The 56,626-nt window shown below is 61.6% G+C and carries 52 protein-coding genes (2 of these 52 only partly in view); 29 read left to right on the top strand and 23 right to left on the bottom strand.

All coding sequences use genetic code 11. The features are described 5' to 3' along the window. On the top strand, nucleotides 1–916 hold the 3' portion of the coding sequence (gene sucC / locus AB5Y53_RS10575) for an ADP-forming succinate--CoA ligase subunit beta (protein WP_005300220.1). 251 nt of this gene lie to the left of the window's left edge; only the last 916 of its 1,167 coding nucleotides appear in the window; the start codon falls outside the window, past its left edge; it ends in the stop codon at nucleotides 914–916. Further along, nucleotides 916–1,788: a succinate--CoA ligase subunit alpha gene (sucD, locus tag AB5Y53_RS10570; protein WP_005300222.1), complete on the top strand. Its 873-nt coding sequence runs from the start codon at nucleotides 916–918 to the stop codon at nucleotides 1,786–1,788. Before sucC ends, sucD begins: the two co-directional genes overlap by 1 nt. A 243-nt stretch (nucleotides 1,789–2,031) precedes the next feature. Here sucD and AB5Y53_RS10565 read toward each other — a convergent pair whose 3' ends face one another. Beyond that, on the bottom strand, nucleotides 2,032–2,748 hold the full coding sequence (locus AB5Y53_RS10565; RefSeq protein ID WP_326510847.1) for a hypothetical protein: 717 nt from the start codon (nucleotides 2,746–2,748) through the stop codon (nucleotides 2,032–2,034). 286 nt (nucleotides 2,749–3,034) lie between these two features. On the opposite strand from AB5Y53_RS10565, the gene AB5Y53_RS10560 reads away from it, so the two are divergent. Further along, nucleotides 3,035–3,490 (top strand): YcgN family cysteine cluster protein, encoded by a 456-nt coding sequence (locus AB5Y53_RS10560; protein WP_368181933.1) that lies wholly within the window; start codon nucleotides 3,035–3,037, stop codon nucleotides 3,488–3,490. Nucleotides 3,491–4,166: 676 nt separating this feature from the next. Here AB5Y53_RS10560 and pflB read toward each other — a convergent pair. From pflB to ycaO, 3 genes are all read right to left on the bottom strand, one after another. After that, complete coding sequence (pflB, locus tag AB5Y53_RS10555; RefSeq protein WP_010674504.1) at nucleotides 4,167–6,449, bottom strand: formate C-acetyltransferase; 2,283 nt, start codon at nucleotides 6,447–6,449, stop codon at nucleotides 4,167–4,169. A gap of 41 nt (nucleotides 6,450–6,490) precedes the next feature. Next, on the bottom strand, nucleotides 6,491–7,339 hold the full coding sequence (focA, locus tag AB5Y53_RS10550; protein ID WP_010674505.1) for a formate transporter FocA: 849 nt from the start codon (nucleotides 7,337–7,339) through the stop codon (nucleotides 6,491–6,493). 382 nt (nucleotides 7,340–7,721) lie between these two features. Next, a complete protein-coding gene (gene ycaO, locus AB5Y53_RS10545; RefSeq protein WP_239053457.1) occupies nucleotides 7,722–9,482 on the bottom strand; it encodes a 30S ribosomal protein S12 methylthiotransferase accessory factor YcaO in 1,761 nt (586 codons plus the stop codon). Nucleotides 9,483–9,817: 335 nt separating this feature from the next. Between ycaO and AB5Y53_RS10540 the strand changes: the two genes are divergently transcribed. Further along, nucleotides 9,818–10,501: a B3/4 domain-containing protein gene (locus tag AB5Y53_RS10540; protein WP_239053458.1), complete on the top strand. Its 684-nt coding sequence runs from the start codon at nucleotides 9,818–9,820 to the stop codon at nucleotides 10,499–10,501. A gap of 117 nt (nucleotides 10,502–10,618) precedes the next feature. On the opposite strand, the gene sugE is transcribed toward AB5Y53_RS10540, so the two are convergent. After that, complete coding sequence (sugE, locus tag AB5Y53_RS10535; protein WP_041215293.1) at nucleotides 10,619–10,933, bottom strand: quaternary ammonium compound efflux SMR transporter SugE; 315 nt, start codon at nucleotides 10,931–10,933, stop codon at nucleotides 10,619–10,621. Nucleotides 10,934–11,274: 341 nt separating this feature from the next. On the opposite strand from sugE, the gene asd reads away from it, so the two are divergent. Then, on the top strand, nucleotides 11,275–12,387 hold the full coding sequence (asd, locus tag AB5Y53_RS10530; RefSeq protein ID WP_103243235.1) for an aspartate-semialdehyde dehydrogenase: 1,113 nt from the start codon (nucleotides 11,275–11,277) through the stop codon (nucleotides 12,385–12,387). Nucleotides 12,388–12,503: 116 nt separating this feature from the next. Here the strand turns inward: asd and cspD are convergent, their stop codons facing one another. Then, a complete protein-coding gene (gene cspD / locus AB5Y53_RS10525; RefSeq protein ID WP_010674510.1) occupies nucleotides 12,504–12,722 on the bottom strand; it encodes a cold shock-like protein CspD in 219 nt (72 codons plus the stop codon). Nucleotides 12,723–12,950: 228 nt separating this feature from the next. On the opposite strand from cspD, the gene clpS reads away from it, so the two are divergent. Both clpS and clpA read left to right on the top strand, forming a co-directional pair. Continuing rightward, nucleotides 12,951–13,268: an ATP-dependent Clp protease adapter ClpS gene (clpS, locus tag AB5Y53_RS10520; protein ID WP_124245184.1), complete on the top strand. Its 318-nt coding sequence runs from the start codon at nucleotides 12,951–12,953 to the stop codon at nucleotides 13,266–13,268. Nucleotides 13,269–13,328: 60 nt separating this feature from the next. Continuing rightward, nucleotides 13,329–15,581, top strand: coding sequence for an ATP-dependent Clp protease ATP-binding subunit ClpA (clpA, locus tag AB5Y53_RS10515; protein ID WP_368181932.1), 2,253 nt, complete (start codon nucleotides 13,329–13,331; stop codon nucleotides 15,579–15,581). Between the two features lie 69 nt (nucleotides 15,582–15,650). On the opposite strand, the gene infA is transcribed toward clpA, so the two are convergent. From infA to aat, 3 genes are all read right to left on the bottom strand, one after another. After that, entirely contained in the window at nucleotides 15,651–15,869 is a 219-nt protein-coding gene (gene infA / locus AB5Y53_RS10510) for a translation initiation factor IF-1 (RefSeq protein ID WP_005300033.1), read from the bottom strand. A gap of 68 nt (nucleotides 15,870–15,937) precedes the next feature. Continuing rightward, nucleotides 15,938–16,654, bottom strand: coding sequence for an arginyltransferase (locus AB5Y53_RS10505; protein WP_045524744.1), 717 nt, complete (start codon nucleotides 16,652–16,654; stop codon nucleotides 15,938–15,940). Beyond that, nucleotides 16,651–17,358: a leucyl/phenylalanyl-tRNA--protein transferase gene (gene aat / locus AB5Y53_RS10500; RefSeq protein WP_029314435.1), complete on the bottom strand. Its 708-nt coding sequence runs from the start codon at nucleotides 17,356–17,358 to the stop codon at nucleotides 16,651–16,653. Before aat ends, AB5Y53_RS10505 begins: the two co-directional genes overlap by 4 nt. A gap of 17 nt (nucleotides 17,359–17,375) precedes the next feature. On the opposite strand from aat, the gene AB5Y53_RS10495 reads away from it, so the two are divergent. Then, complete coding sequence (locus AB5Y53_RS10495; RefSeq protein WP_041211363.1) at nucleotides 17,376–17,846, top strand: glycine zipper 2TM domain-containing protein; 471 nt, start codon at nucleotides 17,376–17,378, stop codon at nucleotides 17,844–17,846. A gap of 83 nt (nucleotides 17,847–17,929) precedes the next feature. On the opposite strand, the gene AB5Y53_RS10490 is transcribed toward AB5Y53_RS10495, so the two are convergent. The 3 genes from AB5Y53_RS10490 to ald all read right to left on the bottom strand — a co-directional run bounded on the left by AB5Y53_RS10490 (nucleotide 17,930) and on the right by ald (nucleotide 21,479). Further along, a complete protein-coding gene (locus AB5Y53_RS10490) occupies nucleotides 17,930–19,171 on the bottom strand; it encodes a diguanylate cyclase (RefSeq protein ID WP_324058695.1) in 1,242 nt (413 codons plus the stop codon). Nucleotides 19,172–19,229: 58 nt separating this feature from the next. Further along, complete coding sequence (trxB, locus tag AB5Y53_RS10485) at nucleotides 19,230–20,180, bottom strand: thioredoxin-disulfide reductase (RefSeq protein WP_319921683.1); 951 nt, start codon at nucleotides 20,178–20,180, stop codon at nucleotides 19,230–19,232. A 183-nt stretch (nucleotides 20,181–20,363) separates the two neighbouring features. Next, on the bottom strand, nucleotides 20,364–21,479 hold the full coding sequence (gene ald / locus AB5Y53_RS10480) for an alanine dehydrogenase (protein ID WP_368181931.1): 1,116 nt from the start codon (nucleotides 21,477–21,479) through the stop codon (nucleotides 20,364–20,366). Nucleotides 21,480–21,629: 150 nt separating this feature from the next. Between ald and lrp the strand changes: the two genes are divergently transcribed. The 7 genes from lrp (at nucleotide 21,630) to purF (ending at nucleotide 30,688) form a co-directional block, all read left to right on the top strand. Continuing rightward, a complete protein-coding gene (lrp, locus tag AB5Y53_RS10475) occupies nucleotides 21,630–22,121 on the top strand; it encodes a leucine-responsive transcriptional regulator Lrp (RefSeq protein ID WP_005300047.1) in 492 nt (163 codons plus the stop codon). A gap of 189 nt (nucleotides 22,122–22,310) precedes the next feature. Further along, nucleotides 22,311–24,815: a DNA translocase FtsK 4TM domain-containing protein gene (locus AB5Y53_RS10470; RefSeq protein ID WP_324029875.1), complete on the top strand. Its 2,505-nt coding sequence runs from the start codon at nucleotides 22,311–22,313 to the stop codon at nucleotides 24,813–24,815. 77 nt (nucleotides 24,816–24,892) lie between these two features. Then, entirely contained in the window at nucleotides 24,893–25,501 is a 609-nt protein-coding gene (lolA, locus tag AB5Y53_RS10465; protein ID WP_368181930.1) for an outer membrane lipoprotein chaperone LolA, read from the top strand. Between the two features lie 67 nt (nucleotides 25,502–25,568). Further along, on the top strand, nucleotides 25,569–26,906 hold the full coding sequence (locus AB5Y53_RS10460) for a replication-associated recombination protein A (protein ID WP_041211365.1): 1,338 nt from the start codon (nucleotides 25,569–25,571) through the stop codon (nucleotides 26,904–26,906). Between the two features lie 280 nt (nucleotides 26,907–27,186). After that, a complete protein-coding gene (serS, locus tag AB5Y53_RS10455) occupies nucleotides 27,187–28,482 on the top strand; it encodes a serine--tRNA ligase (RefSeq protein ID WP_039039009.1) in 1,296 nt (431 codons plus the stop codon). A 175-nt stretch (nucleotides 28,483–28,657) separates the two neighbouring features. Next, nucleotides 28,658–29,149 carry a CvpA family protein gene (locus AB5Y53_RS10450; protein WP_010674522.1) on the top strand — a complete coding sequence of 164 codons (492 nt, stop codon included), beginning with the start codon at nucleotides 28,658–28,660 and terminating at the stop codon, nucleotides 29,147–29,149. A gap of 18 nt (nucleotides 29,150–29,167) precedes the next feature. Next, nucleotides 29,168–30,688 carry an amidophosphoribosyltransferase gene (gene purF / locus AB5Y53_RS10445; protein ID WP_041215287.1) on the top strand — a complete coding sequence of 507 codons (1,521 nt, stop codon included), beginning with the start codon at nucleotides 29,168–29,170 and terminating at the stop codon, nucleotides 30,686–30,688. A gap of 90 nt (nucleotides 30,689–30,778) precedes the next feature. Here the strand turns inward: purF and AB5Y53_RS10440 are convergent, their stop codons facing one another. After that, nucleotides 30,779–32,209, bottom strand: coding sequence for a 6-phospho-beta-glucosidase (locus tag AB5Y53_RS10440; RefSeq protein WP_368181929.1), 1,431 nt, complete (start codon nucleotides 32,207–32,209; stop codon nucleotides 30,779–30,781). 31 nt (nucleotides 32,210–32,240) lie between these two features. After that, on the bottom strand, nucleotides 32,241–33,695 hold the full coding sequence (ascF, locus tag AB5Y53_RS10435) for a PTS cellobiose/arbutin/salicin transporter subunit IIBC (RefSeq protein ID WP_368181928.1): 1,455 nt from the start codon (nucleotides 33,693–33,695) through the stop codon (nucleotides 32,241–32,243). Between the two features lie 252 nt (nucleotides 33,696–33,947). On the opposite strand from ascF, the gene AB5Y53_RS10430 reads away from it, so the two are divergent. Both AB5Y53_RS10430 and AB5Y53_RS10425 read left to right on the top strand, forming a co-directional pair. Continuing rightward, a complete protein-coding gene (locus tag AB5Y53_RS10430; RefSeq protein WP_103243232.1) occupies nucleotides 33,948–34,958 on the top strand; it encodes a LacI family DNA-binding transcriptional regulator in 1,011 nt (336 codons plus the stop codon). 93 nt (nucleotides 34,959–35,051) lie between these two features. Next, nucleotides 35,052–35,810, top strand: coding sequence for a tRNA-(ms[2]io[6]A)-hydroxylase (locus AB5Y53_RS10425; RefSeq protein WP_368181926.1), 759 nt, complete (start codon nucleotides 35,052–35,054; stop codon nucleotides 35,808–35,810). Between the two features lie 137 nt (nucleotides 35,811–35,947). Here AB5Y53_RS10425 and AB5Y53_RS10420 read toward each other — a convergent pair whose 3' ends face one another. The 6 genes from AB5Y53_RS10420 to pspF all read right to left on the bottom strand — a co-directional run bounded on the left by AB5Y53_RS10420 (nucleotide 35,948) and on the right by pspF (nucleotide 42,676). Continuing rightward, nucleotides 35,948–36,733 carry an ABC transporter ATP-binding protein gene (locus AB5Y53_RS10420; RefSeq protein ID WP_039039015.1) on the bottom strand — a complete coding sequence of 262 codons (786 nt, stop codon included), beginning with the start codon at nucleotides 36,731–36,733 and terminating at the stop codon, nucleotides 35,948–35,950. A gap of 82 nt (nucleotides 36,734–36,815) precedes the next feature. Further along, entirely contained in the window at nucleotides 36,816–37,814 is a 999-nt protein-coding gene (locus tag AB5Y53_RS10415; RefSeq protein ID WP_010674529.1) for an oligopeptide/dipeptide ABC transporter ATP-binding protein, read from the bottom strand. Between the two features lie 79 nt (nucleotides 37,815–37,893). Beyond that, entirely contained in the window at nucleotides 37,894–38,787 is an 894-nt protein-coding gene (locus AB5Y53_RS10410) for an ABC transporter permease subunit (protein WP_010674530.1), read from the bottom strand. 89 nt (nucleotides 38,788–38,876) lie between these two features. After that, nucleotides 38,877–39,836 carry an ABC transporter permease subunit gene (locus tag AB5Y53_RS10405; protein ID WP_010674531.1) on the bottom strand — a complete coding sequence of 320 codons (960 nt, stop codon included), beginning with the start codon at nucleotides 39,834–39,836 and terminating at the stop codon, nucleotides 38,877–38,879. 61 nt (nucleotides 39,837–39,897) lie between these two features. After that, nucleotides 39,898–41,493, bottom strand: a complete 1,596-nt coding sequence (sapA, locus tag AB5Y53_RS10400) for an ABC transporter substrate-binding protein SapA (RefSeq protein ID WP_010674532.1) — start codon at nucleotides 41,491–41,493, stop codon at nucleotides 39,898–39,900. 136 nt (nucleotides 41,494–41,629) lie between these two features. After that, nucleotides 41,630–42,676 (bottom strand): phage shock protein operon transcriptional activator, encoded by a 1,047-nt coding sequence (pspF, locus tag AB5Y53_RS10395; RefSeq protein ID WP_239053466.1) that lies wholly within the window; start codon nucleotides 42,674–42,676, stop codon nucleotides 41,630–41,632. Nucleotides 42,677–42,872: 196 nt separating this feature from the next. Between pspF and pspA the strand changes: the two genes are divergently transcribed. The 12 genes from pspA (at nucleotide 42,873) to hutW (ending at nucleotide 54,040) form a co-directional block, all read left to right on the top strand. Continuing rightward, the gene (gene pspA / locus AB5Y53_RS10390; protein WP_010674534.1) at nucleotides 42,873–43,553 is read left to right on the top strand and encodes a phage shock protein PspA; all 681 of its coding nucleotides are present in this window, start codon (nucleotides 42,873–42,875) and stop codon (nucleotides 43,551–43,553) included. A 3-nt stretch (nucleotides 43,554–43,556) separates the two neighbouring features. Next, the gene (pspB, locus tag AB5Y53_RS10385) at nucleotides 43,557–43,793 is read left to right on the top strand and encodes an envelope stress response membrane protein PspB (protein ID WP_005300084.1); all 237 of its coding nucleotides are present in this window, start codon (nucleotides 43,557–43,559) and stop codon (nucleotides 43,791–43,793) included. Between the two features lie 106 nt (nucleotides 43,794–43,899). Further along, a complete protein-coding gene (gene pspC, locus AB5Y53_RS10380; RefSeq protein WP_010674535.1) occupies nucleotides 43,900–44,304 on the top strand; it encodes an envelope stress response membrane protein PspC in 405 nt (134 codons plus the stop codon). 72 nt (nucleotides 44,305–44,376) lie between these two features. Further along, nucleotides 44,377–45,783 (top strand): YcjX family protein, encoded by a 1,407-nt coding sequence (locus AB5Y53_RS10375; protein ID WP_139738018.1) that lies wholly within the window; start codon nucleotides 44,377–44,379, stop codon nucleotides 45,781–45,783. Between the two features lie 49 nt (nucleotides 45,784–45,832). Then, on the top strand, nucleotides 45,833–46,876 hold the full coding sequence (locus AB5Y53_RS10370; RefSeq protein ID WP_368181925.1) for a YcjF family protein: 1,044 nt from the start codon (nucleotides 45,833–45,835) through the stop codon (nucleotides 46,874–46,876). A gap of 166 nt (nucleotides 46,877–47,042) precedes the next feature. Further along, nucleotides 47,043–47,837: a phenylalanine 4-monooxygenase gene (gene phhA / locus AB5Y53_RS10365; protein ID WP_103260016.1), complete on the top strand. Its 795-nt coding sequence runs from the start codon at nucleotides 47,043–47,045 to the stop codon at nucleotides 47,835–47,837. Nucleotides 47,838–47,878: 41 nt separating this feature from the next. Further along, the gene (locus AB5Y53_RS10360; RefSeq protein WP_368181924.1) at nucleotides 47,879–48,217 is read left to right on the top strand and encodes a 4a-hydroxytetrahydrobiopterin dehydratase; all 339 of its coding nucleotides are present in this window, start codon (nucleotides 47,879–47,881) and stop codon (nucleotides 48,215–48,217) included. Between the two features lie 142 nt (nucleotides 48,218–48,359). Beyond that, entirely contained in the window at nucleotides 48,360–49,907 is a 1,548-nt protein-coding gene (tyrR, locus tag AB5Y53_RS10355) for a transcriptional regulator TyrR (protein ID WP_010674540.1), read from the top strand. Between the two features lie 222 nt (nucleotides 49,908–50,129). Further along, nucleotides 50,130–50,648 (top strand): YfiR family protein, encoded by a 519-nt coding sequence (locus tag AB5Y53_RS10350; RefSeq protein WP_080767945.1) that lies wholly within the window; start codon nucleotides 50,130–50,132, stop codon nucleotides 50,646–50,648. Beyond that, nucleotides 50,645–51,886, top strand: coding sequence for a diguanylate cyclase (locus tag AB5Y53_RS10345; RefSeq protein ID WP_368181923.1), 1,242 nt, complete (start codon nucleotides 50,645–50,647; stop codon nucleotides 51,884–51,886). Before AB5Y53_RS10350 ends, AB5Y53_RS10345 begins: the two co-directional genes overlap by 4 nt. A gap of 33 nt (nucleotides 51,887–51,919) precedes the next feature. After that, the gene (locus tag AB5Y53_RS10340) at nucleotides 51,920–52,408 is read left to right on the top strand and encodes an OmpA family protein (protein WP_010674543.1); all 489 of its coding nucleotides are present in this window, start codon (nucleotides 51,920–51,922) and stop codon (nucleotides 52,406–52,408) included. Nucleotides 52,409–52,684: 276 nt separating this feature from the next. Then, nucleotides 52,685–54,040 carry a heme anaerobic degradation radical SAM methyltransferase ChuW/HutW gene (gene hutW, locus AB5Y53_RS10335; RefSeq protein WP_368182013.1) on the top strand — a complete coding sequence of 452 codons (1,356 nt, stop codon included), beginning with the start codon at nucleotides 52,685–52,687 and terminating at the stop codon, nucleotides 54,038–54,040. A 55-nt stretch (nucleotides 54,041–54,095) separates the two neighbouring features. Here hutW and xseA read toward each other — a convergent pair whose 3' ends face one another. The 3 genes from xseA to AB5Y53_RS10320 form a co-directional block, all read right to left on the bottom strand. After that, nucleotides 54,096–55,460 carry an exodeoxyribonuclease VII large subunit gene (gene xseA / locus AB5Y53_RS10330; protein WP_368181922.1) on the bottom strand — a complete coding sequence of 455 codons (1,365 nt, stop codon included), beginning with the start codon at nucleotides 55,458–55,460 and terminating at the stop codon, nucleotides 54,096–54,098. 106 nt (nucleotides 55,461–55,566) lie between these two features. Beyond that, entirely contained in the window at nucleotides 55,567–56,475 is a 909-nt protein-coding gene (locus AB5Y53_RS10325; RefSeq protein ID WP_368181921.1) for a DMT family transporter, read from the bottom strand. Between the two features lie 137 nt (nucleotides 56,476–56,612). After that, on the bottom strand, nucleotides 56,613–56,626 hold the 3' portion of the coding sequence (locus tag AB5Y53_RS10320; protein WP_368181919.1) for an ExbD/TolR family protein. It continues 409 nt past the right edge of the window; only the last 14 of its 423 coding nucleotides appear in the window; its start codon lies off the right edge, out of view — the gene reads right to left on this strand; the stop codon is at nucleotides 56,613–56,615.

The following is a 56,626-nucleotide window of genomic DNA, read 5'->3' as shown; positions in this document are numbered from 1 at the left end:
TCAGACTGACGCCAACGGTCAGCCGGTTACCAAGATCCTGGTGGAGTCCTGCACCGACATCGCCAAGGAACTGTACCTGGGCGCCGTGGTCGACCGTGGCTCTCGCCGCGTGGTCTTCATGGCTTCCACCGAAGGTGGTGTGGAGATTGAGAAAGTTGCCCACGAAACCCCGGAACTCATTCACAAGGCTGCCATCGATCCCCTGGTAGGCCCGCAGCCTTATCAGGCCCGCGAGCTGGCCTTCAAGCTGGGTCTGGTCGGCGATCAGATCAAGCAGTTCACCAAGATCTTCATGGGCCTGGGCCAGATGTTCCTGGACTGCGATTTTGCCCTGCTGGAGATCAACCCCCTGGTCATCACCGACAAGGGCAACCTGCACTGCCTCGACGGCAAGATCAACATCGACGCCAACGCCCTGTACCGTCAGCCCAAACTGCGCGAGATGCACGATCCGTCCCAGGATGACCCCCGCGAAGCGCACGCCGCCCAGTGGGAGCTGAACTATGTGGCCCTCGATGGCAACATCGGCTGCATGGTCAACGGCGCGGGCCTGGCCATGGGCACCATGGACATCGTCAACCTGCACGGCGGTTCCCCGGCCAACTTCCTGGACGTCGGCGGCGGCGCCACCAAGGAGCGCGTGACCGAGGCCTTCAAGATCATCCTCTCCGACAGCAAGGTACAAGCCGTGCTGGTCAACATCTTCGGTGGCATCGTGCGCTGCGACATGATCGCGGAAGGCATCATCGGCGCCGTCAAGGAAGTGGGTGTGAAAGTGCCCGTGGTGGTGCGTCTGGAAGGCAACAACGCCGAACTGGGTGCCCGTAAACTGGCCGACAGCGGCCTCAATATCATCGCCGCAACGAGTCTGACTGACGCAGCTCAGCAAGTGGTAAAAGCAGCGGAGGCCAAATAATGAGCGTTCTGATCAACAAAGACACCAAGGTGATCTGCCAGGGCTTTACCGGCGGTCAGGGTACCTTCCACTCCGAACAGGCGATTGCCTACGGTACCCAGATGGTTGGCGGCGTCTCCCCGGGCAAGGGTGGCACCACCCACCTGGGCCTGCCGGTGTTCAACACCGTCCGTGACGCCGTGGAAGCCACCGGCGCCACTGCCTCCGTCATCTATGTGCCGGCGCCGTTCTGCAAGGACGCCATCCTGGAAGCCATCGATGCCGGCATCAAGCTGATTGTCACCATCACCGAAGGCATCCCGACCCTGGACATGCTGGACGTCAAGGTGAAGCTGCAGGAAACCGGCGTGCGCATGATCGGCCCCAACTGCCCGGGCGTCATCACCCCGGGTGAGTGCAAGATCGGCATCATGCCCGGCCACATCCACAAGCCGGGCAAGGTGGGCATCGTCTCCCGCTCCGGCACCCTGACCTACGAAGCGGTCAAGCAGACCACGGACGAGGGCTTCGGCCAGTCCACCTGCGTCGGCATCGGTGGTGACCCCATCCCGGGTTCCAACTTCATCGACATTCTGGAGATGTTCCAGAATGACCCGCAGACCGAAGCCATCGTGATGATCGGCGAGATCGGCGGCAACGCCGAGGAAGACGCGGCGGCCTACATCAAGGCTCACGTCACCAAGCCGGTGGTCTCCTACATCGCGGGTGTCACCGCCCCGGCTGGCAAGCGCATGGGTCATGCGGGCGCCATCATCGCCGGTGGTAAAGGCACCGCGGCCGAGAAATTTGCCGCCCTGGAAGATGCCGGCGTGAAAACCGTGCGGTCGCTCGCCGATATCGGCAAAGCCCTGCGTGAAGTGACCGGCTGGTAAGTCCTTTCAGCTCGTTATCTCTGATAAAAAGCCGCCCGATGGGCAGCTTTTTTTATGGGGGCTTGATATTTTTTTCGCAAACTTGCATCAAGCTACATTATTTCAATTTTGTAGATTGGCACTGGGTTTACGAAAGGAATATATTGATAGCATTCATCTTAATAATGGAATGGATTGTCCACTTAAAAGCCTGATGAGTAGCAAGTAATCTTATCTGCTTTAATAACTCATGCAGATTTGTTTTTATAACATGTTTGTGTCAAGTTCAGCCGAGCCAAACATATCTGTCGGTATACACTCTTGCGATGATGTAGCTTGCTTGGTGTGCTCAATAAAATATCCTGCTAACAGGACAAGCGAGGAAACAAATTTGTATGCATCGGACAAATTAGCCTCATATTTACCTGCAGTCAGCGAGATACATCCACTACCGTGGATGAAACTAACTTCGCCATTCGGCATTGCAAACTGGCAGCGAGTATTTCTTCTCATTATTCCTGGACGAATAAAATGAGTCTTTATTTTCAATGGCTCTTGACTTACTAATGTTACCCAGTTAATAGAACCGAGCGCAGATGTATTCAGTGCAATAATTTGATCAATCTTCTGTGCGATATGAGCCGACACATTTCGAACATCTCGGATAGTTTGTAACTGGAGGCGAACATTACTCGGGGAGAATTCACTAGGTATATTTTCCGAGTTAGGTTGCATCTCCCATAAGCATCTGAATCTATCTGTTGCATCGACAAATGCCCAAGCATCAAGAAATACATGAGTGAACATCGGAACTTCAGATATTTTTTGGTTTTCCAATGACAACTCAGTCAATGACTTGCATAGTCGGAGATATGACAGGTCGACGATTTGTGCTGAGTGCCTCATTCCATCAAAGAAAATCGCTTCTTTCTGATTAAGATTTCCTGGGAGATTTAATAGTGCAGAGTCTTTTGTGAACATATTGTTTCGATCTAACAATTCAATCACCTGCCACTTAAGTGGTTGGTCGTATTGACTTGTTAGAACCTCCCTGTTGTGTAATTGGATCGCTCAATAAAACAATATAAACGAAATCTGATATCTCGTATGTTGGGCTTCGCAAGCTCAGCCATAACCTACAGGCGTTGTAGGTTGGTGCTGAGCTTGCGAAGCCCAACACTTACCGCAGACAGCTGCCAACCTTGAAAAAGCGGGCCATAGCGCGTATAACCACGCGCTTGTCAGTGTATTGAGTGAGCCAACTTTTATGCAGCAGAGTGAACCCGTGCAGAACGCCCCCTTTTGGCAGGTAAAAAGCCTGCAACAGATGACCATGACGGAGTGGGAGTCCCTGTGCGACGGCTGCGGCAAGTGCTGCCTGAACAAGCTGATCGACGAGGACACCGACGAGCTGGTGTTCACCAACGTGGCCTGCAATCTGCTCAATACCAAGACCTGCCAGTGCTCCGATTACGGCAACCGCTTCAAAAAAGAACCGGACTGCCTGCAGATCACCCACGACAAGATTGCCGAGTTCAACTGGCTGCCCTCCACCTGCGCCTATCGCCTGCTGGCGGAAGGACAGAGCCTGCCAGAGTGGCATCCCCTTATCACCGGCAGCCGCAGCGCCATGCACCAGGCCGGCCAGTCGGTGCGCGGCAAGGTGATTCATGAGGTACATGCCGGCGACTGGGCCGACCATATCATCACCTGGGCGAGCTAAGCCTTAATCCGCCGTTTATTGCTTACTACAGGGGCAGGGGAGTGAGACTTCGCTGCCCCTGTTGTTTTTGGCATATAAGTGATCAGTTTTTTGCGATAAAGGCAGTTTGAAACTTCATGGTGAGATGAAAGCATCATGAAGTCGTGAGAGGTCGCCCCTGACGCAGCCAGCACCCGTTAAACCGCATCCATGACACAAGGGCTGCAGAGCACACTCTGCAGCCCTTGTTGCTTTCTGGCGCTTGCTAGCGATGTAGAGTGGTTTCCCCTCACCCTTACCCTCTCCCAAGGGGAGAGGGAATAGATCGAGGTTGCTATGCAAAACTCGTGGTGGTCGAGCATGGTTCTGCCCTGCTTTTCTGAGTACCTGAGTACCTGAGTACCTGAGTACCTGAGTACCTGAGTACCTGAGTACCTGAGTACCTGAGTGCCTGAGTGCCTGAGTGCCTGAGTGCCTGAGTGCCTGAGTGCCGGTGGGCACATCCGTGCATCAAGCGCAGGAGGGGAGTGGAGAGGGGCATCATAGAGAGGGGCGTTAGGAGGCTAACGTCTGGCCGAGCCTGCGGGTCAGAGCCCACGAGCCAGCGGGCCTGGGAGGTGGGAAGCGGCTTGCACACTGCCAAACAGCCATAAAAAAACCGGCGCCTGGGCGCCGGTTTTGTTTCACCGAGACGCTATTACAGAGAAGCGGTGAAGGTACGGGTGATGACGTCTTGCTGTTGCTCCTTGGTCAAGGAGTTGAAGCGAACGGCATAACCGGATACGCGGATGGTCAACTGCGGATATTTCTCCGGGTTTTCCATGGCGTCCAGCAGCATTTCACGGTTCATCACGTTGACGTTCAGGTGCTGACCACCTTCCAGGTTGGCTTCATGGTGGAAGTAACCATCCATCAGGCCGGCCAGGTTGGCTTTCTGGGCTTCCATGTCTTTGCCCAGCGCGTTCGGCACGATGGAGAAGGTATAGGAGATACCATCTTTGGCGTAGGCGAACGGCAGCTTGGCGACGGACGTCAGGGAAGCAACGGCACCCTTCTGATCACGACCGTGCATCGGGTTGGCACCCGGGCCGAACGGCGCACCGGCGCGACGACCATCCGGGGTGTTACCGGTCTTCTTGCCGTACACCACGTTGGAGGTGATGGTCAGCACGGACTGGGTAGCCACGGCACCGCGGTAGGTATTCAGCTTCTGAATCTTCTTCATGAAGCGCTCGACCAGGTCGCAGGCGATGTCATCGACGCGAGCGTCGTTGTTGCCGAACTGCGGGTACTCGCCTTCGATTTCGAAGTCGATGGAGACGCCATCGGCATCACGTACCGGCTTGACCTTGGCGTACTTGATGGCAGACAGGGAGTCAGCGGCTACGGACAGACCGGCGATACCACAGGCCATGGTGCGATAGACGTCACGGTCGTGCAGCGCCATCAGGGAGGCTTCGTAGCTGTACTTGTCGTGCATGTAGTGGATGATGTTCAGGGCGGCGACATACTGCTTGGCCAGCCAGTCCATGAAGTGATCCAGTCTGTCCATCACGTCGTTGTAGTCGAGGTACTCGGAGGTGACCATTTCGGTCTTAGGACCGACCTGGATCTTGAGCTTCTCGTCCATACCGCCGTTGATTGCATACAGCATGGTCTTGGCCAGGTTGGCACGGGCACCGAAGAACTGCATCTGTTTGCCGACGATCATCGGGGACACACAGCAAGCGATGGCGTAGTCATCGTTGTTGAAGTCCGGACGCATCAGGTCGTCGTTCTCGTACTGAACGGAAGAGGTCTCGATGGATACCTTGGCGCAGTACTTTTTGAAACCGACCGGCAGCTTCTCGGACCACAGGATGGTCAGGTTCGGCTCAGGGGACGGGCCCATGGTGTACAGGGTGTTCAGCATACGGAAGCTGTTCTTGGTGACCAGGGTACGGCCGTCAACGCCCATACCGGCCAGGGTCTCGGTGGCCCACATCGGGTCGCCGGAGAACAGTGAATCGTATTCCGGGGTACGCAGGAAGCGAACCATGCGCAGCTTCATGACCATGTGGTCCATCAGCTCCTGGGCTTCTTGCTCGGTGATCAGGCCTTTTTGCAGGTCACGCTCGATGTAGATGTCCAGGAAGCTGGAGGTACGACCGAAGGACATGGCCGCGCCGTTCTGGGACTTGACTGCCGCGAGGTAGGCGAAGTAGGTCCACTGTACGGCTTCTTTGGCGGTCTTGGCCGGTACGGAGATGTCGCAGCCATATTTGGCAGCCATCACCTTCATCTGGGCCAGGGCACGGTGCTGCTCGGAGATCTCTTCGCGCAGACGGATGGTGGCTTCCAGGTTGACACCGTTTTCCAGGTCAGCCTGCAGGGACTTGAACTGAGCCAGTTTGTCGGCCATCAGGAAGTCGATACCGTACAGGGCAACACGACGGTAGTCACCGATGATACGGCCACGGCCGTAGGCATCCGGCAGACCGGTGATGACGCCGGACTTGCGGCAGTTCAGGATGTCTTTGGTGTAGACGTCGAACACGCCCTGGTTGTGAGTCTTGCGGTACTCGGTGAAGATCTTCTCGACCATGGGGTCAAGCTGGCGACCGTACACTTCGCAAGAGGTCTTGACCATCTTGATACCGCCGTTGGCGATGATGGCGCGCTTGAGCGGTTTGTCGGTCTGCAGACCAACGATTTGCTCCAGGCTCTGGTCGATATAGCCGGCATCGTGAGCGGTAATGGTGGAGGGCAGGTCGGTATCAAAATCGACCGGCGCGTGAGTGCGGTTCTCGATCTTGATGCCTTCCATGACCTTGTCCCACAGCTTGGTGGTAGCTTCGGTCGCGCCAGCCAGGAAGGACTCGTCACCTTCATACGGGGTGTAGTTCTTCTGGATGAAGTCACGGGTGTTGACAGAGGTCTGCCATTCACCGGCTGCGAAGCCTTCCCATGCTTTTTGGAACTGTTCGTTAAGTTCTGCCATTTTCATTACCTCTCAAGGTATTTATGTGTCTGCCGCCATCCTTAATGATGGCGACGGAAGATAAACCAGTAAGTCAGCCCAACCATGACGCCACCACCAATGATATTACCGATGGTGACAGGGATGAGGTTGTGCAGGACGAAGTTGGACACGGTCAGGTCGGCAAAGGTCGCCGGATCCTGGCCGATGGCCTGCCAGAATTCCGGGCTCGCGACGCTGTGGATGGCGATACCGACCGGGATCATAAACATGTTTGCGATGCTGTGCTCAAAACCGGAGGCCACGAACATGGCGACGGGGAGCAGCATCACCATCACCTTGTCGGTGGCGCTGCGGGCGCCGAAGGCCATCCACACGGCGAGACACACCATGAGGTTGCAGAGGATGCCAAGGGCCACGGCCTCGAAGAAGGTGTGATGGATCTTGTGCTGGGCCACTTTCATGGCGTTCAGCCCCCACTGACCATCCGCTGCCGTGTATTCCGCCGACATGATGATGAGGCCGACGATGATGAGACCGCCGATGAGGTTGCCGAAGTAGACCAGTCCCCAGTTCTTGAGCAGTTGGGCCCAGCTGATGCGATTCGCTGCCTTGGCTACCAGGGTGAGGGTAGTGGAGGTGAACAGTTCGGCGCCGAGCAGGACGCAGAGGATGAGACCGAGGGAGAAGCAGATGCCGCCCACCAGCTTGGACATGCCCCAGGCCATGCCGCTTGAGCCCGTGGTGACGGTGATATAGAAGACGAAGGCGATGGCGATGAAGGCGCCAGCGGTGATGGCCAGGGGAATGACCTTGTATGCGGGCTTGGTGGCCTTGGCATAGGTAATGTCTTCGGCCAGGGCGGCGATGGCTTCGGGCTTCAGACAATCAAAGGGAGATTCTGCTTTCAATTCTCAGTACCTGCATATTTTGCCTGTGGAAATCATAACAAAGGGGCTGATCCCCAAAATTGACTCCGATCAAGAATTACAGATTGTGAATGTAATTTTACTACAGGATTTTTCGCCATCCGGAAGCGTTTCTTTACACCAGGTTTCAGGTGAAACAGAAATGAGTCTGTTATTAATTTTATGATTTTTAAGAACTTATAAAGGGCGCCCTGAAAAACGTACCGGCAAGGCACCTGTGCAGCCGCACTGCACCATGAGTGCCAAATTAACAACCCCCTAAGAGGTATTTTTTGTCTTTTATTTCATCTTTGTGGCACGGCCAGCCAAAGCGTAGACCATAAAACAGAAGGGGCCCTCAGGGCCCCTTCGTCATATCAGCATATCAGTTCCAGCTATGGATTCGTTTGGCTTTTTGTAATTTCTCGTAAGCGGCCAGCAGTTTCTGGTGCAGCGGGAACTGGGAGAGGGAGAGATCGGCGGCTTCCAGACCGTGGAAGCGCGCCTCGCCGCGGGCGTTGGCCCACGCCTGTGCCAGGGTCTCTTCCCCGAACATGCGGGCGAACACCGGGCGGTACTGCTCGGGGTCGCGTTCCTCGTCGAGGAAAAGCTCGACGCAGGCGCGCAGGGCACGGTAGTAAGCGGCGCGATCCGCCGGGAACACCGACTGGTTGAACTCCATGGTCCAGTCGATGAGGTCGAGGGCGCTCTCCAGATCGCCTGCGGCCAGCGCCAGCATGGCTTTGAGCTCACCGACGCGCAGGGTGTGCAGGGCAGTGCCCTTGGCGGCGGCGATGCCGAGCAGCTCGCGCACCCGGGTCCGCTCGTCGTGCCCCTCTTCATCCAGCTGGTCGAACAGGGCCATGTACTGTTCTGCGTCCCACTCGAGCGCCGGCAGTGCCAGGATGGTCTCCCGCAGGTGGGCACCCATGGTGTTGTTGGCCAGCAGCAGATCTTCCACCGGATAGATGTCGGACATGCCGGGCACCAGGATACGGCAGGCGTAGACACCCAGGTGCTCGTAGTCGGCGATGTAGACCGGCTGCTCCAGCTCGTGGAAGATGCCGATCAGGTGGTCGAACTCCTCTTGCGAGGTGCCACGGAAGTCCCAGTCGGCAAACTCGAAGTCGGACTCTTCCTTGAACAGATCCCAGCTGATGAGGCCGGAGGAGTCGATGAAGTGGGTCTCCAGGTTGTGGTGATCCGCCACCTGCTCGTTGTCAAACGACGGCGGCACGAAGACGTCCAGATCCTTGAGGCTGCGCCCTTGCAGCAGTTCGGTGACGGTGCGCTCGAAGGCGACCTCGAAGCGCGGGTGGGCGCCGAAGGAGGCAAAGCAGGTGCCGTTGCTCGGGTTGAGCAGCACCACGCAGATGACCGGATAACGGCCGCCGAGGGAGGCATCGAAGCTGTAGATGGGGAAGCCTTCGGCCTCCAGTGCATCGATGGACGCCTTGATGCCGGGGTAACGGGCGATGACCTCGCCCGGGATCTGGGGCAGGCTGATGGCCTCGGCGATGATCTTGTTTTTCACGTGGCGCTCGAACACCTCCGACAGCCCCTGGGTGCGGGCTTCGGTGCGGGTGTTGCCGGCGCTCATGCCGTTGGAAACATACAGGTTGCCGACGATGTTCATCGGGATGTAGACGGTCTGGTGATCAGACTGGCGCTCGAAGGGCAGGGCGACGATGCCGCGCTCCTCGTTGCCGGATTGCAGGTCCACCAGCATGTCGGCGGTCACTTCACCGTCCGGGTTGTAGAACTTGCGGGTGAAGGAGTCGAGCAGACCAGTGGGAAGCTGATCCCCCTCGATGGGGAACCACTTCTCGTTCGGGTAGTGAACGAAGTCGCCATTGGCTACCTGCTCGCCCAGGTAGAAGTCGGCGAAGAAGTAGTTGGTGGAGAGACGCTCGAAATATTCGCCAAGGGCGGAGGCGAGCGCCGCCTTCTTGCTGGCACCCTTGCCGTTGGTGAAGCAGAGAGCGCACTCCTTGTCCCGGATGTGCACGGACCAGACGTTGGGCACGGGGTTGAGCCAGGAGGCCTCTTCGATATCAAACCCCAGGGCTTGCAGCTTGGTCTGGAAGCGTTCGATGGAGTCTTCCAGCGCTGCGTCCTTGCCGGGAATAAAAGTGTGGTCGGTCATCACAATGTCCTGATTTTATGGGCTCATGTTTGGACGCAGATAATAGCATGAGTGACGGGGAAAGCGGCCAGGGCAATGGTGTGGGCTTGCCCAGGTCTGCATAGGATGGGCGGGGTGTGGTAGTGGGGCCGGGCGGTGCGCTGCGGGGCGGTGATTTTTCATGGGAAAGAGGGTTGGGCCATCAGTTTTACTTAACACAATTAAGATAAAGTAAATTTTATTATGACCCTGTGCCCTTCATCATGGCGTCAACCGTTGGTGGGGGGAGGAAAAGAGGGGAACGCCCGTGCCCGTTCCGCCACCCCGTCTTGATGAACCTTGACCAGGAGTGCTGAATGTTCCCGATGATCCCCCGTATCGACCCCGAGATAGCCAGGTTGGCGCCGGGCTTTTGTGCCCTCAGCATCGTGGTGGAAGCCGCCCCCGTGATTGACACTCTGGTGGGGGAGCGGGCCCTGGCCCGAGCATGTGCGGCCCTTGGCACCGACGAGGCCCCCTGGGCCCTTGAACATCTGGCCGCCTGGGATCAGGTGTTCAAGGGGTTTGGCGCCAAGCCTGCCCGCACGCCCTGCTCGGCCCAGGCACTGCGCAAGCGGGTGCTGCGCGATGGCGTCTTGCCCGCCATCGATCCCGTGGTCGATCTCTACAACGCCATCAGCATCGAGTATGCCATTCCCGTGGGCGGGGAGGATCTGGCGGCCTATGTGGGGACGCCGCGCCTGGTGATTGCCGATGGCAGCGAATGCTTTGACACCCTCAAAGAAGGGCTGCCAACCCAGGAGGCACCGGCTCCCGGAGAGGTGGTGTGGCGGGACGATCTCGGCGTCACCTGTCGCCGCTGGAACTGGCGCCAGGGGATCCGCACTCGCCTGAGCCTCTCTTCCCCCCGGATGTGGTTCATTCTGGAGTGTCTGCCGCCGATGCCGCGCACGGCCTTGTGGGAGGCCGGCGACAGGCTGATTGCCGGTCTCACGCAGATGATGCCTGGGGCCCGCATCGAGCAGACGTTGGTGGAGTGATTGAAGGAGCAGACGAAAAGATAAAAGGAGGCACCCCATGCTCGCCCGGGCGGTCATGGGGCAGATCTTGCTCGCTATGCCACGTCGGGGCCGGTGTACCCGGCCCTTTCAGCGCGCCTAACCGATGAACTTCAACCCCAGAATGCCGACGATGATGAGCAGCAGGCAGAGCACCCGGGCCAGGGTGGCCGGTTCGTTGAACAGCCAGATCCCCATCAGCACGGTGCCGACCGCGCCGATACCGGTCCAGACCGCGTAGGCGGTACCAAGGGGCAACTGTTTGACCGCCATGGCGAGCAGCAGCACGCTCACGGCCATGGCGATCAGGGTCAGCAGGGTGGGGAGGGGACGGCTGAAACCGTCGGTGTACTTGAGGCCGATGGCCCAGGCGACCTCGAACAGGCCGGCCAACAGCAGGAGCAACCACGACATAAGGCAGATTCCGCAGGAAGCAGGGTCGTCCCTGCGTATCAGGAGGCCTCGGGGCCGTCCCCGAGGGGCAGCGGGGCTGCCGGTCGGTCTCAATGATGCCCCAACTGGAGGCAGGATGCCAACCGGCTGCCCGCAGGTCGGCCAGGCCGACGGATATTGCAGCGAATGGCACAGAATATTGCGCAATTCGACTTGCGCCCGCCGTCACAATCCGTAATGTGGACAGACGCATTTTTTGCAACTCATATATTGTGAATCCCTTGTAAACGGCTGGCGCCAAGGCAGGGGGGTCACGGGTACCACACACGATTTCTATAAGCAGCTATCCAGGGTAGGACATTATGAAAAAAGTAGGTTTGGTCGGTTGGCGTGGCATGGTGGGTTCGGTCTTGATGAGCCGGATGCAGGAAGAGAAGGATTTTGCCCGCATTCAACCCACCTTCTTCACCACCTCCCAGGCCGGTGAGGCCGCCCCCAATTTTGGCGTCGATGCCGGCACCCTGCAGGACGCCTTCGATCTCGAGGCGCTGGCCGCGCAGGACGTCATCATCACCGCCCAGGGCGGCGACTACACCAAGGATGTCTATCCGCGTCTGAAAGCCGCCGGCTGGCAGGGCTACTGGATTGACGCCGCCTCCTCCCTGCGCATGGAGAAGGACGCCGTTATCATCCTGGATCCGGTCAACGGCGACGTCATCGAAGATGCCCTGAACAACGGCATCAAGACCTTCGTTGGCGGCAACTGCACCGTCAGCCTGATGCTGCTGGCCCTGGGTGGCCTGTTCAAGGCCGATCTGGTGGAGTGGGTGAGCGTGGCCACCTATCAGGCGGCCTCCGGTGGTGGTGCCCGCCACATGCGCGAGCTGGTCACCCAGATGGGCATGCTGCGGGATGAAGTGGCGGTGGAGCTGGCGGATCCCGCCTCCGCCATCCTCGACATCGAGCGCAAGATCACCGAGAAGACCCGCTCCGGCACCCTGCCGGTGGACAACTTCGGTGTGCCGCTGGCCGGTGGCCTCATCCCCTGGATCGACACCAAGCTCGACAACGGCCAGAGCCGTGAAGAGTGGAAAGGCCAGGCCGAGACCAACAAGATCCTCGGTATCGAAAACGCCGCCATTCCGGTGGATGGTCTGTGCGTGCGCATCGGCGCCCTGCGCTGCCACAGCCAGGCCTTCACCATCAAGCTGAAAAAAGACGTGCCCCTGGCCGAAATCGAATCCCTGCTGGCTGCCCACAACGACTGGGTCAAGGTGATCCCCAACGATCGCGACATCACTGCCCGCGAGCTGACCCCGGCCGCCGTCACCGGCACCCTCAGTATCCCGGTGGGTCGTCTGCGCAAGCTCAACATGGGCCCGGAGTACCTGGCCGCCTTCACCGTGGGTGACCAGCTGCTGTGGGGCGCCGCCGAGCCGCTGCGCCGTATGCTCAACATCTTGCTGGCCCGCTGAGGTAGCGGCAGCAGGGAACAGGGAAGGCCTGGCCTTTCTTGTTCCCCTCTTAGTGCCTGTCCATAAAAAAGCGGCATCCCTTGGGATGCCGCTTTTTAATTTATCCAGTTTGACTCTTAGATGTTCTGTGCTTCGTTTGGCACGATGACAGAGGCATGATTTCCTTTCGGCCCCTGCTGCAGTTCAAAGTTGACTGCCTGACCTGCTTTCAAGGTCTTGTAACCTTCCATTTGAATCGTGGAGTAGTGAGCGAAGATGTCTTCACCACCGCCTTCCGGACAGATAAACCCAAATCCTTTTGCGTTGTTGAACCACTTGACTGTTCCGGTTGCCATACATCTACATCCTTTTATTGATTACCCTGAAGTCGTTGAGTAACCTGCGCCAGCCTTATATAACTAGGGCATGACCCCGTAGCAGACGGGCGCCGATTAGCAAGTAACCAATCTAGTCCAACTTTTAAGCGAGTCAAGAAGTTGTTAACAACCGATGTGATCTGGTTAACAAGTCTATTGACAATCTTGAGCGACACGGTAGTAATCTAGAGGTACCAAAGCGCAACTATGAGCAAGCAGAAAGAACTCTTTGCTAATGAAGAGATTGCAGAAGCAGAGAAAACGACGCTGCAACCGCCACCCATGTACAAGGTCGTCCTGAACAACGACGACTACACACCGATGGAGTTCGTGGTGGAGGTGCTGCAAAGGTTCTTTGGTATGGATCTGGAGAAGGCCACTCAGGTGATGCTGAGCGTGCATTATAGTGGTAAGGGAGTCTGCGGCACATTTACCGCCGAGATTGCCGAGACCAAAGTGGTCCAGGTCAACACCTATTCACGTAACAATGAACATCCACTGCTATGTACCATGGAAAAGGCTTGAATCTGATGACTTGATGGCGATAACGACACCGCATTGTTGCTGTACTGAGGGGAGGTGCCTATGTTGAACAAAGATCTAGAAAAGACGCTGAACGAGGCTTTCAAACTGGCCCGTGACGAGCGCCACGAATTCATGACCGTCGAGCACCTGTTGTTGGCCCTGCTGGATAACAGCTCAGCCCATGAGGCGCTGAGTTCATGTGGTGCGGATGTGGAACAGATGCGCAAAGAGATCCGCGCCTTCATCAATCAAACGACCCCGCTCATCCCCCGTGACGACGAAGACAGAGAAACCCAGCCGACGTTGGGCTTCCAGCGCGTGCTGCAACGTGCCGTCTTCCATGTCCAGTCGTCCGGCAATACCGAGGTGAGCGGCGCCAATGTCCTGGTCGCCATCTTCAGCGAACAAGAGTCCCAGGCCGCCTACTTCCTGAAAAAAGCCGAAATAAGCCGCCTGGATGTGGTGAACTTCCTGTCCCACGGGGTGCGCAAGGACAACAAGCCCGAGAGTGGTGGCAACAATGCGGAATCTGATGACGAGGTATCCTCTGCCCAGATAGAAAGCTTTGCCACCAACCTCAACCAGCTGGTGCTGGAGGGGCGCATCGATCCGCTCATCGGCCGTGATCAGGAGCTCAATCGCACCATTCAGGTATTGTGCCGCCGCCGCAAGAACAACCCCTTGCTGGTCGGGGAAGCCGGCGTGGGCAAGACCGCCATCGCCGAAGGGCTTGCCTACCGTATCGTCAAGGGGGATGTGCCCGAGGTGATTGCGGGTAGCACCATCTACTCCCTGGACATGGGCTCCCTGCTGGCGGGCACCAAGTATCGTGGTGACTTCGAGAAGCGCCTCAAGGTGCTGCTCAAGCAGATTGAACGTCAGGAGGGGGCCATCCTCTTCATCGACGAGATCCACACCATCATTGGGGCCGGTGCGGCTTCCGGTGGCCAGCTGGATGCGGCCAACCTCATCAAGCCGCTGCTCTCCAATGGTTTGCTGCGCTGCGTGGGCTCCACCACCTACCAGGAATATGCCCAGATCTTCGAGAAGGACAGGGCCCTTGCTCGCCGCTTCCAGAAGATCGACATCGTCGAACCCACAGTAGACGACACCACTCGCATTCTGATGGGACTCAAGAGCCGTTATGAGTCTCACCATGGCGTGCGTTACACCGTCAAGGCGATCCGGGCGGCAGTGGAGCTCTCCGCCAAGTACATCAATGATCGCCATCTGCCTGACAAGGCCATCGACGTCATCGACGAAGCGGGTGCAGGGCAACGCCTCTTGCCCGCCAGCAAGCGCAAGAAGGTGATCAATGTGCCGGAAATCGAGGCCATTGTTGCCAAGATTGCCCGTATTCCCGAGAAATCTGTCTCCTCCTCCGACAAGGAGGTGCTGAAGAATCTGGAGCGTAATCTCAAGATGGTGGTGTTCGGGCAGGACAAGGCCATCGAGGTGCTGACCGATGCCATTCGGTTGTCACGTTCAGGGCTTGGCAACGAACGCAGACCAGTGGGCTGCTTCCTGTTTGCCGGCCCGACCGGGGTGGGCAAGACCGAAGTGACCCAGCAACTTGGCAAGGCGCTCGGGGTCGAGGTATTGCGATTTGACATGTCGGAATACATGGAACGCCATACCGTGTCCCGGTTGATCGGGGCTCCTCCCGGTTACGTGGGATTCGAGCAGGGAGGGCTGTTGACCGACTCCGTCCTCAAGCATCCGCACTCCGTCGTGCTGCTTGACGAGATCGAGAAGGCGCACCCGGATGTCTTCAACTTGCTGCTGCAGGTGATGGACAACGGTACCCTGACGGACAACAACGGGCGCAAGGCAGATTTTCGCAATGTGATCCTGGTGATGACCACCAACGCAGGGGTTCAGGAGACCCAGCGCAAGTCCATCGGCTTCCAGCAGCAGGACATGAGCCATGATGCCATGGCGGTGATCAACAAGACGTTCAGTCCGGAGTTCCGCAACCGGCTCGATCACACCATCTGGTTCAACCATCTCGACATGACGGTGATACATCAGGTGGTCGACAAGTTCATCGTCGAGCTGCAGGTTCAGCTGGATGCCAAGGGCGTTTCACTGGAGGTGTCTGAAGAGGCGCGCCACTGGTTGGCAGAGAAAGGGTATGACAGGGCAATGGGAGCAAGACCCATGGGCCGGGTCATTCAGGAGCACCTCAAGAAGCCCCTGGCCAACGAGATCCTGTTCGGTTCCCTGGTCGATGGCGGCATCGTGAAGGTCGAGCTGGTGAACAACAGCCTCAGCTTTGATTTTCAGGTCAACGTTGAAGCTGTCTCTCACTGACTGTGAGCAAGGCCGGAAATGACAAAAAACCCCAACCGAGAGGCTGGGGTTTTTTGCTGAATTCCTGGCTTAGCGAGAGCGGAAAACAATACGTCCCTTGGAGAGATCGTACGGAGTCAGAGCCACCGTTACTTTGTCCCCAGTCAGGATACGGATGTAGTTTTTGCGCATCTTGCCGGAAATATGAGCGATAACCACGTGACCATTTTCCAGTTCCACACGGAACATGGTATTGGGCAAGGTTTCGAGAATGGTACCCTGCATCTCAATACTGTCTTCTTTAGCCATTGAATCCTCTTGATAAGCCACAACAAAAAACCGCTGGATCATGCCGGATTTAAGGCTATGTGTAAAGTTTACTCGGGCTTGGTGTCGATTTTTTTCCATTCGCCCTGTACCAGCAGCTCATGGGGCAGGTATTGGCGCTTGTAATTCATCTTGCGGCACTCCTCCACCAGATACCCCAGATAGAGCCACTGACGACCGGTACGTCTGGCCAGTTCCAACTGGCTCAGGATGGCGAAGGTGCCGAGCGACCGGTCGGCATAGTCGGGGTCGAAGAAGGTGTACATGGCGCTCAGAGAGTGGGGAAGCAGATCCGTGGTGGCCACGCCGATGAGGCGTCCCTCCTTGCGCATCTCCAGATAGAGGGGGGGCATCCAGTCACAGTGCAGGAACCCCTTGTATTGGGTCCGGCTCGGTGGATACATGCTGCCATCCCTATGGCGCTCACGGATATAGCGTTCATAGAGCTGGTAATACTCGGGCTTGTCGTCATAGCTCAGCACGAGCTCGAGATCCCGGTTCAACTGGCGGATGCGCTTCTGCCCACGGCTCGGGATGAAGCGTTCACTGTGTATGCGCAAGGATTGGCAGGCGCTGCAGGCGGGACAGTGAGGACGATAGATGTCGTTGCCACTGCGCCGGAATCCTGCCGTCAGCAGCCGTTCGTACCCGGCGGCGTTGAGCAGTTCATGGTCCATCAGGACCAGCAACTGCTCCTGCTCGTGACCGAGGTAGCTGCACGGGTGCCTGGGGGTCAGCCCGACCTTGAGGATCACTTCTTCACTCATAGGCTGATTCTCCTCGGTTGCCAGCATCCCTCTTGCAACGGTTGCCGGGTCAGGGTGGCCAGGGTGGTCAGAAAGCGCTGCCTTGGCCACTCCTGAACGCCCAGCGTGGCCAGAAAGTCGTTTTGCATCTGGCAATCGATGAGGGCACCGCCGTGCCCTGCAAAGTGGCGACAGAGGGCCACCATGGCCAGTTTGGCGCCATTGTCGATGCGGCTGAACATGGATTCACCACAAAAGAGTCGGCCCAGGGAGAGGCCATAGAGGCCTGCCTGCAACTGATCATCCTGCCAGATCTCGATGGAGTGGGCATGACCGAGGCGATGAAGGCGCCGATAGGCGTCGATCATGGGGGCACTTATCCAGGTGCCGCTGGCGGTGCGACGGGGGGCGGCGCAGGCTGCAATCACGTCATCAAAGGCGCGATTGATGTAAATCTCGAAGGGGGTGCGGCGCAAACACTTCTGCAGGCTGCGGCCGATGTGGAGTTCCTCGGGCACGATGACTCCCCTGGGATCCGGTGACCACCACAGCAGTGGCTGATGGGGTTCATTCCATGGAAAGATCCCGCTGTGGTAAGCTGCCAGCAATCGAGTGGGGGAGAGATCTCCCCCAATCGCGAGCAGCCCGTTGGGCTCTTCCAGCGCATGGCTGGGGGAGGGAAACCAGCACAGCTCATCATCCAGTTCGGTAAGATAGCGAGACATAAGGCAGAGGTTCATAGATGAAGGCCATTATCCTGATAGTATCCAGCTTGCTTGGCTTTGTCACGGCACCGGCCTGGAGTGCGGTGTATGAACGCAACACGGCGCGTCCGGTGGAGCAGGTGGTCTTCGGCCAGGTGGATGCGGTGCGCAACATCACCCAGCGCCAGATGGTGGAATCAGAGCATTCCGGCTGGAAAACGCTGGGAGGGGCCGTGCTTGGCGGGCTGCTCGGCAACCAGTTTGGCGGTGGGCACGGGCGGGAGATTGCCACTGCGGTCGGAGCGCTGGCGGGAGCGGCGGCGGTGCAGCAGTTTCAGTCAGGGGGCAGCGTGGTGGAGAACAAGCTGGTGGAGCTGCTGATCCGCAACGAGCAGAACGGGCTCATCAACGTGATCCAGGATTACGATCCGGCCATGGTCTTTGCGCAGGGCGACAAGGTGCGCATCCTCTATTTCAGCGATGGGGTGCGGGTCGACAAGACCTATTGAACGGTGAAGAAGGGATTGACCCGGCGGCCGCCACACTAGGGGCGCCGGGCGGTACTACACGGAGTGCCTCTGCTGATGCTTGCTCAGACGTCCTGACAGACTATCTTGTCTCGCCCGGTATTCTTTGCCTGATACAACTGGCGATCTGCCTCGCTCAGCGCCTCGTCCATGGAGAGCCGCCCGACATTGATGACGCCGAAACTGGCGCGTACAAAGAGCGATATCTCCCGGGACAGCGGTTGCTGGCGCATTTGCAGACGAAGCCCTTCCAGTCGCTTGAGCAGCACGGGAACGGGGCAGTGGGGCACCATCAGGGCAAATTCTTCACCACCGAATCGGGCTATCATGGCATCCGGGAAGAACTGGGTGAGCAGCCTGGCCAGATGACAGAGCAGCTGATCGCCGATGGCATGCCCCCAGTGATCATTGACCTGCTTGAAGTGATCCACATCGAGCACGCACAGGGAGAGCTGCGCCTGATGGCGCTGATGCTCCTCGAACCACTTTTGACCCTCGTTGAACCAGTAGCGTCTGTTGTAAAGTCCGGTCAGGTAGTCTCGGTTGGCCGATTCCTGGATGTTGTTGAACTGCTCAAGGGCCTCCAGGTTGTGGCTGACCCGGCACTGCAGCTCCTCGGGTTCAAAGGGCTGATTGAGAAAATCATTCGCCCCTTGCTTGAGGTAGCGTGCCGAGAGGCCGTGTTTGTCCGATACCGAGATGCCGATGATGGCGAGCTGCTGCTTGCTGTAGCGCTCGCGCAGCATTCGCACCAGGCTGATGCCATCGATCTCCGGCATGTAGTAGTCCACCAGCATCAGGCGAATGGCGGGGTGCTGATCGAGCTGCGCCAGCGCATCGCGGGCTGAATTGGCCTCGTGCACCTGCAACAACTGCTTGCGCAACTGGGCCGCGGTGCGGTGACGGGAGGTGCGTGAATCGTCGACCACCAAGACTTCGATGGCCTGGTTGAGGTAGAGGCGGTGCACCAGACCGACGGCATATTGCAGGGAGTGACGTGAATCCTTCATCACATAGTCCAGCACCCCGGCCTCCAGCCAGGCTTCCCGCTTCTCTTCGCTGATGTCGGCCGTCAGGATCACCACCGGCAGCCCACGCTCCCTCAGCACATTGACAGCCTCTCCGCCGGGGGCGTCCGGCAGGGTGAGATCCACCAGGGCGACCACATAATCTTCCCCATGGCAATCGCGAGCCCCTTCAAGGGTATCGAACGCGTCGATTTCCAGCCCGGTCTGCTGCGCAATGGCCTGGGTCAGCATACGGCGTACCGTCAGGCTGTCTTCCACTATCATTATTTTTCGTTTCATCCTGCTCCTTGCAATAAAAAAGGGCATGCCAACTGGCATGCCCTTTATATCCTTCCGATTATTGTGCGTCCAGATATCGCTCTGCATCGAGGGCGGCCATGCAGCCGGTTCCTGCGGAGGTGATCGCCTGGCGGTAGACGTGGTCGGCCACGTCGCCGGCGGCGAACACGCCCGGGATGCTGGTCTGGGTGGCGAACCCTTCCAGTCCGCCACGCACTTTCAGATAGCCGTTTTCCATCGCCAGCTGCCCTTCGAAGATCTGGGTGTTGGGCTGGTGACCGATGGCGATGAAGACCCCCATCAGCGGCAGGTCGGTGGTGGTGTCATCCCGGGTGCTGCGCAGGCGCACACCGGTGACGCCCATGTCATCACCCAGTACTTCGTCCAGGGTCTGATGGGTGTGCAGGACGATATTGCCGCTCTCGACCTTGTCGTTGAGGCGCTTGATCAGGATCTTCTCGGCGCGGAACTCGTCGCGGCGATGGATGAGGTGCACCTTCTTGGCGATGTTGGCCAGATAGAGTGCCTCTTCCACGGCGGTGTTGCCGCCACCGACCACGGCCACTTCCTGGTTGCGGTAGAAGAAGCCGTCACAGGTGGCGCAGGCGGAGACGCCGCGGCCCTTGAAGGCCTCTTCGGAGGGCAGACCCAGATATTTGGCGGAGGCGCCGGTGGCGAGGATCAGCGCATCGCAGGTGTATTCACCGTTGTCGCCCTTGAGGCGGAAGGGACGCTCGGTCAGCGTCACTTCATTGATGTGATCAAAGAGGATGCGGGTATCGAACTTCTCTGCATGCTCTTTCATGCGCTCCATCAGGGCCGGGCCGGTCAGCCCTTCCGCGTCCCCTGGCCAGTTTTCCACTTCGGTGGTGGTGGTCAGCTGACCACCTTGCTGCATGCCGGTGATGAGCAGGGGATTGAGGTTGGCGCGAGCGGCATAGACGGCCGCAGTGTAACCTGCCGGACCGGATCCCAGGATCAGCAGTTTGCTGTGAGTGACTTGGCTCATGATGTGATTTCCGAGACGTGATGAGTTTGCGCGATTGTAGGTAATTCGTGATCCGTGGTCAAAGGCCAGCGCATCGATTGGGGCAATCGCCAACAAGAGGGGTGAGCCGGGGATGGCAGGCATAAAAAAACCGCCCATCGCGGGCGGATTTTCACTCATCTACCTCCCTTTGCAGGGACGCGATCAGTTCAGCAGGGTCAGGGGATCCGTGTAAGCCAGGTTGTGGGCCACGGCAACCTCCTTGCAGGTGATTTTGCCCGCCATCACGTTCAGGCCGTGCAACAGGTGGGGATCAGCGAGCAGTGCGTTGCGATAGCCCTGTTCGGCCAGCTTGATGATGAAGGGGAGGGTGGCGTTGTTCAGGGCCACGGTGGAGGTCCGCGCCACGGCACCCGGCATGTTGGCCACGCAGTAGTGCACCACCTCGTCGACGATGAAGGTGGGATCTTCATGGGTGGTGGCATGGGAGGTCTCGACACAGCCGCCCTGGTCGATGGCCACGTCCACGATGGCCGCACCGGGTTTCATGCGAGCAATGTGGTCACGGCTGACAAGTTTTGGCGCAGTGGCGCCAGGCACCAGCACGCCGCCGATGACCAGGTCCGCCGCCAGCAGATGGCGCTCCAGGGTCTCGCGGTTGGAGTAGACCACCTTGGCAGCCCCTTGGAACTCGCTGTCGAGACGGCGCAGGGTATCGACGTTGTTGTCGAGGATGGTGACGTCGGCACGCAGGCCGACGGCCATGCGGGCTGCGTTGGAGCCCACCACACCACCACCGATGATCACCACCTTGGCCGGTTCCACACCGGGCACACCGCCGAGCAGCACGCCGCTGCCGCCACGGGATTTCTCCAGTGCCTGGGCACCGGCCTGAATAGACATGCGTCCGGCCACTTCCGACATGGGGGCCAGCAGGGGCAGACCGCCACGACCGTCCGTGACGGTTTCATAGGCGATGCAGACGGCACCACTGTCGATGAGATCCTGGGTCTGGGCCAGGTCCGGCGCCAGATGCAGATAGGTAAAGAGGGTCTGGCCGGGACGCAGCATGGCCCGTTCCACTGCCTGGGGTTCCTTGACCTTGACGATCATCTCCGCCTTGGTGAAAACTTCGGCAGCGGAGGCCAGGATCTCGGCTCCGGCAGCCAGATAATCTGCGTCACTGAACCCAATGCCATTTCCTGCGCCGCTTTGGACGAAAACAGTATGGTTTCGTGCTGTCAGTTCACGTACACTGGCCGGAACCATGCCTACGCGATATTCATGGTTTTTTATTTCCTTAGGTACACCGATAATCATGCTATCCCTCGTCTATCGATTGGTGGTTTATGTTGCCTAGATGTTAAGCGACATTTGCGCCTAGTATATTCAGGTATTGACAGGATTTGTGACCATTATTATAAAATGACTGGTGATTCTTACCAAAAAATAGCCAAAGGATGGAATTAAATGATGGAAGCTAAGAGTCGGCTAAAGGATTTGGACAGGATTGACCGCAACATTCTGAATGAACTGCAAAAGGATGGCAGGATTTCGAACGTTGAGTTGTCCAAACGAGTTGGCCTGAGTCCCACACCGTGTCTGGAACGGGTTCGTCGCCTGGAGCGACAAGGGTATATCGAAGGATATGCCGCCATTCTGAACCCTCATTATCTGGACGCGTCTCTGCTGGTGTTCGTGGAAATTACCCTCAATCGTGGCGCCCCCGATGTGTTCGAGCAGTTCAACAAGGCTGTTCAGGTGCTCGAAGAGATCCAGGAATGTCATCTGGTGTCCGGTGATTTCGACTATCTGCTCAAGACCCGCGTCAGCGACATGTCCGCTTACCGCCGCCTGCTGGGTGAAACCCTGCTGCGTCTGCCGGGCGTCAACGACACCCGCACCTACGTGGTGATGGAAGAGGTCAAACAGAGCAGTCGTCTGGTGATCAGCACCCGATAAGCGGGGTTGTGCTGTGACTTGCAAGTTCCATGACGAGTCACGATAGTCAGAAACGAGCGGCCGGTCCGCTCGTTTCTTCTTATAGAGAGTTTCAGGCCCGCCCTCAGGCACTGGCTGACAATCGGTGGGCTTTTCAGGGATACTAGGCCCCCTATCCCCGCATTCATGTTTTCACAAAGGAGCCGGAGTTTGGCCGATAAAAAGCTGTTTACTCCTTTATCAGGTACACAACGGATCTTCGAGGCCGTCTTGATCGCCATCACCCTGATGGCTGCCTATCTTTTGCTTGCCCTGCTGACCTACCATCCCGCCGATCCCGGCTGGTCGCAAACCTCCTGGCAAGGGGAGGTGAAAAACCTCGCGGGCAGCGCCGGTGCTTGGCTCGCCGACATCACCATGTTTACCTTCGGGGCCTTCTCCTATCTGGTGCCCCCCCTGGTGGTGCTGCTTGGCTGGAGCCTGTTCTGGCGCCCGAGCAAGCTGCTGGAAGTGGATTACCTCACCCTGTCGGTACGGATCATCGGCTTCGTGCTGACGGTGCTTGGCATGTCCGCCATCGCCAGCATGAACTTCAACGACTTGCAGAACTTTTCCGCCGGCGGCCTGGTGGGGGATGTGATCGCCTCCGCCGTGGTGCCGCTCTTTGGCGGCGTGGGGGCCAACCTGATGCTGCTCTGCTTCGTGGCGACCGGCATCACCCTCTTTACCGGCTGGTCCTGGCTCACCATTGTCGAGCGCATCGGTGCCGCCTGCACCGGCTCTGTCAGCGCCATCTACCATTTCCCCACCACCCTGGGCCGCTGGCTCACCGGTGGCTGGCGCCAGCCCCGCTATGAGGGGCCGGATCCCCTGCTGGAAGGGGGCGTAGGCAGCTTCGATCAGGAAGAGGATGACGAAGACCCCCACGGCAGCTGGACACGCAACCCCAAGGCGAAGAATCGCGCTCAAAAGACAAAAGCTGACGAATGGCTGCCGGAGCTTGACGAAGACACCTTCCAGTTTGATCCGCAGTTTGACGACGAAGAGGACGAGGCTCCGGCGCCTGCCGCCAAGGGCAAGCGTGTGGCCAATGGCCGTCCGCGTCCCGCCGTGCGCCAGGAAGAAGATGACCTCGACTTGCCCTGGGCGGAGGGGGATGACGAAACCGATGCTCCCGTTGCCGCTGCGCCGGTGAAAGCCAAGCGCCGTCCCCAGCCCGGTCTGGCCCCTTTGCCGAGTATCGATCTGCTGGACAGACCGCCCGCCAAGACCCAGATGATGAGCAAGGACGAGCTGGAGCGCATGGGCCGGCTGGTGGAGGCGAAGCTCGCCGATTACAACGTGCAGGCCAAGGTGGTGGGCGTCTATCCCGGTCCCGTCATTACCCGCTTCGAACTGGACCTGGCGCCGGGCATGAAGGCGAGCAAGATCACCAATCTTTCCCGGGATCTCGCCCGTTCTCTCTCTGCCAGCAGCGTGCGGGTGGTGGAAGTGATCCCGGGCAAGACGTTCGTCGGGATCGAGCTGCCCAACCGGGTACGCCAGACCGTCTACCTGCGGGAAACCCTCGACTGCGAGGCGTTCGCGGCCAGCCGCAATCCGCTCACCATGGGGCTGGGTCAGGACATCGCGGGGGAACCCGTGGTAGTGAACCTCGCCAAGATGCCTCACCTGCTGGTGGCCGGTACCACGGGCTCGGGCAAGTCGGTGGGGGTGAACACCATGATCATCTCCATGCTCTACAAATCCTCCCCCGAGGATCTGCGCTTCATCATGATCGACCCCAAGATGCTGGAGCTCTCGGTCTACGAAGGCATTCCGCATCTGCTGACCGAGGTGGTCACCGACATGAAGGATGCCGCCAACGCCCTGCGCTGGTGCGTAGGCGAGATGGAGCGTCGTTACAAGCTGATGTCCGCGGTCGGGGTGCGCAACCTCAAGGGGTACAACGACAAGGTGCTGGCCGCCATCGAGGCGGGGGATCCCCTGGTCGACCCCCTGTGGCGTCCGGGCGACTCCATGGATCAGATGCCGCCGGAGCTGGAAAAACTGCCCCACATCGTGGTGGTGGTGGACGAGTTCGCCGACATGATGATGATCGTCGGCAAGAAGGTGGAGGAGCTGATCGCCCGTATCGCCCAGAAGGCGCGGGCGGCCGGTATTCACCTTATCCTCGCGACCCAGCGTCCGTCGGTGGATGTCATTACCGGCCTCATCAAGGCCAACATCCCGACCCGTATCTCCTTCCAGGTGTCGAGCAAGATCGATTCGCGCACCATCCTGGACCAGGGGGGCGCCGAATCCCTGCTCGGCATGGGTGACATGCTCTACATGCCTGCCGGCACCTCCAACCCCACCCGTGTCCACGGTGCCTTCGTCGATGACCACGAGGTACACAAGGTGGTGGCGGACTGGAAACTGCGTGGCGAGCCGGATTACATCGACGAGATCCTCTCCGGCGAGTCGGACGGCGAGGGCGGCGGTGGCGACTTCGGCGGGGGCGGCGATGAAGAGCTCGATCCCCTGTTCGACGAGGCGGTGGCCTTCGTGGTGGAATCCCGCCGTGGCTCCACCTCCAGCGTCCAGCGCAAGTTCAAGATCGGTTACAACCGGGCGGCCCGTCTCATCGAGCAGATGGAAAACCAGGGCATCGTCAGCGCCCCGGGTGGCAACGGCCAGCGCGACGTGCTGGCACCGCCGCCGGTTCGTGACTAAGCCTAACCCCTGTATCATTCTGGCCATGCCCTCTGCGGGCGTGGCCTTTTATCGAGAACCTCCCTATGAAGAGCCTGATGAAAAAACAACTGTTGATGGGTTCCATTCTGCTGGTCGCCAGCAGCCAGGTATGGGCCGATGCGGCCAGCGATCTCAAGGAGAAGCTCTCCTCCGTCAATGTCTTCTCCGCGACGTTTGCCCAGACTGTCTATGACAGCAAGGGCAAGGAGCTGCAAAAGGCGAGCGGCTCCCTGCTGGTGCAGCGACCCAACCGCTTCAACTGGCACACTACCTCCCCGGACGAGAGTCTGATCGTGGCCGATGGCAAGGATGTGTGGGTGTACGACCCCTTCGTCGAGCAGGTCACCGCCCTCAAGATGAAGGATGCGGTGCTCAACACCCCCTTCGTGCTCATCGCGGGCAACGACAACAGCCTCTGGAAGAACTATGACGTGACCCAGGAAGGGGATGTCTATACCGTCACCAGCCGCAACAAGGACGAGCTGATCGCCTCCTTTCGCATCACCTTCGACCGTCAGAACAACATCAGTCGCTTCGACGTGAAAGAGGCCCAGGGCCAGTGGAGCGAGTTCACCCTGAGCAGCTTCAACCGCAAGCCGGTGCTCAAGGGCAACGAATTTGTCTTCAAGATCCCGAAGGGGATCGAGCTGGACGACCAGCGCTGATGAGCCAGCCGTTACCGGCGTTATCGTCTGACCGGGTGTTGTTTATGACCGATCAGATGCAAGGTCAATGCAGATGAGCAATTTATCCCTGGATTTCTCCTCGGACTTTCGTCCGCTTGCGGCCCGGATGCGGCCGCAAACCCTCGAGCAGTACATCGGCCAGCAGCATATCCTGGGGCCGGACAAGCCCCTGCGAAAAGCGATCCTGGCGGGGCACTGCCACTCCATGATCCTCTGGGGCCCCCCCGGCACCGGCAAGACCACGCTGGCAGAACTGGTTGCCCACTACTGCCAGGCGGAGGTGGAGCGGCTCTCGGCGGTCACCTCCGGCATCAAGGAGATCCGCGCGGCCCTCGACAAGGCGAAGGAGAACGGCTGGCGCGGGGTGCGCACCATCCTGTTCGTGGATGAAGTCCACCGCTTCAACAAGAGCCAGCAGGATGTCTTCCTGCCCCACATCGAAGACGGCACCATCACCTTCATCGGCGCCACCACCGAGAACCCCTCGTTCGAGCTCAACAACGCGCTGCTCTCCCGGGCCCGGGTCTATCTGCTCAAGAGGCTGGAGGAGCAGGACATCCTCGCCATGATCGATCAGGCGATGCAGGACCCGCGCGGCCTCAATGACCCTAGCCTGCGCTTTGCCCCCGGGGCCAAGGAGGCGCTGGCGAAAGCGGTGGACGGGGACGGGCGCAAGTCTCTGAACTATCTGGAGCTCCTGGCCGACATGGCCGAGGCCGACAGCTCAGGGGCGCGAGTGATCGACAGTACCCTGCTCGCCGCCGTGGTGGGGGAGCACGTGGCCCGTTTCGACAAGGGCGGCGATCACTTCTACGACCTCATCTCGGCGGTGCACAAGTCCATTCGCGGCTCGGCGCCGGATGCGGCCCTCTACTGGTATGCCCGCATGGTGAGCGCCGGCTGCGATCCCCTCTACATCGCCCGCCGCTTGCTGGCCATTGCCTCGGAAGACGTGGGCAACGCCGATCCCCGTGCCATGCAGGTGGCGCTCTCTGCCTGGGACTGCTTCCATCGCATCGGTCCGGCGGAAGGGGAGCGGGCCATCGCCCAGGCCATCGTCTACCTCGCCTGCGCCCCCAAGAGCAATGCGGTCTACACCGCCTGGAAGGCGGCGCTTCACGACGCCAAGAACCTGCCGGACTTCGAGGTGCCACCGCACCTTCGCAATGCCCCGACCAAGCTCATGAGCGAGCTGGGCTACGGCGCCGAGTATCGCTACGCCCACGACGAGCCGGGGGCCTATGCCGCCGGCGAGCAGTACTTCCCCCCGGAGCTTGCCGGCAAGCAGTACTATCAGCCCACCGAGCGGGGGCTTGAGAAGCAGATAGCCCAGAAGCTCGACTATCTGCACGAGCTGGACAAGCAGAGCCCGCGCAAGCGATAGGAAAGACCTTCAAGCCCCTTGCCGGGAAAGAGCACGGCAAAGGCATCAGGGGAGGGGGGCCTGGCAAAAACGGGCGCAATAGTCCCTGTTCGGGCGGGGGGGCGGTCTGCTACACTGCCCGTCTGACCCCGGTTGTCTTGGCCTTGCACCATCTTCTTGATTTCGAAGGCCCGATTCCGAAGGCAAAGGGGTGCGCCAACCGATGTTAACTTCCGGATCTGTTTCCCAACCCGGTCACGATGACCCGGGCCCAGATCCCATTAAAAAAAGTAGGTAAACCATGCTGGATCCCAAATATCTGCGCAGCGACATCACCGAAGCTGCCGCTCGTCTGGCGACACGTGGCTACGTTCTGGACGTAGCGGCGGTCAATGTTCTGGAAGAGAAACGCAAGGATCTGCAGTCCCGCACCCAGGAGCTGCAGGCCGAGCGCAACGCCCGCTCCAAGTCCATCGGTGAGGCTGCCCGTCGTGGTGAAGATGTTGCCCCCCTCAAGGCCGAGGTGACCAAGATCAACGACGAGCTCGAGACCAGCAAGGTCGAGCTGGAGGCCCTGCTGGCCCAGCTCAAGGGGATTGCCGACGCCATCCCCAACCTGCCGAGCGAGACCACCCCGGTGGGCCGTGACGAGAACGACAACGTGGAGGTCCGCCGCTGGGGTACCCCGCGTGAGTTCGATTTCCCGGTACGCGATCACATCGATCTGGGTGAGGCGGCCAAGGGGGTCGACTTCAAGAACGGCGTCAAGCTCTCCGGAGCCCGTTTCGTGGTGATGAAGGGCCAGATTGCCCGTCTGCACCGCGCCCTGGCCCAGTTCATGCTGGACCTGCACACCCTGCAGCACGGCTACACCGAGTGCTACGTGCCCTATCTGGTCAACCCGGACAGCCTGTACGGCACCGGCCAGCTGCCCAAGTTCTCCCAGGATCTCTTCAATACCGGCATCGAAGGGGAAGGGGAAGACGAAGGCAAGGTGCGCAAGTTCTCCCTCATCCCGACCTCCGAAGTGCCGCTCACCAACATGGCCCGTGACGAGATCTTCGACGAGCAGGAGCTGCCCATCAAGATGACCGCCCACAGCCCCTGCTTCCGCTCCGAAGCGGGCTCCTACGGTCGTGATACCCGTGGCCTCATCCGTATGCACCAGTTCGACAAGGTCGAGATGGTGCAACTGGTGCACCCGGAAAAATCCTGGGATGCCCTGGAAGAGATGGTGGGTCACGCCGAGAAGGTGCTGCAACTGCTGGAGCTGCCGTATCGCGTGATGGCGCTTTCCACCGGTGACATGGGCTTCTGCGCCGCCAAGACCTACGATCTGGAAGTGTGGCTGCCGGCCCAGAACACCTATCGCGAGATCTCCTCCGTCTCCAACTGCACCGACTTCCAGGCGCGCCGCATGCAGGCTCGCGTGCGCATCGACGGCAAGCCGCAGCTCATTCACACCCTGAATGGTTCCGGTCTGGCGGTGGGTCGTACCCTGGTGGCCGTGCTCGAGAACTACCAGCAGGCAGATGGCCGCATCGCCATCCCGGCTGCGCTGCAATCCTACATGGGCGGCCTGACCCACATCGGGTAAGCGCTCGTTGCAGACGACAACGCCATGGCATGCCATGGCGTTGTGCATTCTGGGCCCGGGAAACCCGCCGCAAGGGGAAGGGATAGCTCCCTTCGGGCCTGTAACACAATTTTATCAAGCATTGCGCAATCGTTTTTGTTAGACTGCGCCGCAATTTCGCAGGACATCTTTTTCTATGGTCTGGATTGATTACGCCATCATCGGCATCGTCGGTTTCTCCGCCCTCATCAGCCTGGTGCGCGGCTTTCTCAAGGAGGCCATGTCTCTGGTCACCTGGTTCGTCGCCTTTTTCATTGCCAGCCATTTCTATCCCGATCTCGCCGTCTATTTCACCTCTTTCTCCGATGCCATGGTTCGCAACGGTCTGGCCATCGCCGCCCTGTTCGTGGCGACCCTGATCCTGGGGAGCGTGGTGAACTACGTGGTGGGCCTGCTGGTGGAAAAGACCGGGCTTTCCGGCACCGACAGGGTGCTCGGGGTCTGTTTTGGCGCCATTCGCGGGGTGCTGATCGTCAGCGCCCTGCTGTTTTTCATGGATACCTTCACCAGCCTCTCCCAGAGCGACTGGTGGGTGGCGTCCAGGCTGGTGCCGGAGTTCAAGCCGGTGATCCAGTGGTTTTTCGGGTTCATGATGAACTCGTCCAGTTTTCTTCAACAGGTACAGTGACTTCGAGGTAGCAAAGACATGTGCGGTATTGTCGGTATAGTTGGCACCACCCCCGTCAATCAGGCCCTCTACGACGCCTTGACGGTGTTGCAGCACAGGGGACAGGATGCCGCCGGGATCGTGACCATTGACAGTGGAAACTTCCGGCAACGCAAGGCCAACGGTCTGGTGAAGGATGTGTTTGAAGTGCGCCACATGCAGCGCCTGAAAGGGAATATCGGCATCGGACACGTCCGTTATCCCACCGCAGGCAGCTCCAGTGCGGCAGAGGCGCAGCCGTTTTACGTGAACTCCCCCTACGGCATGGTGCTGGCACACAACGGCAACCTCACCAACGCCAAGGAGCTCAAGGAGCAGCAGTTCAAGGTGGCCCGCCGCCACATCAACACCACCTCGGACTCCGAAGTGCTGTTGAACGTGCTGGCCCACGAGCTGGACTTGTGCGACAAGATGGCGCTGCGCCCGGAAGATATCTTCTCGGCGGTGCGCAAGGTGCACCAGCAGATCCGCGGCGCCTATGCCGTGGTTTCTCTGGTGATCGGCCACGGCCTCATCGGCTTTCGCGACCCCAACGGCATTCGCCCGCTGATCCTGGGTCGCCGGGTCGACGAGCAGGGGCAGGTGGAGTACATGCTCGCCTCCGAGAGCGTGGCCCTCGACGCCATCGGCTTCGAGACGGTGCGTGACGTCGCCCCGGGCGAGGCCATCTACATCACCGAGCAGGGCCAGCTCTTCTCCGAGCAGTGTGCGGAAAGCCCGCAGATGAACCCCTGCATCTTCGAATACGTCTACTTCGCCCGCCCCGACTCCTTCATCGACAAGGTCTCCGTCTATGCCGCCCGCCTCAACATGGGTCGCAAGCTGGGCCAGAAGATCGCACGGGAGTGGGACGATCTCGACGTGGACGTGGTCATCCCCATCCCCGAGACCTCCTGCGACGTGGCGCTGGAAATCGCCCACACCCTGGGCCTTCCGTACCGTCAGGGCTTCGTGAAGAACCGCTACATCGGCCGTACCTTCATCATGCCGGGCCAGACCCAGCGCAAGAAGTCGGTGCGCCGCAAGCTCAACGCCATCAGCTCCGAATTCAAGGGCAAGAAGGTGTTGCTGGTGGACGACTCCATCGTGCGGGGCACCACCTCCGAGCAGATCATCCAGATGGCCCGTGAAGCGGGGGCCGCCAAGGTCTACTTCGCCTCGGCCGCACCGGAAATTCGCTTCCCCAACGTCTACGGCATCGACATGCCCACCGCCAACGAGCTCATTGCCCATGGCCGTGAAGTGGAAGAGGTGTGCAAGCTTATCGGTGCTGACGGCCTCATCTTCCAGGATCTGGAAGATCTGGAAGAGGCGGTGCGGGAGATCAACCCCGAGCTGCGCCACTTCGAGACCTCGGTCTTCAACGGTCACTATGTGACCTCCGACGTGGATCAGGGTTATCTGGACCACCTCAATGCCCTGCGCAGCGACGACAACAAGGCCGTGCGCGAGTGGCAGGAAGGGACCAGCAACCTCGAGATCTTCAACGAAGGCAGTTAAACGTTTTCAGATTGCCAGCGTGATGAACAACAGGGGGGCCTCGGCCCCCCTGCTGCATGGATGCGCCTTGCGGCGAAACTGAGGGGGGCCTCAGGCCAGATCCTCCCCGTTGCTCGCTATCACCTTTTGGTACCACCAGAACGACTTCTTGCGCCGGCGGGCCAGGGTGCCATGGCCGGCGTCGTCCCGGTCCACGTGGACGAAGCCATAGCGCTTGCTCATCTCCCCGGTGGAGGCGGAGACGAGATCGATGCAGCCCCAGCTGGTGTATCCCATCAGGGGCACGCCGTCCTCGATGGCGTCCCCCATGGCCTCGATGTGGGCGTGCAGGTAGGCGATGCGGTAGTCGTCCTCTATCTCCCCTTGCTCGTTCATTTCGTCCACCGCCCCCAGGCCGTTTTCCACCAGGAAGAGCGGCTTCTGGTAGCGATCGTGCAAGGTGTTGAGGGTGATGCGAAGGCCCAGGGGATCGATACCCCAGCCCCACTCGCTCACCTCGATGTGGGGATTGCGCAGGGACTTGACCACGTTGGCCTCGCTGGTGTTGCCCGCATTCATGTCGGCGGCGGCGCAGCGGGAGGCGTAGTAGCTGAAGGAGACGAAATCCACGGTGTGCCTGAGGATCTCGTCATCTTCCGGCCCCTTCACCAGGGTGATCCCCTTGTCACGAAACACCCTCTGCGCATAGGCCGGATAGGCGCCCCTGGCCTGCACGTCGATGAAGAGGAGGTTCTCCCGATCTTTCTGGAGGGCGGTCCAGACGTCGGCGGGCTTGCAGGAGTAGGGGTAGAAGTTGCCCCCCGCCAGCATGCAGCCCACCTGGTTGGCCGGGTTCACCTCGTGGGCGATCCGGGTCGCCAGGGCGCTGGCCACCAGCTCGTGGTGGGCAGCCTGATACTTCACCTGATCCTGGTGCTCCCCTTGCTCGAACACCAGCCCCGCCCCGGAGAAGGGGCTGTGCAGCAGGATGTTGATCTCGTTGAAGGTGAGCCAGTACTTCACCAGGCCGTCGAACTGCTCGAAGCAGGTGCGGGCGTAGCGGGTGAAAAACTCCACCATCTGGCGGTTGCGCCAGGAGCCGTACTCGGTCACCAGGTGCATGGGCACATCGAAGTGGCACAGGGTCACCAGGGGCTCGATGTTGTACTTTCTGCACTCCTCGAACACCGCGCGGTAGAAGGCGATGCCCTCGGCATTGGGCTCGCGCTCGTCCCCCCTGGGGTAGAGACGGGCCCAGGCGATGGAGGTGCGAAACACGGTGAAGCCCATCTCGGCCATCAGGGCGATGTCCTCCCGATAGCGGTGATAGAAGTCGATGGCCCCGTGGCTTGGGTAGAACTCGTCATCTTGCAGGGTGATGCGCTTCTCCTGGCCGAGTTTGACCGCCATGCGGCGCGGGCCATGGGGGATCATGTCTACCGTGGTCAGCCCCTTGCCCCCCTCGAGATAGCCGCCCTCCGCCTGATTGGCGGCCAGGGCACCGCCCCAGAGAAAGCCCTCGGGAAATCTTGTTAACGACATTGGTTACCTCTTGTCATGTCTGAATGGGGTGTCACAGTCCGGCCTGCGCCTGGCTGGTGGCGACGGGTTGCACGGGCTCGGCGCGGAGGGCCGGGCTCTCGACCGGGATGTCCTCGAACCCCATCACCAGGGTCAGCACGAAGGAGAGCACCACCGAGAGGGCCATCACGCCGAACACCCAGGCGATGGTCATGGGGTTGGCCGGATCGAAGAACTGCACGCTGGTAAAGAGCCCGGGGGCGGCCATGGAGTGGCTGGCGAGCCCCGCCATGCCGGCGACGGCACCGCAGACAAAGCCGCTGATGAGGCTCGCGATGAGCGGACGCTTGAGGCGCAGGGCCACACCGTAGAGCGCGGGTTCGGAGATCCCCGCCATGATGGCGGAGGCGGCCGCCGCGAGCGCCGTCTGGCGCAGTTCCGGGTTACGGGTGCGCCAGGCCACCGCCAGGGACGAGCCGCCAAGAGAGAGATTGGCGCCGATTTCGGAGGGCATCACCATGCCTTCCTTGCCGGTCTCGGCGATGGTCTGGATGATGGTCGGGGTGAAGACGCGGTGCATGCCGGTCATCACCAGCAGGGGCCAGAGCGCCCCCATGATGGCCACCGACAGCCAGCCCAGGTAGTCGTGGACCGTGTAGACCAGGCCGGAGATGGCGGTGCCAATCCAGATGCCGACGGGGCCGATGAAGAGGATGGCCAGCGGCGCCGCGATCAGCACGATCAGCATGGGTTTGAGGAAGTTCTTGGTGACCGCCGGAGTGATGCGGTCGACCCAGCCCTCGATGTAGGAGAGGCACCAGGTCATCACCAGGGCCGGAATGACGGTGTAGGTGTATTTGACCGCGGTCACCGGGACCAGGGCGAAGGTCACCTGCTCCCCTTCGGCGGCTCTGGCCATCAGCTCGATGAAGCTGGGGTGTACCAGCACGCCTGCGATGGCGATGGCCAGGGACATGTTGGTCTTGAACTTGACGGCGGCGGAGGCGGCCACCATCAGGGGCAGGAAGAAGAAGGCCCCATCCCCGGCTACCGTGAGGATGGTGAGGGTCGAGGAGCCTTTCTCCAGCACGCCGGTCATCTCCAGCACCATGGCCAGCAGCTTGAGCATGGAGCCGCCGATGATGGCCGGGATGAGGGGGGACATGGTGCCAATCAGGGCGTCGAGGATGGCAGCGCCCATGCGGCGCAGGCTCCAGCCAGCGGAAGCCTCCGGAAGCGGAGTCTGCCCGCCGCCCTGGGGCAGCAGGGCCAGCACCTCGCGATAGGCGTGGGAGACGGTGTTGCCGATGATCACCTGACACTGGTTGTCCGCCTGCACCACCCCGAGCACGCCCGTGATGGCCTTGAGGGCAGGGCCATTGACCCGGGCGGGATCGCCGAGCACAAAGCGCAGCCGCGTCATGCAGTGGGTCACGGCGACGACGTTGTCGGCGCCGCCGAGTGCGGTGATGACGGTACCGGCCAGAGCCGCATAGTTTTTTGACATCGAGGTAGATCCTTTTCACCAAGTGGGCCTGCTCGCCCCGCCGCCGCGAAGGGCGGGAACGCGCATGAAACTGAATGTGGAACCGGTTCCACATAGAGTGCGCGGCCTGAGCGCGGGAGACAAGCACCTTGTGCAGCGAGCGTCCGGATCCGTGAATGGGATCACTGAACCCGGGCCAGCACACCATTCGTGCGACGACAAGCCGGGGGCGGTGCAGTACACTGCGCCCCGTTACGAGCAAGGGAGAACACAATGACGACGATGCTGGAGGTGGCAAGGCGGGCAGGGGTGTCGAAGGCGACGGTCTCCCGGGTGTTGTCGGGCAACGGTTACACCAGCCAGGAGACCCGGGACCGGGTGCAGCAGGCCATCGAGGAGTGCGGCTATCGCCCCAACCTGGTGGCGAGGCAGCTGGCGACCAGGCACACCCGGACCCTGGGACTGGTGGTCACCAACACCCTCTACCACGGCGTCTACTTCGGCGAGCTGCTCTCCCAGGTGGCGCGGATGACCGAGGATCGCGGGCGCCAGCTCATACTGGCGGACGGCAAGCACAGCGCCGACGAGGAGCGCCAGGCCATCCAGTATCTGCTCGATTCCCGTTGCGATGGCGTCATCATCTATCCGCGCTTTCTTGGGGTGGAGGAGATGGACGAGATCATCGAGCAGCATGAGCAGCCCATCATGGTGCTCAACCGGCGTCTGAGCCGCCATCCGGCCCACTGCGTCTATGCGGATCAGCAGGCGGCGGCGGAGGCGGTGGTGGACAAGCTGGTGGCCATGGGGCACAGGGAGATCGCCTTCATCGCAGGCTCTGCGGATTCCCCCACCGGCGCCGAGCGCCTGGCCGGTTACCGGCAGGCGCTGATCCGGCACGGCATCCCGGTGCAGGAGACCTTGATCGCCCCCGGCAAATGGACCCCCGCCTGTGGCGCGGCCGCCGTCTCGGCCCTGCTGGCGCGAGGCGCTCGCTTCAGCGCCCTGGTGGCCAGCAACGATGACATGGCGATCGGGGCCATCAAACGGCTGCACGAAGCCGGTGTGATGGTGCCTGACGAGGTCTCGGTGGTGGGGTTTGACGACATCCCCCTGGCCCCTTACGTCATTCCCGCGCTGTCGAGCGTCAAGATGCCGGTGAACGGGATGATCCAGGAGACCATCAACCGCCTGATCACCATGGTGGAGGAGGGGAGCCGGGACGCACTGCCCGCCTTCAGCGGCACCCTGATCCGCCGCGACTCCCTCAGGCGTCTGACGGGCTGAGCCATGATGGCGGTGGGCAGGCCGGGCGGGATCCGTTAGCATAGGCCCCCCGGCGCCAGGCGCCGCGTGTCGTATCAACAGATGAGAGTTCAGATGGATGACCTGTTAGCCCCCGTTCGCCAGTTCCTGCATTGCGAGACCCCGGATGAGTGGGTGGAAATGGCGCGGGATCCCACCCAGTTGCCGACCCTGCTTATCGATCACGCCAACTGCGAGAACAAGGCGGCACTCACCGCCCACAGCTTGGTGCGCCGCTACTGCCTGCCCAAGGAGAAGCGTCACCTGCTGCCCAAGCTGACCTTCTACCGGGAGCTCGATGCCTTGCCGGAGAAGGCGGAGATCCTCGGCAAGCGCACCATGGGCGAATCAGACAAGAGCGTGTTTGCCGAGCTGGAGCGCAATCCCCTGCTGTTCCCCATGGTGCGCCTCATCCAGGAGGAGCTGCACCACTTCGAGCAGGTGCTGGAGATCATGGCCGCACGGGGCATCCCCTATGGTCCCGTCACCGCCTCCCGCTATGCCCGCAGCCTGCTGACCCATGTGCGTACCTACGAGCCGGCCGCCGTGGTGGACAAGATGATCATCGGTGCCTATATCGAAGCGCGATCCTGCGAGCGTTTTGCCAGGCTGGCCCCTCATCTGGACGAGGAGCTTGGCCGCTTCTATGTCTCCCTGCTGCGCTCGGAGGCGCGTCACTATCAGGACTACCTGGCCCTGGCACAGACGTTCGCAGACGAAGACATCAGCGAGCGGGTGGCCTTCTTCGGTCGCCTGGAGGCCGAGCTCATCTGTTCGCCGGATCCGCAATTCCGGTTCCATAGCGGACTGCCTGTCAGATCTGACAGTTGTTGAGGTGACGGGGGCTGCCTACCATTCCCCTGTTCCTACTACGAGCGACGCAATCACTTTTTGAGCGCAATCCCCCGGCGACTGATGAGACATCAGGCCGGGTTTTTTTATGTCTGCGCAAGGGGAAACGCGCCGCGGGATCAGCGGCGGTATTCGTTGTTGTAGTTCTGAATGAGGCGGCGGGTGACGTCGTGCTGGGGATCGGCGAAGACCCGCAAGGTCTTGCCGCGCTCCACCACACGCCCTTCGTGCATCACCAGCACCTCGTCGCTGATGTGGCTGACGATCCCCAGATCGTTGGCCACCAGCACATAGCTCAGCCCCATGGTCTCCTGCATCTCCAGCAGCAGGTTGATGATCTGGGAGCGTACCGAAATATCCAGGGTCGAGAGCGCCTCGTCCGCCACCACTATCTTGGGATTGAGGATGAGCGCCCGTGCCAGCCCCACCCGCTGCTGCTGGCCGGCGGAGAGCATCTGGGGATAGAAGAGGGCGTGGTCGGGGAGCATGCCCACCATGCGCAGGGTCTGGATCACCTTCTCCCGGCGCTCCTCCTCGCTCAGGGCCGTGTTGAGGCGAAGGGGGGTCTCCAGGATCTGGCCGACCCGGATTTTCCGGTTAAGGGAGGTGTTGGGGTCCTGGAAGATCATCCGCAGCAGCTTGCAGCGGGTCTGGTAATCGCCGTGGACCATGGGTTGCCCCTCAATGGCGATCTCCCCGCCACTCGGTTCAATCATGCCCGCCAGAATGCGGGCCAGGGTGCTCTTGCCCGAGCCCGCCTCCCCGACGATGGCCAGGGTCTGGCCCACTTCGAGATCGAACGAGAGGGGCTTTATCGCCTCCACCGCGCGGCGCCTGAACAGGCCGGTGCGGTTCTGGTAGGTCTTGCACAGGCCCCTGACCTGCAACAGGGAAGGTTCGGTCACGACGTGGTCTCCTTGGGTGTGCTCGCCGGATAGAGGGGCTGACGGGGCGGGCAGGTGCCCCGGATCAGGGTCTGGTGCCGGTTCATTTCTTCGGTTCTTCCATGTTGAGGGGGAAGTGGCAACTGAACTGATGCCCCTTGACCTTGCTCATCAGCGGCGTCTGCACGCACTGCTTCTGGGCGTAGGGGCAGCGTGGGCCGAGGCGGCAGCCGATGGGCAGGTGCTGCAGCGGCGGTATCACCCCGGGCAGGGTCTCGAGCCGGGACTTGTGGCGCACCAGCTTGTCAAAGTCCGGGATGGACTTGAGCAGGGCATCCGTATAGGGGTGGTGAGGGGATTCCAGGATCTGGTCCCGGGTCCCCACTTCCACCATCTGGCCGCAATACATGATGTTGAGGGTGTCGGTCAGGTTCGCGATGGCGGCGATGTCGTTGCTGATGATGAGGATGGTGGTATTGCCCAGCTTGTTCATCTTGTCCAGCAAACGCAGGATCTGGGAGTGGGTGGTGGACTCCATGGCGCTGGTGGGCTCGTCCGCCACCAGCAGGCGCGGCTGGTTGGCGATGGCCATGGCGATCATCACCTTCTGGCACATGCCGTCCGACAGCTCGTGGGGATAGGCCCGCATCACCTTGCGGTGATCCTTGACCCCGACCCGGTGCAGCAGGGCGATGGCCCGCTTCTTGCGCCACTGGAAGCGCTGCCAGAACTTGCCGGTGAAGGCGCTGGTGGGGATGGCCTCTTCGAGCTGGGTGCCTATCTCCTCCGAGGGGTCTAGGCAGCTGATGGGATCCTGGAAGATCATCGCTATCTCCCGCCCCATGATGCGGCGCCGTTCCTTGGGCGCCATGGTCAGCAGGTCCATGTCGTTGAAGCGCATCCGGTCGGCGCGCACCGTCCAGTTGTCCTTCTGGATGCCAACGATCACCTTGGCCACCAGGCTCTTGCCCGAGCCGGATTCCCCCACCAGCCCGCGGATCTCCCCCTCGTTCAGGGTCAGGCTGACTCTGTCCACCGCCTTGACCTTGCCCTGGGGGGTGTCAATTTCGATGGTGAGGTTGCGTATGTCGAGCAGGGGCATCAGCAATGTCTCCCGTTCAGGGCGCAGCCGGGTCGCTCAGGGCGTCCGGGGGCGGGGATAGATAACAAGGCTGGCAACATCAGTCGTTCCCCTCTTTGAGTGCTTCGCGAATTCCTTCGCCCACCAGGTTGGTCACCAGCACGCTAAACAGGATGGCCATCCCGGGCAGGGTCACCGTCCAGGGGGCCAGATAGATAAGATCGCTCGAATCGGCCAGCATGGCACCCCACTCCGGCTGGGGAGACTGGGCCCCGAGACCGAGGAAGCCCACCGCCGAGATGTCCAGAATGGCGGCGGAGAGGGTGCGGGTGGTCTGGGTCACCAGGGTCTCGACGATGTTCGGCAAGATGGCCAGACGCATGATCCGCTGGGGCGGAGAGCCGTCGAGGCGGCTTGCGATGATGTACTCCTTCTGCATCTCGGCGTGGACCGCGTTGTAGGTGGCCCGGATGAAAGGCGGTATCAACGCGAGCGTGATGGCGATCAGGGTGTTGAACAGACCCGGCCCCAGGATGGCCACGACGATAATGGCCAGCAGCAGGGACGGGATGGAGAGCAGCGTATCGAGCAGGTGATGGAGCACGCTCGACTTCACCCCCTTGCTCATGCCGCCGAGGATGCCGATGGCCGAGCCGATGACCAGCGCGATGAGCACCACCAGCAGGGCGTTGCCGAAGGTGAGCCTGGCCCCGGCCACCAGACGGGAGAGGATGTCGCGCCCCAGATCGTCGGTCCCCAGGAAGTAATCGATGTTGCCGCTGTTGGCCCAGGAGGGGGCGAGCAGCAGGTGGTTGCTGTGCTGATCGTCGATGCCGTAGGGGATCACCAGGGGACCGATGAGGGTCACCAGCAGCAGCAGACCGAAGCACCAGAGCCCCGCCATGGCCAGCGGATTGCGCCGGTAGGAGGCCCAGGTCTGCTCCAGGGGGGAGAGGATCTTGAGCTCCGGATAGATGTTCGATTTATCGTGCATGATGCAGGCTCCCGTGCTGGTCGCAAGGGGATGGGCACGCCTGTGCGCCGGTGGCCCATGGGCCGCCGTGGTTCATCCACAGACCGCAATCAATCTTGTCTTGCATAGAGTTCTTTACGCCGTGCCGGATACATGATGGTGGTCAGCAGATCGGTGCTGACGCTGATGAAGATGACGAAGCTCGCCACCACCAGGAAGGCGCCGCGGATGGCGGCATAGTCCTGCAGCGCGATGCTGCTCACCAGCCAGCGGCCGATGCCGGGCCAGTCGAACACCACCTCGGTGATCATGGCGGAGGTGAGCACGCTGCCAAGTTGCAGCCCCAGCAGCGGCAACACGGGGGGCAGGGCGTTTTTGAGCCCGTGACGCCAGACGATCTGACGGCGGGAGAGTCCGCGGCTGGCGGCGGCCTTGATGTAGTTCTGTTTCATCACGTCGATGAGGGAGCTGCGCACGTGGCGGATCACCTCGGTGGTGGGCACCACGGCCAGCACCAGGGAAGGCAGTACTAGATGGCGCAGGGCGTCGTGCAGGGCAGCTTCCCGCCAGGGCTCCTGGCTCATCAGCACATCGACGATGGCGATCCCGGTGATGGAGGGCACGTCGTAGAGCAGGCTGATCTGGCCAGAGGAGGGGAGCCAGCCAAGATCCAGGGAGAAGAACATCACCATCAGCAGCCCCAGCCAGAAGACCGGGATGGCATAGCCGACGAGGCCGGCGGCCATGATGGAGAGATCCGGGCTGCGCCCCTGATAGAGGGCCGCCAGGGTGCCCAGGGGGATGCCCACCAGCAGCGAGATGGCGAAGGCGGCGAGGCAGAGGGTCAGGGTCGCCGGGAAGTAGTGACGGATCTCGTCGAGGACCGGCTGGCCGGAAACGCTGGAGAGCCCGAAATCCCCGGCGGCGATGCGCTGGAGGAAGTCAGGATAGCCGTGCCAGAAATCCAGCACCTGGGTGATGAGGCGAAACTCCAGGAGGTAGGCCCCCAGAGTCAGCACCAGGAGGGTGATCACCAGCAGGGTGATGCGGCGCAGGATATAGAAAAACATGCTTATGCCTCCTGGGGACGGTGCGCCGATGGCCCGACGATGGAGTGGTTATCTGTCATGGTCACTCCCGATGGGCCTGGTTGAAGGTGGTGCCGCCAAAGGGCATCAGGGTCAGCCCCTGAATGTCGCTGCGACTTACCTGGGTTCTCAGGGCATGGGCCAGGGGAATGAGCGGCAACTGCTCGTTGAGCAGGGACTGGGCATAGTAATAGTTGCGCAGGCGGAAGGCGAGCTGCGGGGTAGTCACCGCATCGTCCAGCAGCTGATCGAAGGCGGGGCTGCACCAGCGGCTGTAGTTATTGCCCCGCTCGACGGCGGCGCAGCTCAGCAACTGGCGGAAGAAGTTGTCCGGATCCGCGTTGTCGGCGATCCAGCCCGAGAGCAGGCTGTCATATTGTCCATGGGCGAGCCGGGTTTCGATGACCGGCCAGGCCTGCTGCACTATCTTGAGGCTCACCCCAATCTTGGCGAAATCGCTGCGCATCAGTTGCGCCGTTTTGAGGCCGTCCGGGTTGTAGGGACGGGCGCCGGGTTGCACCAGCACCTGCATCTCGAAGCCGTTGGGGTAGCCCGCGTCCTTGAGCAACTGGCGAGCGAGCTTGAGATCCGGCTTGCGCTGGGGCAGGGAGGGGTTGTAGCCCCATGAGAGGGGCGGCAGCAGGCTGGCGGCGCTCTGGCCGGTCTCGAAATAGACCGCCTGCAGCAGGTTCTGCACATTGATGGCGCTGGCGAGGGCCTGGCGCACCTGCACCTTGTTGAACGGGGCCTTGCGGGTATTGAGGGCGAGGAAGGCGACGTTCATCCCCGACTGCACCGACAGATCCAGGTGGGAGTCTTTGTCTATCACCGACAGCTGGCTGGCAGAGGGGGTGCTCATCACGTCGCACTCGCCGGTCAGCAGCTTGGCAAGGCGCTTGGAGGATTTGGGGGTGATGTCGTAGATGAGCTGCTCCATTCTGGCCTCGCCGCCCCAGTAGCCGGGGTGACGCAGGTAGCGCACGAACTCGTTGTGGCGATACTCCTTGAAGCTGAAGGGGCCGGTGCCGATGGGGCGGCTGTCCAGCAGCGCCGGGGTGCCGGCCTTTAGCATCTGCTCCCCGTACTCGGCGGAGAGCACGATGGCGTAGTCGCTGGCCAGGGTGGCGAGGAAGGAGGCATCGGGGCGGTTCAGCTCGAACACCACCTCATAGGGCCCCTTCTTGTAGACCCGCTTGATGAGGTTGCCGAGCCCCAGGCTGTAAAAATAGGGGTACTCGCCGCCGGAGACGGCGTGGAAGGGGTGGTGTTCGTCCAGCAGACGCTGCCAGGTGAACAGGACGTCGTCGGCATTGAAGTGACGGGTCGGGCTGAACCAGGGGGTACGGTGGAAGGTCACTCCCTTGCGCAGGGTCAGGGTATAGGAGAGGCCGTCCTCGCTGCTTTGCCAGCGGGTGGCGAGCCCCCCTTCGATGCCGAGGGTGTTGGCATTGACCTCGAGCAGGCGATCGTAGATGGGACGGGCACTGGCATCCAGGGTCGCATCCGAATTGGCAAGCTGCGGGTTGAAGGTTCGGGGTGCCCCTTCGGCACAATAGATGAGCCCGGTTTTGGAGGCTTCATCGCGTTTCTGACAGCCGCTGACCAGGACCAGGAGACCAAGCAGCAGGGGGGTGAGCATTCTCATGTTGGAACCATGTTTTCAGACAAAGTTGCCCGCCAGGGGGCGGGCGCGTTGCGGGGGGCGACCGGGCAGGCGCTCCCGTCGGGGGTGACGTGCGCCGCGTTATCCGCGCGCACAGACCCGGTGCCAGGCATCAGCCCGCCTCCTGGTTGCCACTGTTGTCATCCCCGTCCAGCAATTGATATTTGCGCAGCATCCCCCGGAACTGGTGATAGCTCAGGGCCAGCAACTGGGCTGCTTTGCGCTGATTATACTGGGATTGCTGCATCGCTTGCTTGAGTAAATTAATCTCGTACTCCGCCACCGCCCCTTTGAGATCCAGCGGCAGGGTCGGGGTCGGGGCCGTCTCTGCCGAGGTCGGCGCGTCCGTGGAAGGGGCCGCGTCACCTCGGGCACGGGGGCGCCAGGGGGAGTCAAAGGGATTGAGCACCAGCTCCGCCAGCGGCAGCTGGGGGTTGCCCTGGCGATAGAGGCTGCGCTCCACCACGTTCTTGAGCTCCCGCACGTTGCCCGGCCAGGGGTAATCTTGCAGTAGCTGGGTCGCCTTGCGCGAGAAGCCGGCAAAGAGCGGATACCCCAGCTCCCGGGTCATGCCGTGGGCGAAGTGCTCCGCCAGCATCAGGATGTCCTCGCGCCGCTCCCGCAGGGGGGGCAGGGTGATGACGTCGAAGGCGAGCCGGTCCAGCAGGTCGTGACGAAACCGTCCTTTCTGTGCCAGTGCAGGCAGATCCTCGTTGGTGGCGCACACCAGTCGCACATCCACCTTGAGCGGCTTGGCGCCGCCCACCCGCTCGAACTCCCCGTACTCGATGACTCGCAGCAGTTTTTCCTGCACCCGGGCGCTGGTGGTGGCCAGCTCGTCGAGGAAGAGGGTGCCGCCGTCGGCCCGCTCGAAGCGCCCCTGATGACGCTTGGCGGCGCCAGTGAAGGAGCCCGCCTCGTGGCCGAACAGCTCGGTCTCCAGCAGGCTCTCGCTCAAGGTGGCGCAGTTGATGGTGACAAAGCTTTGATCCCAGCGATCCGAGAGATAATGTAGGCGGTGGGCGATGAGCTCCTTGCCGGTCCCACGCTCGCCGATGATGAGTACGGGCTTGCGCAGCGGCGCGAGGCGCGATGCCTGCTCGATGATTTCTAGAAATGCGTTGGATTCACCCAACAGACTTTCCGTGGCCGTGGTCATCCCTACCCCTGTGAGTTGAAAAATCTGGTTAATCTTACCAAAAGTTGGTTATTTTAATCATCACTTGTTTACCCGGGACTTGAACTGCATTCTGAGTGCCCATATAAATCAACAAGTTAAATATTGTTCCAGATTGGCACACAAGTTGCCATTGTCAATGGAGACACAACCCGATGCCTATCACAGGAGTACAATCATGAGCATTTTTTCTCGCCTGGCCGACATCATCAATTCCAATCTGACGGCCCTGCTCGACAAGGCGGAAGATCCCCAGAAGATGGTGCGTCTGATCATCCAGGAAATGGAAGATGAACTGGTGAAGGAGCGCTCCAATCTGGCCCGCTTCCTCGCGAATCAAAAAGAGATCGGCCGTCAGGTGAGCCGCCATCAGGAGCGGGTCGCCGAGTGGCAGGGCAAGGCCGAGCTGGCCCTGACCAAGGGGCGCGAAGATCTGGCCCGGGCTGCCCTCATCGAGAAGAGCAAGCAGGCGGAGCTTGCCGACGCCCTGTCTCGTGAACAGCAGGCGGTGGACAGCGGCATCGAGAAGCTGGGGGAGGAGATCCGTCAGCTGGAAGCCAAGCTGGAAGACGCCCGTGCCCGCCAGAAGGCGATGGCCATTCGCAGCGAAGCCGCCAGCAGCCGCCTCAACGTGCAAAGCCAGGTGGCCCGTGGCGACAGTCAGGCCGTGGTGAGCAAGTTCGAGCGCATGGAGCGCCGCATCGACGAGATGGAAGCCCGCGCCGATCTGGGGCAGTCCGACAAGGCGCTCGCCCAGCAGTTTGCCGAGCTGGAAGCGGACGACCAGATCAGCCGCGAGCTGGAAGCCATGCGCCAGAAGCTGGGCCAGCACAATCCGGCACCGAAACAGGGAGAGTAACAGATGGAAGATCTGCTGGGTGTATTGATGGTTCCCATGGTGGTCTTCATGGTGGTGGTGGCCCCCATCTGGCTGGTGCTGCACTACCGCGCCAAGGGACGCATTGGCGCCGGTCTTGCCGATGGTGAGCGTGAACAGCTGCAGGGCTTGCTGGTGCGTGCCGAGAAGATGCAGGAACGGGTCGGCGCCCTGGAGTCGATTCTGGATGCCGAGGTTCCTGGTTGGAGAAACAAGGTATGACGGTTTTCAATGAGAGATGTCATGAGTGTGGCAAAAAGCCGGAGCGGGCCGAAACCGTATTGGCGTCGATTCTGGATGCGGAAGTCCCCGGTTGGAGGAACAAGGTATGAACAGTGTCAGTCGTGAAGGGCGCAACCTGTACCGGGATCCCCAGCGAGGCAAGATTGCCGGGGTCTGTGCCGGTCTGGCAGAGTACTTCGGGGTGGAGACCTGGATCGTGCGGCTGCTGGCCATCAGTGGTCTCATCTTCGCCGGTTTCATCACCTTCACCGCCTATATTGCCGCCTGGTTCTTGCTCGACAAGAAGCCGGTCACCCTCTACTCCCAGGAAGATGCCGAGTTCGCCGAGGTGCGGATGAAGGCGCGCAGCTGGCAGGCAGGCGTCACACCTCATCAGGCCCTTGCCCGCATCGGCCAGGAGCTGGATGCACTGGAGCCCAGGGTGCAGCGCATCGAGAAGCTGGTGACCTCCAAGGAGTTCACCCTGCAACGGGAGTTCAGCAAGCTCTAATCGTGCCGGGCCGCGAGGATACCGCCTCACGGCCGTCTCTCTGATGTGATCACAAGGAGAAGAAGACCCGCCTTGATACGCAACAAACTCGAACACTCCTGGTCTGTGCTCCAGCACAAGGCCGTTGACGCGGTGAACCGGGCCCGGGATCGCCACATCAGGCTGGCGGTCACCGGCCTCTCTCGCAGTGGCAAGACCGCGTTTATCACGGCGCTGGTCAATCAACTGGAGCACGCGGCCATCGACGGTCGTCTGCCACTCTGGGACGCCCAGCGCCAGGGACGCATCCTCGGTGCTCGCCGGGTGCCCCAGCAAAACGCCCACATTCCCACCTTTCCCTACGAACGGGGCCTCGATGCCCTGTTTGGCGATCCGCCCGCCTGGCCCGCGCCGACCCGGGGAGTGGCCGAGGTACGCCTCGAGATCCGCTATCGCACCCGCCATCCGCTGCGTCGGCACCTGGGGGAGATCTCCACCCTCTATGTGGATCTGGTGGATTATCCCGGGGAGTGGCTGCTGGATTTGCCGCTGCTGGATCTGAACTACGAGCAGTGGAGCGAGCAGGTGCGGGAGCAACTGCGTCGTCCCGAGCTGCAAGCCCTGGCGGCAGGCTGGTTGACGCCGCTCTGGCAGGCAGATCAAGCCTTCGAGGAGCGGGCCGCCAGCGAACTGGCCGCCCGCTACACCGATTATCTGCACGCCTGCAAGCAGGATCTCGGGCTTCACCTCATCCAGCCCGGGCGTTTCGTGTTGCCCGGCGAGTATGCCGGTGCGCCGCTGCTGCAATTCGTGCCCTGGGTGTGGGAGATGCCCACACACTCCCCCGAAGACGGCACTCTCTACGCCACCTTCAAGCAGCGCTTCGAGCAGTACAAGCAGCATCTGGTACAGGGCTTCTATGAGCAGCACTTTGCAGGCTTTGATCGCCAGATCGTGCTGGTGGACTGCCTGGCGCCCCTCAATGCCGGTGCCGCGAGCTTTGGTGACATGCAGCAGGCCATCGCCCGCATCATGGAAAGCTTCGCCTACGGCAAGAGCAATTGGTGGCGCCGTCTGTTCGCCCCGCGCATCGACAAGCTGCTGTTTGTGGCGAGCAAGGCCGATCACGTTACGCCGGAGCAGCACGGGCCTCTGGTGTCGCTCCTGCAGCACCTGGTGAGCCGTGGCCGGGGTCAGGCCCGCTTCGAGGGGATAGAGACCGAATGCCTGGCGCTCGCCGCCATCAAGGCCACCGAGGTGGGCAAGGGGGTGGCAGACGGACGGGAATTTCCCGCCATTCGTGGCACTACCCTCTCGGGCGAGCCCTTGCTGCTCTTCCCGGGGGAGGTGCCTGCCCAGATCCCGCCTGCGCAGTGGTGGAAAACTCAAGGGTTTGATTTTCAGGCCTTTCGCCCGCTGCCCATGAGCGCCCATCAGGCGCTCCCCCATATCCGGCTCGATGCGGCGCTGGAATTCCTGCTCGGGGATCACCTCGAATAACGGGTGGGTGGCCCGCTGTGCTCGAGGGGCGCCCACAGGAGAGAATGCGATGAACGATCAGACAAGATGGCGCACCAATGACGCCGCTCCCCTGCAAGGCAAGGTGACGCTGGAGCCCGCGCCCTCGATGGCAAGCGAAGCGCAGCCACCCGCCCCGGCCCGGCGGCTGGAAGAGGAGAGCTTCGAGCCTCTGGACGCACTGGACGAGCTCACCGAGGTGGAACCCGCGCTTACCGTCAGGCCTCGGCGCCGCCATCGTCTGCTGGCCTGGGGGCTGGGTGGGGTGGGGCTGCTGTCGCTTGGCCAGTTTGGCGCTTTTCTGATGGATCAGTTTGCCGCCTCCCCCTTCTGGGGCGGCGCTTGGTTGCTCGCCTCCGGCCTGGTGGCGGTGGGTACCGCCGGGGTGGCGGGGCGCGAATGGCTGCGGCTGCGCACTTTGAAGCGGCGCCAGGATGTGCGCTCAAGAGCCGAGGATCTGCTGGCCCATCAGGGGGTCGGTCAGGGGCAGGCCTTCTGCGAGGCCCTGGCCGAGAAGAGCGGTGACAAGGGGCGGGAAGGGTATCGTACCTGGTTATCCCAGCTTGACGAGAGCCACAGCGATCGGGAAGTGCTGACCCTCTACAGCCAGCTGGTGCTCACCGAGCGGGACAAGCTGGCCCAGGCCCGCGTCGCCAAATGGTCGGGGGAGGCCGCCGTGCTGGTGGCCCTGAGTCCGCTCGCCACCGTCGACATGATGCTGATGCTCTGGCGCAACCTGCGGATGATCGAGGACATCGCCGATGTTTATGCCATCGAGCTCGGCTACTGGAGCCGCATCCGCCTCATTCGTCAGGTGTTTCGCAACATGCTCTATGCGGGGGCCACCGAGCTGGTGACCGAGGTAGGGATGGATCTGCTGGGCGCCGAGCTGACCGCCAAGCTCTCCGCCCGCGCCGCCCAAGGGGTCGGGGCCGGGTTGCTCACCGCGCGCCTCGGGATGCGTACCATGGAAGCCTGTCGTCCGCTCCCCTGGTGTGCCGACGAGAAGCCGAAGCTGGGGGAGTTGCGCAAGCGGCTGATCGGCCAGTTGGCGGGTTATCTCAACAAGTCGTGAGGTGGCTGGTACCCGACATGAATGTCACAAATTATTTACAATTGTCAAAAGCAGCTGACCCCGGGGTCGGCTGCTTTTTTGAGGGGCAAACCGTTACAGTGATCCCATGACTCAACGGCCAGTGACCGCCCGGATGGCGGCTGGCACCCGAAGGATGGGAGCACTCATGGCAAGTCTCTACACGGCCCGCCAACCGGATGGGCAGGGCAGGATCCACTACACGGACGAGGAGCACGGCACCTGGCGGATCCTGATTGCACGTCAGCTTGCGGCGCTCGATGGCAAGGCCTGCGACGAATACCAGGCCGGGCTGGCACGCCTCGACCTGCCTCTGGACCGCATCCCCCAGCTAGGCGAAATCAATGCCGCCCTGATGCCCGCCACAGGCTGGTCGGTGGCGGCGGTGCCGGCACTCATCTCCTTTGATCACTTCTTCGCGCTGCTCGCTGATCGCCGTTTTCCCGTCGCCACCTTCATTCGCCGCCGGGACGAGCTCGACTACCTGCAAGAGCCCGACATCTTCCACGAGATCTTCGGCCACTGCGCCATGCTGACCAACCCGGCCTTTGCCCACTTCACCCACCTGTATGGTCGGCTCGGACGCCATGCCAGTAAAGAGGAGCGGGTCTATCTGGCGCGGCTCTACTGGTTCACGGTGGAGTTCGGTCTCCTGCAGGGGGAGGAGGGGCTGCGCATCTACGGCGGCGGCATTCTCTCCTCCATCGGCGAGACCGCCTATGCCCTCTCGGGAAAGCCCGAGCTGCAACCCTTCGATCTGCTGGAGATCCTGCGTACCCCCTATCGCATCGACATCATGCAGCCGACCTATTTCGTGCTGCCTCGTCTCGATACCCTCTATGGTCTGGAGGGGCAGGGGATCATGGCGGCCGTGGCCGAGGCCCGTCGTCTTGGCCTGCGTCCACCCCGCTTTGCCCCCGTTGCCGGCAAGCAGGCGAGCTGACCCGTATTCATTCCCACGATGTTTCATGAAAGGAGTCCCGAATGACTGAACTGGCGAGTCAACGATGCGAGGCGTGCCGCGCCGATGCCCCCAGGGTGAGCGATCAGGAGTTGGGGGAGCTGTTGCACCTCATCCCCGACTGGCAGCCCCTGGTGGTCAATGGCGAGCTGCAACTGCGTCGTGAATTTGTGTTTCGCAACTTCAAGGAGGGGCTGGCGTTCACCAACCGCCTCGGAGAACTGGCGGAGGCGGAGTTCCATCATCCGGCGATCTTGCTTGAATGGGGCAAGGTGACCGTGAGCTGGTGGACCCACAAGATAGGCGGCTTGCATCGCAACGACTTCATCATGGCAGCCCGTACCGACGGGCTGATGAAGTAACCGCCGTCTGGCGCCAGCGCAGACAGGGCCTGCCCGGTGAAAGCGGGGCAGGCCCGCATTTTTGTGGGGGAGCGCTCGCACTGGCGGGATCGAGTCTGTATTATCCCGTTATTCAGAATGTTAGCTAGGAAGTGTGTGCCGAATGCGTCTTGAAGTCAGCTGTGAAGACCGTCTGGGCCTGACCCGGGAATTGCTCGACCGACTGGTGGAGCACAACATCGATCTGCGCGGCATCGAAATCGATACCTCAGGCATCATCTATCTCAATTTCCCCGAGCTGGAGTTCCGTGACTTTCAGCATCTGATGCCGGAAATTCGCCGCATTCCCGGCGTCTATGACGTCAAGACCATCCCCTACATGCCCTCCGAGCGGGAACACCACGAGATAGAGGCCCTGCTCAAGGCACTGCCGGACCTGGTCTTCTCCCTCGACAGCAAGGGGCGGGTGACCCAGGCCAACCAGGCCGCCCTCACCACCCTGGCGTTGCCACCGGACGAGGTGCGCGGCGTGGCGATCGCCTCCCTGGTCAAGGGCTTCTCGTTTGGCCGCTGGCTGGAGTCGGGGGAGATCAAGCCCCAGACCTGCAAGCTGAGCCTCGGTGGCGAAGAGTACCTGGGCGATCTGATGCCGCTGTTCGTGGCCGAAGAGAAGGGCAAGCAGGCTCTGGCCGGCGCCGTGGTGGTGCTCAAATCCGCCCGCCGGGTCGGCATGCACTTCAGTGCCCTGCACGCGGTGGAAGTGGGGGGCTTTGAGCACCTCCAGGCCGAGAGCCAGAAGATGAAAGAGGTGCTGGCCCAGGCAGCCAAGCTCGCGATGCAGGACGCTCCCTTGCTCATCGTGGGGGAGACCGGCACCGGCAAGGAGTTGCTGGCCCGGGCCTGCCACGGCGCCAGCCTGCGCTCCAGCCACCCCTTCATGGCGCTCAACTGCGCGGCCATGCCGGACAACGTGGCCGAGAGCGAGCTGTTCGGCTATGCCCCCGGCGCCTTTGGCAACAACACCGAGGGCAAGCGCGGGGTGCTGGAGCTGGCCAGCGGCGGCACCCTGATGCTGGACGAGATCGGCGACATGTCCCCCCATCTGCAGACCAAGTTCCTGCGGGTGCTGCAAGATGGCGTGTTTCGCCGGGTCGGTGACGAGCAGGAGGTGAGGGTCAACGTGCGCTTCATCTGCACCACCCAGAAGCAGTTGCTGGATCTGGTCCATGAAGGGAAGTTTCGCGAAGATCTCTACTACCGCCTCAATGTGCTTAGCCTCAATCTGCCGCCGCTGCGCGAGCGCAAGGCGGACATCATGGCCCTGGCCCAGCAGTTCGTGTCGCGCTTTGCCAGCGAACTGCAGCGCCCGCGTCCGCGCTTTACCCGCAACATGGCCGAGTACCTCACCGCCTACCGCTGGCCCGGCAACGTGCGCCAGCTGCGCAACTGCCTCTATCGGGCCATGACCCTGCTGGAAGGGGACGAGATTGGACCCGAGCACGTGGACTTGCCGGTGGCGGCCGATGCCATGCCGCTCATCGACGAGTGGTTCGAGGGGGGGCTCGACGAGGCGGTGAAGCGTTTCGAGAGCCGCCTGCTGGAGCGGCTCTACCCGGCGTTCCCCTCCACCCGCCAACTGGCCAAGCGGCTCGGTGTCTCCCATACCGCCATCGCCAACAAGCTGCGCGAATATGGGATTGGCAAGAAGTAGTGTCGATGGACGGTGTCTGCCTGGGGCATTGAGCGCCTTGCAGGCACGGCTGCGACGCCCGGTGACGCAACCGTGCCACTTGCCTCTGGGGGCTGGCCACCCGGCTGGTAAGCTCGGTGCGGTGCCATGCAGGCACTCTCATCATGGGCGTCGGGTGACCCCGGCGCCGACCTGGACACTCTCGCGGGCACCATGCAGATGTTTTGTTACCTCCGGTTACTGATGTGGCTGGCGCCACTGTGCTGCATGCTGATGCTGGCAAACCAGGCCATGGCGGCAACCTCCGCCGAGGCGCGCAGCGACATGGTGCGCCAGACCGTGCTCGATATCCTCAGTTACACCCGCTGGCCCAGCGAGCCCGCCAGACTTCGGCTCTGCATCACGGCGCCGACGGAATATGCGTCATCCCTTCTGACCATCGAACGGCAGGCCAATGGCCGACCGGTGGAGGTCCATCACTACGACATGGACGACGAGTCGCTGATCCAGCGCTGCGATGTCATCTATCTGGGGGTGCTGGCACCGGCACAGCGCCTCTCCCTGTTCGAGCGCCTGCGCGGTCACGCCATCCTCAGCATCAGTGAGCAGAGCCGCGAGTGCATCGCCGATGCGGTCTTCTGTCTGCAGGCCGGGGAGGAGAGGGTGCGTTTTCGGGTCAATCTGGATGCGCTGGCCCGCAGCGGTGTGCGAGTGCACCCGGCCGTGCTCAAGCTGGCGCGAGCCGATGAGGAGGTGCGATGACGGTCCATCACGCCACTCCCCGGCTTACCCTGAGACAGAGTCTGGGGCGCACCCACATGATGATCTCCCTGACTGCCGTCTGCATGGCAGGGCTGTTTCTGACCGTCACGGCGCTGCTGGCGCTGCGCCTTTATGCGGATCACAACCTCAAGCTGGTGGCGCGGGCCATCAGCTACACCACTGAGGCGGCCGTGGTCTTCCATGACAAGGAGGCGGCACTGGATGCCCTGGAGACCATCACCTCTCGGGAAGACATAGCCAGCGCCAGCATAGTGCTGCCGGACGGCCAGGTGCTGGCGAGCTGGCGCCGGGACATCACCACCCCCTGGACCACCCTGGAGCAGCACCTGGCCCGTCTAATCCTGCCGGGGCCCGTGGCGCTCCCCATGGTGCGCGAGCACAAGGAGATAGCCAGGGTGCATCTGGTCGGTCACGGCCAGTACCTGCTGCGATTCCTGTTGCAGACCTTGCTGGCTACCCTGGTGTGCCTGCTCATCAGTATTCTCGGGGCACTCCATGTGGCGCGCCGGATGCAGCGCTCCATCACGGCACCCCTCAAGGCCCTGACCGAGGTGGCTTACAACGTCAGCCGCCAGCGGGCCCTCAAGGAGCGGGTGCCGGCGGCCAATATCGCCGAGCTGCACGAGCTGGGGGAGGATTTCAATTCGCTGCTCGATGAGCTGGAAGCCTGGCAGGCCCACCAGAAGCGGGAGAACGCCAGCCTGCTGCATCAGGCAACCCATGATCCCCTGACCGGTCTGCCCAACCGCGCTCTGTTCGAGGCTCGCATGGAGCAGGCCATCTTGGCAGGCAACAAGGGGAATGAAGGTTTTGCCCTGCTCTATCTGGATTGCGATCGTTTCAAGCAGATCAATGACAACCTGGGCCACAGCATCGGCGACGAAGTGCTGATCGCCGTGGCGCGGCGGGTGCAGCATCAGCTCAGGCCCCTGGATCTGGTCTGCCGGCTGGGGGGAGATGAGTTCGTCATCCTCCTGACCCCGATCCATGGGGAGGACGAGGTGCGCGAGGTGATAGGGCGAGTGCAGCAGGCCATGAACACCCCCGTGGTATTGAGTGACGGTCGCCATCTCGGGGTGGGGATCAGCATCGGCTCTGCCCGCTATCCCGAGCAGGGGAAGACGGCGGATGCCCTGCTGCAATGGGCAGACGACGCCATGTATCAAGCCAAACGACAACGCAGGGAGGAGAGAGAAACACGAAAAACGAGCACGTGAAGTTGAACCGGAAATAGTGAAAGGATGATAAGAATGCGCATGTTGAACCCGATCAAAGCGGGCCTGGTGGCACTGTTGCTGAGTGTGCTGGCGGCGTGCCAGAGCCCTCCCCAGGGGCTCACGGCGGAGCAGATCGCCGCCTTGAAGGAGCAGGGATTTCACCTGACCGACGAGGGATGGACCCTGGATATCTCCAACAAGGTGCTGTTCGCCAACAATGTGGGGGCCCTCAACCCCGAGACCCGCCAGGTGGTGGAGAAACTCGGCAAGGCCCTGATTGAGGTCGGACTGAACCGGGCCCGGGTGGACGGCCATACCGACTCCAACGGTGATGAGGCCTACAACCAGCAACTCTCCCTCAAGCGGGCACGGTCGGTGGCCGATGTCCTGGTGTCGGTGGGCATGCCCCAGGGGAACCTGGATATCCGCGGCCGTGGAGAAGAGGCGCCCATCGCCGACAACGCGACCGCTGCCGGACGAGCGGAAAATCGCCGGGTTGCCATCATCATCGGCAATGGCTGACCCCCGTCAGCCGGTATCGGCGCGGCGCTCCCGTCGGGAGCCTTGAATCAACCGCCTGATCCTGTGTGTGCCACCACTCTCCAGTGGGAGAGTGGCTCTCTTCCCTTGTTGTTTCACGCCTTCCTTGCCTGACGCGCTGCTGCCCTGATGGGGACAGAGTGACGGCTCAATCCTTCCCGACTTGATCCAGCACAAATACCCGCAACTGATATTCGTTATCATTTGCGTTATTTACGCAGGGTAACCCCAGTGACGACTCTCCAGCTTTCTTCGACCATGACGGGGCTTTGTACCCCGGATCCCCTCAAATTCGCCTTCACCGCCAAGACGTCGGCCCATGCCAGCCGGGGAGGGGCCGCCCCCCTGATGCTGGACGATGCCGGCTGGCAAGCCTGGTGGCAGCAGGAGAGCGAGGCCAAGGCCCGAGCGCTCTATATCCATATCCCGTTTTGCCGCAAGCGCTGCAGTTTTTGCAACTTCTTCGAAAACGGCGCCAATCCGGCGCGCATGAGCCGCTACATGGAGGCACTCTGCGGGTCGCTGCACCAGGCAGCCGAGACGCCGCTCGTCCAGAGCCGGCCTTTCTCGGCGGTCTATGTGGGGGGCGGCACGCCAACCGACATGGCGGCGGGCGATCTCGCCCGCCTGGCCAGCGCCATCCGCCGTTTTCCCCTGACCGTGGATGCGGAGCTGACCCTGGAAGGGCGGCTCAACGGCTTTGATGACGAGAAGTGGCAGACGGCCCTGGCGGGTGGCTTCAATCGCTTCTCGTTCGGCGTGCAGAGTTTTGATACCCGCGTGCGCCAGCAGGCGGCCCGCTTCGATGACAGGGAGACCTTGCTGGCCCGACTGGCGGCGCTGACCCGCCACAACGAGGCGGTGATCGTGGCGGATCTCATCTTCGGTCTGCCGGGTCAGTATGAGGCCGTGTGGCGCCAGGATATCGCGGATGTGATGGCGAGCGGGGTGCACGGGGTGGATCTCTATCAACTCATCTCCATGGCGGGCACCAACCTGGCGCGCGCCGACGAGAAAGGCAGCCTGGGCTGGGCCGCCGATGGCCAGCAGCGGGCAGTCATGTATGCCGACGGGGCACGGACGCTGGAGGCGGGGGGCTGGGAGCGGCTCTCCTGTAGCCACTGGCGGCGCACCGATGCCGAGCAGAGCCGCTACAACCAGATGGCCAAGTGGGGCGCCGAGATCCTGCCCTTCGGCGCAGGGGCGGGGGGCAACATTCACGGCCACGGCCTCATGTATGGCCGGGATCTGGCGTCCTGGCATGAGGCGCAGGCGGGGGGCGTGCGTGCTCCCGGCATGGTGATGAGGCCCAATCCTGATGCCCGTCTCGACGGGTTGCTGAGAGGGGGGCTCGACACCGGATGGCTGGCGTTGTCGCAATTGCCACAGGGGCTGGTCTCCCACCTGATGCCGCTCTTTGAGGCCTGGCAGCGACACGGGTTGGCACGGCTCTCGGCCGAGCGTCTCGCCCTCACCCTGGCGGGGCGTTTCTGGAACGTGAATTTGCAGGCCGGGTTGTTCGAGTATCTGAGGGGCAATCCACCGGGGGGGAGCAAGGGGGGCGAGAAACCATCCGGCCACCCGGGCAAGATGGCCGGTCATGCCCTGGTATAACGGGCTATCGGAGCACAGAAAGGTGGCGGGGGCCTGGTGCAAGCCCCCACTTTTGTCAGCAGTTGTCGACCTCGTCCACCCGCACCCGCAGCGCTCCCTCTGCGAGGGTGGTGATCAGGGTCTGGCCTGCATTGACCTGGGATGCGCGGCGGATCACCTCCCCGGAGGGGGTGCGCACGATGGCGTAACCGCGCCCCAGGGTGGCCAGCGGGCTGATGCCGTCGAGGCGGGCTCCCAGCATGGCGAGGCGGTGGCGAGCGAGATCCTGGCGTTTTGCGATGAGGGCATGGAGGCGCTCCTCGGCAAGCTGGTGACGACGTTTACCGATGGCCAGCCGCTTTTCGGGGCTTCTGGCCTGCAGGCGCATGGCGAGGCCCGCGAGGCGCCGCTCCCCCTGGTGCAGACGATCACGCAGGTGCTGCTGCAAGCGGCGGTCGAGCTCGTCGAGGCGCTGGGACTGCTGCTCCAGCCGTCGCTTGGGATCCTGATGATCGAGCCGCTTCTGCAGCAGGACGAAGCCATGGCGGGCGGCGACCTGGTGACGGCTCATGGCCTGGGTAAGCCGCTGGCGCAGGTGCACGAGGCGCTGGGCACGGGTGCTCCTGTCAGGCGCCACCAGCTCGGCGGCGGCAGAGGGGGTGGGGGCACGAAGGTCGGCGGCAAAGTCGCTGATGGTGACGTCCACCTCGTGCCCTACGGCGCTCACCACGGGGATGGCGGAGCCTGCGATGGCCCGTGCCACCGCCTCTTCGTTGAAGCACCAGAGATCTTCAAGGGAACCGCCGCCGCGTCCGACGATGAGCACATCCACCTCGGCGCGGCGATTGGCAAGCATGATGGCCGAGACGATCTGGGCGGTGGCGGCGCTCCCCTGCACCTGGGTCGGGTAGATGAAAACGGGCAAGTCCGGGGCGCGGCGGCGCAAGACGGTCAGCATGTCGTGCAGGGCTGCGCCGGTGGCGGAGGTGACCAGCCCCACGGCGCGGGGTTCCCGGGGCAAGGGGCGCTTGCGCCCTTCGTCAAAGAGCCCTTCGGCACCAAGGCGGCGCTTGAGCTCCTCGAAGCGCAGGGCCAGCATGCCATCCCCGGCGGGCTGCATGGACTCGATGATGAGCTGGTAGTCGCCCCGGGGTTCATAGAGGGAGACTCGCGCCTGCACCAGCACCTGCATGCCATCCTGGGGACGGAACGGCACCCGGCGGTTGTTGCCCTTGAACATGGCGCAGCGCACCTGGGCCGACATGTCCTTGAGGGAGAAGTACCAGTGGCCGGAACTTGGCATCGCTAGGTTGGAGAGCTCGCCGGTGAGCCACACCAGCCCCAGATCCTGCTCCAGGATCATGCGCACGGCGCTGTTGAGGCGGGTGACGGTGAAGATCTGCTGTTGTCTGCTCTGACTGGCGGGTTCGAGGTGATTCAAGGCTGGCCCTGCTGTGGTGTCCGCCGGGGCGGGAGAAACGATGGGGGGCATCTTACCCCAGTTGCGCCCATCTGCCGAGCCATGGGCCCGGCAGATGACGCGGAGCCTAGGCTTGTGCCTTGGCCGACTTGACGGCTTTGGCGGGGCTGGTCACCAGCCAGACCGCGAGGCAGACCACGGCGCCGCCGAACACGAAGCCGCCGGTGAGGGTTTCCCCCAGCACCAGATAGCCCCAGAGGATGCCGAAGGGCGGAATGAGGAAGGTGACAGTGAGGCTTCGCAGGGGGCCGATGTCGGCGATCAGCCTGAAATAGAGCAGATAGGCGAAGGCGGTGCAGAGGAAGCCGACCGCCAGCACGCTGGCCCAGACCCAAGGCTGGGCCCAGTCGACGGCGGGGCCGGTCGCCAGGGTGTAGCCGAAGAAGGGAAGCAGGAAGAGGACGGCCCCTATCTGGCTGCCAAAGGCCACCAGTTTGGCGTCCAGGCCTCCCCGCTCGGTGACCCAGCGTCTCGTCAGAAAGCCGGCGCAGCCATAGCAGGCGGTGGCGATGAGGCAGGCCAGCACCCCGATGGCCAGTTGTCCGCTCAGGTCGACCTCCCCGGTGGTGGTGATGAGCCCGATGCCCACCAGCCCCAGCATGACCCCGGCCCACTTGCGCAAGGTCAGCGCCTCGTGAAAGAAGGAGAAGCCGATGAGGGCGCCCATCAGGGGCGTGGTGGCGTTGAGGATGGCGGAATACCCCGCGGGCAGCCAGAGGGCCGCCACGGCATACATCAGGAAGGGGACGCCGGAGTTGATGATGCCAAGCACCATGATGGATTTGAGCTTGCCCTGAAACTGCATGGGAGTGCGCAGCAGCAGGAGCATGGCGGCGAGCCCGACGAGGGCGAAGAAGACCCGCAGGAAGGTGGTGTTGACCGAGCCGAACGCCGGCGCCGCGATGCGCATGAACAAGAAGCTGGCACCCCAGATGGCTGCCAGCGCGAGCAGCCTCACGTAATCCGATGTTCTCATCTTCTCTCCTTGAAATGGCGGGGCGGCCTTGCATCATGCAGGGCAGTCCCGCCGCTGGCAACCGGGTATAGGGGGGCCAATAAACAAGGCACCACCTGGGTGATGCCTTGTTACACGAGTTGCTCTCTTCCTGGCCATCACTCGCTTTCAG

This window comes from Aeromonas sp. R7-5 (genome assembly GCF_040908015.1).
Taxonomy (GTDB): Bacteria; Pseudomonadota; Gammaproteobacteria; order Enterobacterales; family Aeromonadaceae; genus Aeromonas; species Aeromonas caviae.
Note: the sequence above shows the minus strand (reverse complement) of the source record. Positions and strands in the feature narration are given on the sequence as shown.

Coding starts and splice junctions, on each gene's coding strand:
- phhA (WP_103260016.1), top strand. CDS start 47,043: ATGGCAAGTCTCTACACGGCCCGCCAACCGGATGGGCAGGGCAGGATC.
- cspD (WP_010674510.1), bottom strand. CDS start 12,722: ATGGCAACCGGAACAGTCAAGTGGTTCAACAACGCAAAAGGATTTGGG.
- clpA (WP_368181932.1), top strand. CDS start 13,329: ATGTTGAACAAAGATCTAGAAAAGACGCTGAACGAGGCTTTCAAACTG.
- aat (WP_029314435.1), bottom strand. CDS start 17,358: ATGTCTCGCTATCTTACCGAACTGGATGATGAGCTGTGCTGGTTTCCC.
- ycaO (WP_239053457.1), bottom strand. CDS start 9,482: ATGACCGACCACACTTTTATTCCCGGCAAGGACGCAGCGCTGGAAGAC.
- pspB (WP_005300084.1), top strand. CDS start 43,557: ATGGAAGATCTGCTGGGTGTATTGATGGTTCCCATGGTGGTCTTCATG.
- AB5Y53_RS10425 (WP_368181926.1), top strand. CDS start 35,052: ATGGATGACCTGTTAGCCCCCGTTCGCCAGTTCCTGCATTGCGAGACC.
- AB5Y53_RS10540 (WP_239053458.1), top strand. CDS start 9,818: ATGTTCCCGATGATCCCCCGTATCGACCCCGAGATAGCCAGGTTGGCG.
- ascF (WP_368181928.1), bottom strand. CDS start 33,695: ATGTCAAAAAACTATGCGGCTCTGGCCGGTACCGTCATCACCGCACTC.
- trxB (WP_319921683.1), bottom strand. CDS start 20,180: ATGAGCCAAGTCACTCACAGCAAACTGCTGATCCTGGGATCCGGTCCG.
- pspA (WP_010674534.1), top strand. CDS start 42,873: ATGAGCATTTTTTCTCGCCTGGCCGACATCATCAATTCCAATCTGACG.
- AB5Y53_RS10350 (WP_080767945.1), top strand. CDS start 50,130: ATGTGGCTGGCGCCACTGTGCTGCATGCTGATGCTGGCAAACCAGGCC.
- AB5Y53_RS10360 (WP_368181924.1), top strand. CDS start 47,879: ATGACTGAACTGGCGAGTCAACGATGCGAGGCGTGCCGCGCCGATGCC.
- pspF (WP_239053466.1), bottom strand. CDS start 42,676: ATGACCACGGCCACGGAAAGTCTGTTGGGTGAATCCAACGCATTTCTA.
- clpS (WP_124245184.1), top strand. CDS start 12,951: ATGAGCAAGCAGAAAGAACTCTTTGCTAATGAAGAGATTGCAGAAGCA.
- AB5Y53_RS10415 (WP_010674529.1), bottom strand. CDS start 37,814: ATGCCCCTGCTCGACATACGCAACCTCACCATCGAAATTGACACCCCC.
- lrp (WP_005300047.1), top strand. CDS start 21,630: ATGATGGAAGCTAAGAGTCGGCTAAAGGATTTGGACAGGATTGACCGC.
- hutW (WP_368182013.1), top strand. CDS start 52,685: ATGACGGGGCTTTGTACCCCGGATCCCCTCAAATTCGCCTTCACCGCC.
- sucD (WP_005300222.1), top strand. CDS start 916: ATGAGCGTTCTGATCAACAAAGACACCAAGGTGATCTGCCAGGGCTTT.
- AB5Y53_RS10340 (WP_010674543.1), top strand. CDS start 51,920: ATGCGCATGTTGAACCCGATCAAAGCGGGCCTGGTGGCACTGTTGCTG.
- AB5Y53_RS10345 (WP_368181923.1), top strand. CDS start 50,645: ATGACGGTCCATCACGCCACTCCCCGGCTTACCCTGAGACAGAGTCTG.
- AB5Y53_RS10490 (WP_324058695.1), bottom strand. CDS start 19,171: ATGAAACGAAAAATAATGATAGTGGAAGACAGCCTGACGGTACGCCGT.
- pspC (WP_010674535.1), top strand. CDS start 43,900: ATGAACAGTGTCAGTCGTGAAGGGCGCAACCTGTACCGGGATCCCCAG.
- AB5Y53_RS10495 (WP_041211363.1), top strand. CDS start 17,376: ATGAAGGCCATTATCCTGATAGTATCCAGCTTGCTTGGCTTTGTCACG.
- AB5Y53_RS10325 (WP_368181921.1), bottom strand. CDS start 56,475: ATGAGAACATCGGATTACGTGAGGCTGCTCGCGCTGGCAGCCATCTGG.
- AB5Y53_RS10505 (WP_045524744.1), bottom strand. CDS start 16,654: ATGAGTGAAGAAGTGATCCTCAAGGTCGGGCTGACCCCCAGGCACCCG.
- purF (WP_041215287.1), top strand. CDS start 29,168: ATGTGCGGTATTGTCGGTATAGTTGGCACCACCCCCGTCAATCAGGCC.
- AB5Y53_RS10460 (WP_041211365.1), top strand. CDS start 25,569: ATGCAGATGAGCAATTTATCCCTGGATTTCTCCTCGGACTTTCGTCCG.
- serS (WP_039039009.1), top strand. CDS start 27,187: ATGCTGGATCCCAAATATCTGCGCAGCGACATCACCGAAGCTGCCGCT.
- AB5Y53_RS10410 (WP_010674530.1), bottom strand. CDS start 38,787: ATGCACGATAAATCGAACATCTATCCGGAGCTCAAGATCCTCTCCCCC.
- AB5Y53_RS10370 (WP_368181925.1), top strand. CDS start 45,833: ATGAACGATCAGACAAGATGGCGCACCAATGACGCCGCTCCCCTGCAA.
- AB5Y53_RS10450 (WP_010674522.1), top strand. CDS start 28,658: ATGGTCTGGATTGATTACGCCATCATCGGCATCGTCGGTTTCTCCGCC.
- AB5Y53_RS10430 (WP_103243232.1), top strand. CDS start 33,948: ATGACGACGATGCTGGAGGTGGCAAGGCGGGCAGGGGTGTCGAAGGCG.
- sapA (WP_010674532.1), bottom strand. CDS start 41,493: ATGCTCACCCCCCTGCTGCTTGGTCTCCTGGTCCTGGTCAGCGGCTGT.
- tyrR (WP_010674540.1), top strand. CDS start 48,360: ATGCGTCTTGAAGTCAGCTGTGAAGACCGTCTGGGCCTGACCCGGGAA.
- sugE (WP_041215293.1), bottom strand. CDS start 10,933: ATGTCGTGGTTGCTCCTGCTGTTGGCCGGCCTGTTCGAGGTCGCCTGG.
- lolA (WP_368181930.1), top strand. CDS start 24,893: ATGAAAAAACAACTGTTGATGGGTTCCATTCTGCTGGTCGCCAGCAGC.
- asd (WP_103243235.1), top strand. CDS start 11,275: ATGAAAAAAGTAGGTTTGGTCGGTTGGCGTGGCATGGTGGGTTCGGTC.
- AB5Y53_RS10560 (WP_368181933.1), top strand. CDS start 3,035: ATGCAGCAGAGTGAACCCGTGCAGAACGCCCCCTTTTGGCAGGTAAAA.
- infA (WP_005300033.1), bottom strand. CDS start 15,869: ATGGCTAAAGAAGACAGTATTGAGATGCAGGGTACCATTCTCGAAACC.
- pflB (WP_010674504.1), bottom strand. CDS start 6,449: ATGGCAGAACTTAACGAACAGTTCCAAAAAGCATGGGAAGGCTTCGCA.
- AB5Y53_RS10405 (WP_010674531.1), bottom strand. CDS start 39,836: ATGTTTTTCTATATCCTGCGCCGCATCACCCTGCTGGTGATCACCCTC.
- AB5Y53_RS10440 (WP_368181929.1), bottom strand. CDS start 32,209: ATGTCGTTAACAAGATTTCCCGAGGGCTTTCTCTGGGGCGGTGCCCTG.
- AB5Y53_RS10565 (WP_326510847.1), bottom strand. CDS start 2,748: ATGTTCACAAAAGACTCTGCACTATTAAATCTCCCAGGAAATCTTAAT.
- ald (WP_368181931.1), bottom strand. CDS start 21,479: ATGATTATCGGTGTACCTAAGGAAATAAAAAACCATGAATATCGCGTA.